Source organism: Prevotella sp. HJM029, assembly GCF_000599605.1.
GTDB lineage: Bacteria > Bacteroidota > Bacteroidia > Bacteroidales > Bacteroidaceae > Prevotella.
This window is the reverse complement of sequence record NZ_AZHT01000027.1, coordinates 57672-115342: the sequence shown is the minus strand read 5'-3', so window position 1 is coordinate 115342 and position 57671 is coordinate 57672. Positions and strand designations below refer to the sequence as shown.

Sequence of the window (57671 nt, the reverse complement as noted above, 5' to 3'; positions counted from 1 at the left end):
GATGGCGTGGTTTCTGCCGATGATAAGGGTACGGGTGCTGTTTCAAAGGGTAGCGGCGCCAAGGTTGATGGTTATCTCAACGTGAAAACTCATCAGATAAACTTCATCGTTAACTATAACATGATGAATGTGCGTTCAGAGTGTTTCCTGCAAACCATTGACAAAAATCGCATTAAAACCTACGAAAAGGACTTTAAGAAATATGAGGAAGACCTCAAGAAATATAAAGAAGAGCATGGATTGTAGCCCGCATAGCAAAGCCTTGTAACATTGAAATGCGGATTAAGTAAATGTTATCCGCATTTCTTTCCGCATAGAAGAAACGTAGATGAAAAGAAAAAAGCTATTCCTCACCTTGTTGTTCTGTTGGGGTTGCATGGCGTTATGGGCGCAACAGCAACTGAAATTCAAAGTTGAAGAGCAAGGAACGCAGCAACCTTTGGAAGGTATTTATATCTCTCTCACTCCAAATGGTAGCACAAAGGCGGCCTATACAGCCGTGACCGATGCTGCGGGCGAGGCTGTTTTCAATCTTGAAAAACAGGGCATTTACCACTATCAGATTATTGCTGTGGGCTATGTTACGGCTTCAGGTGAGGTGCAACTGCCTCAAAAAGAGACGGTAAAGATTACCTTACGCGAGGATGTGATGCATCTGAATGACGTGGTTGTGACGGGTTCACGCACCGAACGTCCTGTGAAACTCTCGCCCATCACGACACAAGTGTTAGGTGGAAAGGCTTTGGTTGATGCAGGATATAGCGACCTTCAACATGCGCTCCAGCAGGAAACACCCGGCATGAACATTCAAAAGGTGGGCTTTGGCAACGAGATTTCGATGCAAGGGTTGGATGCGCGGCATGTGCTTTTTCTGCAAGATGGCGAGCGAATGACAGGCGAAATGGCCGGCAACTTAGATTATGAGCGGTTTAATTTGCACGCTATCGACCGCATCGAGATTGTGAAAGGTGCCAGCAGCACGCTCTATGGCAGCCGAGCTTCGGGTGCAGTCATCAACCTCATCTCAAAGAAAGCGGCGAAACCTTTGGATATTCAGGCTGGCTTTCGCTGGGGACAGATGAACGAACGCAACTACAAACAGCCCTCAAAGCGCGACTTTCTTTATATGTTTGAGAAGAATAGCGACCGCCCCAACCTGCAAGCGTGGGTGTCGGCAGGCATGAAATATAAGGCGATTACCTCGCAAACCGATGTTTGGTATAGCTCGAGTGATGCGTTTTATCTTTACCAGGCCACGCACGATCAAAAGGTTTATACGAAAGAAGCCAATCCGTTTTTGCCGCATGATATTGTTCTCAACAGCGTCGTTGCACGGCCACCGATGGGCATTGAGGGCACCGAGCATGTGTCGTTGGCACAAAAATTCTACATCGACCCTGTGAAAAACCTCTCGATGCAGGTCTATGGCACACTGTTTTTTATGAATTCCTACGACCTCATTCAAGACCTTAATTTCACGCAGAGCCGTGATTTCATGACGGGCTTCAAAGCAAAGTATGATGTGAAGAATTGGTTCTCGGTGCAGTTGAGCTTGCATGGTGATTTCTATCAGCGATTTAAACGACACGAACGAATCGACGAACGCAAGGTGGTTTATAAGAGTCAGATTTTAGAACCGCGCCTCTCGCTGACGAGTAATTATTTCAATCATCACAGTTTCATCTTCGGAATAGAGCACACCAGCGACGATTTAACGAGTGACCGCTTTGTCAATCGCAAGATGACCACACGCGCGCTGCGCGAAACCGAATATTTCTTGCAGGATGAATGGACGCCCACAACGCATTGGATGTTATCCTTGGGGGTGCGCACTAACTTTTCAAAAGCTTTTGGTTTTATGTGGATGCCCAAGCTCGCAGCCAAGTACTCGCTGAACGAGCAATGGGCCTTTCGTGCCAATTATTCCATGGGCTATCGGGCACCGAGCATCAAAGAGCTGTTCTTTAACTGGGATCATCTCGGCATGTTTCAAATCCGTGGCAATGAAGAGTTGCGTCCCGAGAAAAACCATTATGTATCGGTGGGCACGGAATACAGCACCGATCGTTTCTTTATGAACGTGAATGCTTATGGCAATTTCTTTCGGAAAAAGATTGAAGGCGTGTGGCACATCTACGACATGCAGTATAACTTTGAATACACCAACCTTCGCAATCAACGCATGTTGGGCGTTGAAGCAATTCTCAAATGGCATTTCATCGATGGGTTTACACTCAACGGAACGTATAGCTATGTGAATGTAAGTAAGCAGCAAGGCATACAAGTTAACACCACATCGCCCCACGCTGCAACGGGAAGTTTGGACTATACGCTGAACCGAAAGAACTATCGTTTGAAGACCATTTTCAGTGCGTCGCTCATGGGGCAGAAGCAGTTTGACGTGCAAGATCGCGTTTGGGTGGACGAACACCACAAGAGTTACGATGCCTATTTTCGTTGCACCCTGCCCACTTATGTGCTGTGCAATTTGGCCCTGGTGCAGACCTTCTATAACAAAGTGAAGGTAACGCTCGGCGTGGATAACCTCTTTAACTATGTGCCTCACACGTTGGGTTCGGGCATTACGATGTTCAACGTGCCGGCAACATGTGGCGCAAGGGGCTATGTTCAAGTAGAGTTTTTGATGGATGAAATCGTGAAATCCCTAAAACATAAGCGATGAAAGCAATACAATGTTTATGGCTGAGCTGCGCGATGGTGTTGGCTTCGTGTGTGCATTATGATGCCGAACCTTTCAATGGAAAGACCCTTCCGCGCATCACGGGTTATTTAACGGGTGTGAGCAACGACTGGTTGTATATCAATTTGCGCACAGGCGAGGTGTTTAATCGCTATATGCCTGGCAGCGATATCAAGGAAGGTGAGCAACATCATCGTTTAGATTGGGATGTGGCTTTCTGTGGCTATCGGCTTCGAACCAACAGCGGTACGTCGGGCGAAGGGCAGGGGGGAGCAGCCGATTTGGGCTATGGCAACTACGATAAGTGGCAACATGTGGCGCAGTTGCCGGCCGGTTTGCAATGGACTGTCGACGACCATTCGGTGTCGATTACCTATTCGCGCAACGATTGGAACAAGTATCTCATCGCCCATCATCTTGACTTCAACGAAAATCCTTGGTTTGACCCCAACCACGGGCCAGCCACATTGAAGACCGATGCCAACCCCTTGTTGTCGCAAGCGCTCACCTTCTCGGGACCACCTCCCGTCTATGCGCCCTCGTTTCACACCTATGTTGTGCGCACGGCCGATGGACAGCATTATTTTAAACTGCAAATCATCAGCTGGTTTAAGGGCGATGTTGAGTTGGGAGACACGGGTGGACAAATCAGTTATTATTGTGATGAATTAAAATAGCAGCGTGCAAACGCTGTTCTAAAACCATTTGAATCATGAACAAAGAAAAAGAATCCTCCTCGCAATGGTATGTGAAACAAACCCTCGTGGCGTTTCTCTTGGTGCTTTTTGCCATGCCTTTAGGTCATGCCGCGATGATTTTAATGGAGAAATTGATGAGCGAAGGCAGCGTGCATGTGGCCGGCTTCTTGCTCGGATTGTTAGGCTTTGTGCTCGTTATCATCGGCGTGTTTGCTCGGGGTGACACGCGACAAACGCTGTGGGGCTTGTTTGGTGGTCTGCTGTTTTGGACCGGCTGGGTTGAGTTTCTCTTTATGTATTATGCGCGGCGCTACGGTGTTCAGCCCGAGATAGAGCATGGTGTGGTGGTGACAAAACCCGAATATCTCATCCTGCCCGCCACGTTTGGCATGTGGATGATGACGATGTTGATGTATGTTTTCAGCACGCGCAACGGCTGTTTGTTTATCACCTGGCTGCAAAAGGTGCTGTTCAGAGGACGCAGAAACCAAATCGTTGTGCGCCCGATGACGCGCCACACGTCCATCGTTACCTTTATGGAGGTCAACATGATGCTGTGGGCTTCCTATCTGCTGTTGATGTTCTGCTATGACAAAAACTTCTTAGGCGACCATCATCCCGTCACGTTCTTGGTGGGGTTGGGCTGTTTTGTGGGTTCTGTTTTCATGCTCAAACGTCAGTTACACCTTGCCGCTTGGGGTGCCAACATCCGCATGGCCATCGCCACAGTGATTGTGTTTTGGACGCCGGTAGAAATTCTTGGGCGCATCAATTTCTTCAAAGAATTTTGGGTGCAACCCGAGAAATTTGTGCTTCCCATGCTCATCATTCTGCTGGTTTTTATAACTTTGGGGCTCTATTTGTGGGTCACGAGCCGTTCTCGTCATTCCAATTGAGCTTGCAGACGGCAACAGCAGCCCCCACGCTAACGTTATCAACGCACACAAAATGAAAAAATCCACTTGGCGGAAGCATCACAAATGGTTGGGCTTGATTTGCGCCTTCTTCCTCATCATGTTTGCCTTGTCGGGCTTGGTGCTCAACCATCCCCGACTGTTTGCTTCGGTGAATGTGAGTCGAAGTTTACTTCACACTTCTTATCGCTATGCACAATGGAACCGCGGACTGCTAAAAGGCACGCTGAAATGGCGTGGAAAGGTGTTCATCTATGGCAACAACGGCATTTGGATGACCGACAGCACGGGCGCTGGCTTGAAAGATTTTAACCGCGGCTTGCCCACAGGGGCTGACTATCGGCAAATCAAACGCCTTTGTCTTACCCCGCAACAACAACTCTTTGCACTGGGACAATATGGGCTCTATCGGTTGCAGGACGATGGCATCTGGCACGAGGTGGCATTGCAAAACGATGGTAATGAGCGGCTGGTGGATATGAGTTTGCAAGGCGATAGCCTCGTGATTACCAGCCGATCGATGCTCTTCTGCGCCGCGCCTCCTTACAAGCAGTTCCGCACCATCACCTTGTTGCCGCCACAAGGTTATGATGGGCAGGTGTCATTGTTTCGTTTGGTGTGGCTGCTGCACAGCGGCGAACTTTTTGGGATGGTTGGCGTTTTGGTGGTTGATGCCATCGCCTTTGTGCTCATTTTCTTGTCGCTGACGGGCGTTGTCTATTTCTTTTTGCCGCGCATGCGTCGCAACAAGCATCCCAAAGTCATGCGCTGGCTGTTGCAATGGCACAATCATGTGGGCAGGCTCTCCATTGTCTGCACGCTGTTGTTGAGCTTCACGGGTTGGTTGTTGCGCCCACCCGCTTTGATAGCCATCGTCTCGTCGCGCGTGCATCCATTGCCTTTCTCGACCATGGACAGCGAAAATGCGTGGCACGACAAGCTGCGGTCGTTGCAATATGATGCTGCACAGGGCGATTGGTTGCTCTATTCGTCGGAAGGATTCTATGCTTTGAAGACCTTGAGGAGTACGCCGAAGCCCGAGCCAGTGCAACCTCCTGTGAGCGTGATGGGCATCAACGTTGAGGAGAAAGACGCGCAAGGCCGCTGGCTCATTGGCTCGTTTAGCGGCATGTATCGCTGGGATCGTGCGCAAGGCTATGCGACCGACTATTTTGATGGCGGCCCCATGCAGCCCGTTTCTGGTCCACCAATTGGGGCAAATGCCGTGGCGGGCTATTCGAACGACTTCAAAGTGGGCGCGCTTGTGGCCGATTATAACGTGGGAACCGACCGTCTGCCTATGCCGCAGTGGATGCAAACGTTGCCCATGTCGCTGCGCAATGTGGCGTTAGAAGTGCACACCGGCCGCATCTACACCTTCCTGTCGCTGCTCCAAGTGTTCTATGTTTTCCTCATCGGCCTAAGCGTGATGTGGTGTTTGTGGAGCGGGTGGAAGCTCCGCAAGCTGAGCAAGACGCCATCTTAATGCCCTCCGAGCAGGCATAACCTTATGCTTTCGTCAACCGAAATGGGGAAGCGCTGTCATAACCTTATGCTTTGCTCACCCGAAATAAGGAAGTGCTGTCATAACCTTATGCTTTGCTCACCCGAAATAAGGAAGTGCTGTCATAACCTTATGCTTTCGTCACCCGGAATAAGGAAGCGCTGTCATAACCTTATGCTTTTGTCAATCGGAACAGGGAAGTGCTGTCATAACCTTATGCTTTTGTCAATCGGAACAGGGAAGTGTTGTCATAACCTTATGCTTTCGTCAACCGGAACAGGGAAGCGCTGTCATAACCTTATGCTTTTGTCAACCGAAACAAGGAAGTGCTGTCATAACCTTATGCTCGGCGCAAGGCATAGCAGATGTTCTCATCTTGATTGCCTAATAGAACCAAACTAAAGGAAGTGGGGCAGTTAGGAATTGGTTTTTGTTTAAAAATTATAAAAGATAACAACAAACCCTTAACGGAGGGGTAATTTTTAAGCGTTAAAAATAAATCAATACCTTTGCAACTCATTTTAAGGTAAGATAGGTTTAGTGCGAAAGCATTTTTTGAATGGGCGAACATCGCATGTGGCCTATCATTTGGATAACAAATAAATAATGAGTGAAAGTTTTATGAATGATGCATTTAGTACGCCTTTACAGTGTGAGGGAATACAGGAAAATGAAATGAAGAAAAAGAAGTATGTTGCACCGATGTCGCTTATTGTTAGTATGCAGATGGAATATATTTTGGGTACGTCTGTGTCGCACAATGCTGCAGCCTCGCAAGAAGAGGACTGGAACGAGCAGGAGATAGATGGTGGTGAGATTGATTTATAAGCAGAAAGACATGAACAAAATTACACAAATCCTACAAGCTGTAGCCATGATGGCTGTGGTTGTGTTGGCTGGAGCATGTGCCAATCACGACGATGTAGACAATATTGAAGCACGCATAGAGAAGGGCATCACCATTCAAGAAGAAAACTTTGCTGCGAACAGAGAACTTACACGCGCCGCATTGCCTGCACCACAACAAATTGATTTGGGTGATGGTGTGATGGCCGAAGTGACGTTTGAGCGCAACAACGATGAGGCTAAGAAGGGTGGTACGCGTGCGGCCATGTCTAATGAGCATTACACCATCTATGCTTTTGATGGCAGTGGGCATTTAAAAGGTAAACTCGCTGGTGTGGTGAGTGGTGGCGGTTTTATTCGTGATGCCAGCACACAGGTGTTGGAGTTGGAATCAGGCACCTATACGTTTGTTTGTGTGAATGACGCCGTTACCTATCAGAATGGGAAGTTTGAAGTGACTAAGCTCACCGAAAATCCAATGATAGATAAGGTGACCAAAACACTAACGACGCCCCATCTTGAACTCTCGTTCGTGATGAAGCATCAGGCTGCTCGCATTAAAACGAAGATAACGTCCTACACCAACGAGGGAAAGAACATTAAAGCTTGCGTGAGTGCCACGGCTGTTCAACCCAAAACCAATTTCTATGATGTGGATGGTACTACGCTGCTTAGCACCGACAACGAGGCTATAGCCGCCAATAGTAATGCGTTAACTGTGGCCGAATCGCCCGTCACAGCTTCGTCTTATGTGCAAACCATTGTGCGCGAAAGTGGTTTCGAATATTTCTTACCGCAAACCAATGGTGCCCAACTGACCTTAGGCTTTGCAGCAGGTAGCAAGATTTATGGAAAGGACTTGTCGACTAAAACCATTAGCCTTGCAGGCTTGGGCATGCTCAACAAAAACGATTCCTACACGGTGAATCTGAAGCTTAAAACCTTCCCCTATTATCTTTATCAGGATGGAACTATCGGCGCTATTGGGGATAAAGGAACAAGAACGCCTATCGCACTTGTGATTTCAGAGAAAACACAAACAGAAAAAGGATTGGCTGTAGCGTTGAAAGATGCATTTAGCGAGACTGATGCTTATGATTTCTTTTACCATTACGGAGGTGAACTATGGTTAGATGCGGGTCCTAGTTTCCTGACAATGGATGGTTATGAATCGACGTGGACGACGAAGGATTATAAACCTGGTGCTACTCCTCATGGACCTGGTGATTATGACGATATTTTCAACCTACATAAAGCTCCAGCTGATTTAGACTTAGATTTAAATATAGTGTTGGGGTCAGGAGCTTCATTGGGTGCTTATGTATATGTTGGACATTATGAACCAGGTGTGGCCATTACAGGTAGTAATATTAGTAAATGGTTCATGCCCAGTTTAAGGGCATGGGTATTATTTGCGAAAACATTGGGTAAGGCAGATGTATCAACATTCCCGACTATTTACGAATATAGTAAGCGGCATGAAAAGAATTTTGATTTTGGCGTAGCAAATACTATGGTATCTCATCCAGAGAGTGATGACCCATATCAGATTGTTTGGGATAGTTCAAAGTTGGTAGAATATTTTACACAAGCAGGTGGTATATTTTATTTAAACGAATCATATGCATCGACGGGTACGGCTACTGATTCTGGAAATATAAGATATGGTATTTTTATGAATGCTTTAAGTAATTGCATGTATTTTTCTGCATCTAATATATATTTCCACCCAACCAAATTACGTTCCTTCGTCCATTTCTAAATCATTTTTATCATTCATTATCTTCAAGCGTTGCAAGATGCCGAGCATGGCACCTTGCAACGCTTTTTGTATTTTCATCATGCGAAGTTAGGGAATATCCTCCGCACGTATAGGGAAATGGTTGTAGGATTATTGTAGTGTGGTGTTTAATTTTGTGCGTGATGGTGTGCAAGAAGTATTTTTTTATTCACAAGAAAAATGGAGGAATAGACGATGAAGAAATGGATATTATTTTTGGTAATGAGTTTCGCTGCGACGTTTTCTGCTGCGGCTATGAGCTATGAACAAGTGCGTCAGCAAGCACTTTTCCTCACCGATAAGATGGCTTATGAACTGAATCTTACCGATGAACAGTATGAAGCTGCTTATGAAATAAACTTCGATTATTTGATGAATGTTCGCTATCGTGAAGATCTCTATGGACCTTATTGGACACAGCGCAATATGGATTTGAGTTATGTGCTGATGGACTGGCAGTATCGTAGCTACTGTGAAACGGAGTATTTTATGCGTCCCCTCTATTGGGATGCAGGCTATTGGTGCTTTAGAGTGTATGCACGCTATCCACGCCGTGACTATTATTATTTCGGTCGGCCAAGCTTTTATGATGTTTATAATGGCGGACACAGTTGGCGTTTGAATGGAGGTCGCAGTTGGTATAGTGGTCGTAGCTTTGGGCGATGTGAAAGACGTGGATATTATGGAATGCGTGATAGCTACAATCAAGGTCGTTATGGCAGGGGTGTTGATGAACAACAATATATGGATGGTGTTCCCAATTGGCGTACGTATGGTGGCGCGTTTAATCGTCGTCCCAGCAGCACACGGATGTTATCACCACGTGAAGGGCACCGTTTAGAGACGTATCGTGGAGGTACTTTCGGAACAAACTCTGGCTCTATTCCCATGAGGGGTGGCGTTTTTGGCTGGCGTCGTTAGTCCATTCCAACTGCGAAATGCAGATAATCTTTTAAAGCATCTGTCTTTTAACAAAATCTTTGTACCTTTGTGGGCGGCAGTTGTTGCTTGTAATGCGAGTGGCACTGGCCTTTTAACAATGCTGCATGCTTGTATCAGCACAAATAAAATATCCAACCCTTAACAAAAGTAGATGAAGACAGACCTTGAAATTGCGCGCGAATGTCGGTTGAAAGACATCAACGACATTGCGCAAGGCTGTGGTATTCCCACAGAGAAACTCGAGTATTATGGGCGCCACATCGCCAAAGTCCCCGCCGAGTTGATAGATGAAAACCGCGTGAAACAAAATCATTTGATTTTGGTGACGGCCATGAGTCCCACGAAAGCGGGCATAGGTAAAACCACGGTGAGCGTGGGATTGTCGATGGCTTTGAATCGTTTAGGGATGAAGTCAGCCTTGGCTTTGCGCGAACCTTCACTCGGACCATGCTTTGGAATGAAGGGCGGTGCCACGGGAGGCGGCTATGCACAGGTGGTACCCATGCACAAAATTAATTTGCATTTCACGGGCGATTTCCATGCTATTACCGTGGCGCACAACATGATTGCAGCGTTGTTGGACAATTATCTCTATCAGCACCACCGCGAGGGCTTTGCTTTGAAAGAGGTGGTGTGGCGGCGTGTGTTGGATGTAAACGATCGCAACCTGCGCAACATCATCACAGGTTTGGGTGGCAAGAGCAACGGACTGATGCGCGAAAGCGGCTTCGATATTACTCCTGCCAGCGAGCTGATGGCCATTCTTTGTCTGGCTACCGACATGAACGATTTGCAGCGTCGCATTGAAAACATCTTGTTAGGTGTAACTTTGGACGACAAACCCTTTTGCGTAAAAGATTTAGGTGTGGCGGGTGCCATCGCAGTATTGTTGCAAGATGCGCTGCAACCCAATTTGGTTCAGACGTTAGAAGGCACACCTGCCTTCATTCATGGTGGGCCTTTTGCCAACATTGCGCATGGCTGTAATAGTATTATGGCCACGAAATTGGCCATGACGTTTAGCGATTATGCTGTTACCGAGGCTGGTTTTGGTGCTGATTTGGGTGCCGAGAAGTTCTTGGATATTAAATGTCGCAAGGCGCATATCCATCCCCAACTCACCGTTTTGGTCGCCACCATTCGTGGATTGAAAGAGCATGGGGGTGGCACCATCGACACACCTACCAGCGAACAGTTGGCTTGTGTGGAGCGTGGGTTGGCTAATTTAGACCGTCATGTGAGCAATTTGCAGCGCATGGGGCAAACAGTTGTGGTGACACTCAATCGATTTGATAGCGACACCGCCGAAGAACTTGCGCTTGTAGCAGCGCATTGTGCTGCACAAAATATTGGCTTTTCTGTGAATGAAGCCTTTGCTCGCGGCGGTGAAGGCTGCGAGGATTTGGCGCGCTTGGCTGCCGAAACTATAGCCAAACATGCCTCTTCGGGAGTGAAATATGGTTACGATGAGGCTGACGATGTGCAAGAAAAAGTGTGCAAGATAGCCAAGATTGTCTATGGTGCCGATGGTGTTGTGTTCACAAAGCAGGCTTTAAACATGGCACATCAGATAAGACAATGGGGCTATGACCACTTTCCTGTGTGTGTGGCCAAGACGCAATATTCTTTCAGTGATGATGCCTCGAGGCGTGGAGTCCCGACTGATTTTGCCATTACCATTCAAGATTTCGTGATCAATGCGGGAGCCGAAATGATTGTAGCTATTGCAGGAAACATCATGCGTATGCCAGGATTGCCGCTTCATCCGCAAGCCGAAGCCATTCATTTTGAAGAGGGTGAGATTGTAGGTTTGTCCTAATGGGCAAGTGGCTTTTAGAGGATTGTAACATCATAAAACCACTTGTTTTGAATATTTTTCTTCAGAATACCTCAAGAGGAATCTCTTCTTGAGGTATTTTTGTTTGCTTATTCCAAGAACTTGCTTTTTTCATTGCAAGTATTCTTGGTTATATCTATAAGGCTCTAACCACGCGGATGCCTAATTGTGCACCGCGTTTTCGAAGGTAGTCGGCCAGTAGTTGCTTGTCCTCCACCACACGTTTTTGTAGTAAACTCGCGTTGAGTAGATGGAGGCCATCCTTGTGCCACACGGCAATGCCCACGTGAGAAATGTCTAATCCCGATTTATTGGTGACCAATGCCAGGATGTCACCATCGTGAATTGCTTCGCGGCAAGCGGGCGTATTGCTGATAATTTGCGTGGGAATGTAGCGTGGCGTGAGGGTGTTCACCTTTTGTTCGCGTTGAGCAATGGGGCTAATCCACTCGGGATGTTGCACGAGCATGGGGTATTTTTCGGCATGCGTGCTCATAAAATCTACTTTGATTTGCTGTTGAGCTGTAAAAGGGGGATTGGGTGTTTGCACCTCTTTTACGAGCCCAATGCGCTCATTGTCGGCAATCCATTCTGAGAAATAGTGCAGCCGATGCGTGTAGTGCACTTGATTGTCCTCATAACGAATCTTTTGTAAATAGTGACAAAAGTCTTCAAAACGTTCGTGCCCATGCTTGGCACAGAGTGCGAGTGCCAAAACATTTTCAACGTATGTGGTGCAATCTAATTGGCGCAAATTGATAACAAGGCGCTCGTTGGCGTGGATTTCCAATGTTTGTGCCACGTAGGGCAGACCTTTAAGTTGGCGTGCATAGAACAGCATGAAGTTGGTGTTAGCAGGTTGTTTGTGCCCCAACTTGAGCAGATGTACCACACGGAGGCTATCCGTTCGCGTGTAACTGATGGATTGTGCTTTAGCTGTTGAGCCCATTAGGCAGCACACAATGAAGAGTTTTAAAAATTTCATAAGCTTGAGGATTATAGTCGGATGATTTGCTTCACACCCTTAACAGTTTTGAGTTTCTTGATGAGCAGGTTGAGCTTGCTGTTGTCTTCGATAAACAGCACCACGTTGCCACTGAAGAGCCCATCGTGGGAATCGATGTTGATGGAGCGCATGGTGAGCTTGTCTTCCTTGGAAATGATGTTGGTGATGTTACTCACAATGCCGATATCATCGTGCCCAATGATGCGCAGGGTGATGGCATATTGGCTTGTTCCCTTGCCACTCCATTTGGCTTTCACCATGCGATAGCCGAAACGTTTGCGCAGTTCGGGCGCATTAGGGCAGGTGGTGCGATGGATAGTGATGCCGCCACTCACGGTAACGAAGCCAAAAACATCATCGCCATAGATGGGATGACAGCATTGTGCCAGCTTGTAATCGATGCCTTTGAGGTTTTTATCAATCACGAGCACGTCGCTGTTGTTTTGCAGTAACTGCTCGTTAGGGTTTTCATATTCAAAGTTTTCGGCACTCTCTGTGGGCTTAGTATTGCTCTCGCCATTGCGCAATTCAAGATACTTCTCAATCACAGTGTTGGCATCTAACCGCTCGTCAGCAATGTCTTTATAAAAATCGGAGGTTTCTTTGTAGCCCATTTTCTTGATAAGCTGTGACATAAGACTTTCTTCCACCTCGATTTTCTTGTTCTTAAAACGTCGCTCCAACAATTCTTTGGCGTAGAGACTATCTTTAGCTTGCGTTTCTTTCAATGCGAGACGAATTTTCGCTTTCGCCTTGCTTGTCTTCACAATGTTGAGCCAATCGCGCTTGGGGCATTGGTTGTTTTGGGTGAGTACCTCTACGGTGTCGCCCGAATGGAGCACTTCTCGGAAACTCACATTCTTGCCGTTGATGCGGCCTCCCACGCAACTGCTGCCCACATTGGAATGAATGTGATAGGCAAAGTCGAGCAGCGTGGCACCCTTTGGAAACTTCAGTAGGTCGCCTTTTGGTGTGAACACATAAACCTCATCTTCGTAAAGATCGAGCTTAAATTGGTCCATAAGTTGCAAATCGTCGTTGTTTTCTAACGCCGATCGGATGTTGGCCAACCATTCATCAACGCCGCCTTCGCTCTTCACACCCTTATAACGCCAATGTGCAGCCAAGCCATGTTCGGCAATTTCATCCATGCGTTCTGTGCGAATTTGCACTTCCACCCATTTGTTCTCTGGCCCCAAAACGGTGATGTGCAGGCTCTCATACCCATTACTTTTGGGCACACTGAGCCAGTCGCGCAACCGTTTTGGGTTAGGTTGATACATGTCGGTGATGATAGAATACACCTGCCAGCATTGCATTTTCTCTTTCTCCAACGGCGCATCTAAGATGATGCGGATGGCAAAAAGATCATAGATTCCTTCGAATTTGCAGTGCTGTTTTTTCATCTTTTGCCAAATGGAGTGAATGCTCTTGGTGCGCCCTTTCATGTGAAATGAGAGGCCTGCGGCTTTGAGTTTCGCTTCAATTGGGTCGATAAATCGTTTAATATAGGCATCTCTCGATGATTTTGTGGCATTCAGAGCATCTTTGATAGCATAGTAAGCATCATGCTCCAAATATTTTAGACTAAGGTCTTCAAGTTCGCTTTTCAGCTTGTATAATCCCAACTTATGGGCAAGTGGGGCATAGAGGTAGCTGGCTTCCTCGCTCACTTTCTGCTTGGCTTCCACAGCATCGGTGTCGCGAATTTGCCGCATGATATTTACGCGGTCGGCTATCATGATGAGGATGACACGCATATCTTCAGAAAACGAGATAAGCAGGTTTCTGAAGTTCTCGCTCTCGATGATGGGATTCTTTTTGTAGAGTTCGTGAATCTTTACCAAACCATGGATGATGTGCGCCACACCATTGCCATATTTTTGGCGAATATCCTCCAACGGCAGATGCCCATCGATAACCAAAGTAAAGAGGATAGTAGCCAGCACACCATCGCGCTTCAGCCCAATCTCATTGACAGCTATCTGTGCTGTGCGTAGCGATTGCAGTACAGGGTTAAGTCCAAACACATCGCGTTGGATTTGTCCATTAGCGATAGCTTGTGTTAATTGCTCCCGCAACAATTCCTCATCGTTGGCGTTAAGCGTCTCGCCAATAGCGTTTTTGAGTTGGCCGAGCAGCTGCTTGGTTTCTTCAATTTCTTCGAGTGTGAATTCAATCTTTTCTTTCTTCATTGATGTTCCTTCCGTAATAAATCGTTCACTGTTTTCACAGGATTAAAAGTTTCTAACGGCACTTCCACAAACATGGTGTTCCATTGGCTCATGGCACCATTCCAAAGGCCTGGCAATTCCAAGGCTTTTAATTCGCGTCCATCTTTGCTTTTGTGGCTAATGAAGCCTGTTTGTGGGTCGACATATTGTTGCAAATTAAAGGGGTGACCTTGGTAGTCGCGTAAAGCGCAAACCAAATCGACAGGATTGAAATGCGTGCCCTGCTGGAACATAGCCACTGCTTCGGGGTTGTTGTCGTCGATTTGCGTGCGTTCTAAGATTTGCAAGCTCACGCTTCCATCGGCGTTATAGCAAAGGAATGGGCCGCCACCGGGTTCACCAACATTTCTCACCATGCCACAAACGCGCATCGGGCGGTTGAGTTTCTCGTGCAGATAGTCTGCCAAAGCCTTGTCGTCTAAGTTGGCAACGCCCTCCTTTTGGCAACACAAAGTTTGTTCTACAAAGCGAAGCATTTCGAGCATTTTAGGACGTGTGGGTACGCCTTTGTCCAATTCCCGCAAATAGGCGAAGGCCTGTTGCTGCTGTGTCACCAAATAGCCAGCCAAAAGTTGTTTGTAGAGGGTGGTGGAGGCTTTCAACTTATCGGGTACCACATTGTCGATATTCTTAATAAACACGATGTCAGCTGCCAAGGCTTGCAGATTTTTGAGCAATGCACCATGCCCGCCAGGACGAAAGAGGAGCTTGCCATCGGCTGTTCGAAAGGGTGTGTTATCTAACTGCACTGCAAGTGTGTCGGTGGCCAAACTTTGTTCCGAAAAACTGATATCATAGTCCATATCTAATTGTTTGCTGAATTGCTGGGCTGCTTGTTCGGCCTCTTTTTGGAACAAATCGAGGTGTTGATGGCTCACCGTGAAATGTATTTTTGCACGTTTTCCGCAGGCGGCATATTGTGCCGCTTCAACCAAGTGTTCGGCCAATGGAGTGCGTGCTCCATCGGGGTAGCGATGAAACTGCAGCAAACCTTTTGGTAAAGTGCCATAGTTTAGTCCCTTATTCAGTAGCAAATTCTCAACAATTGCTTTGTGTTTTCCTGCCGCTATGAGTGCATCAATGTCTTGCCCTTCGTTTTTGATGCAGGCCGCATTGAGTGCATCGTAGAAAGCAAACTGCTTGATTTGCGCAAAGAATTGCTGTTCATCGCTTGTTTGTGGTTGCGCATAGGAGGCTGAAAGAAAGGCAAAAAGCATTTTAAACATGCGACTGGCTGCACCGCTGGCCGGCACAAATTTCACGATGTCGTGTTGGTCTGCGCAGTAGTCTTGCCATTTCGACAGATAGATTTCCATCGCCGCGCCATGCAGTTGCATAATCCCTTTGCCAATGGCCGCGGCAGCTTTGAGTTTTAAGAAAGGAAAACCCTGTTGGAAGTGGTGCAACTGCTCGTTAACTTGTGCCTCGTTCATACCCTGATGGGCTAATTGCTGTTGATCTTGTTCTGTAAATGCCATAGTTTCGTTTGCTTATATTTTAAAAGTAATGATAGGAAGTTTCTGTTGCTTTATTTTATTTTTACGCTGCTCTATTACTATTTTTAAGTAATCGGGCAGATTGATTTGTATGCAAATGTACGAAAAAAAACTGATGCTCGCTGGCCTTTAAGCTTAATTAATGTTGTGGCAAGCATCGGCTTTTGTTCATAGTGTTAGCGTCACAACATAATCGATATCGGTGGGTGTTTGGCCGAGATGCAGGGTGATTCCATCGCCTGTCGGTGTGAATTTCAAAGCTTTTCCAGTGGAAAATGCCATAGCCCGTTTCACTTTTCGCCCACCGAGCGGAATGAAAAGGCTTTTGTCTTGGCAATCGAGAATGTGGATAAAGAGTTGGTTGCCGCGCTGCGTGCTCACGCCCCAATCATGGGGTGCCACGAGTCCTCCGCGCGTGTTATAGATGGTTGTTCCATATTGTTTGAGCCATTCTCCGATGGCATGAAGGCGGTCGAGTGCCAAAGTGGGTAAGTCGCCATTGGGTTCAGGTCCGATGTTGAGCAACAGATTGGCATTTTTTCCGGCTGCACGTACCAGCATTTGGATAAGCTCTTTGGGCGTTTTATAATGGTTGTCGGTGATGGAATAGCCCCAATGGTCGTTGATGGTTTGGCACGATTCCAAGGGTAGTTGCCCAATGCTTTGCCCCGAAAGTCCCGCCTTATTTTCGCCCGGAAGGTCGCGCTCGAAAATCTGAATGTCCTCGCCTGCATAGGGTGTTTGATGGTGGTTGTTGCCGATGAGACATTGCGGTTGCAGCTGATGAATGAGTGCATATTGCTCGGGCAGTTGCCAATCAAAAGGTTTTGCGTCGCTATCGTGATCCCACCAGCCATCAAACCAGATGGCACCCACAGGCCCATAGTGCGTGAGCAGTTCGGTGAGCTGTGTGTTCATAAATTGATAATAGCTGGGCCAGTTGGCTTTTGTCTTGTCGCGTCCCGTGCCATTGCCCGTTCGGCCTTGCGGATAGTCCTCACGTCCCCAGTCTAAATGCGAATAATAAAGGTGAAGCTTCACGCCATATCGCGCACAGGCCTCGGCCAATTCTTTGATGATGTCGCGCTTGAACGGCGTTCCGTCCACACTGTTATAAGTGCTGGTGGCGGTTTTGAAGAGCGAAAATCCATCGTGATGGCGCGTGGTGATGGTGATATATTTTGCGCCACCGTCGCGGATAGCCTTCACCCATGCGTCGGCATTGAAGCGCGAGGGATAGAATGCCTGCGCCAACTTGGCATATTCCCGGCAGTCGATATCCTCATTGTGCATCACCCATTCGCCTCGGGCGAGCATGGAATAGAGCCCCCAGTGGAGGAAGATGCCAAACTTCTCGTCTTGAAATTGTTCGCGTGCTTTGCGATTTTCAACCGTGGGTTGATAGGATGTTTGTGCCCAACCTGTGTGGCTCAGCCATAGCAGGGTTAAAAGGAAAAATACTTTTTTCATTGCGTTATTGATTGGTTGTTATAGATAGATTGCAACGTTGCTTTGTTTAAATGTTGCCCTTCGATGGCGCAAGCCAATAGGGTGGTGCTTGAATTGCCGTGTGTAAAGGTAGTAAAAGTTGGGTAGGAAATCGCTCTTTGATCCCAATATTTTGTCTTGTGGGCTTAGTTTTGCCATTTGCATAGGCTATGCAAGCGTTGTTTTTCGTGTTTTGCCATTTGCATAAGCTATGCAAGCGTTGTTTTTCGTGTTTTGTCATTTGCATAAGCTATGCAAGCGTTGTTTTCCGTGTTTTGCCATTTGCATAGGCTATGCAAGTGTTGTTTTTCGTGTTTTTCCATTTGCATAGGCTATGCAAACGTTGTTTTTTGTGTTTTGCCATTTGCATAAGCTATGCAAACGTTATTTTTCGTGTTTTGTCATTTGCATAAGCTATGCAAACGTTGTTTTTTGTGTTTTGTTATTTGCATAAGCTATGCAAACGTTGTTTATCGGTGGAAGGGTTGGATAGCGCACTGCTGTTGGTATGTTTTACAGCAACTTTAGCCTTACAAGTTCGATTTTTGTGAGCGTGCTCTTTACAATTTTAAATTGGAAGTGCTCGATGGTAATTACCTCGTTAAGTTTTGGGAAACTTTGGTAGTGGTGCAGAATAAAGCCGCCGATGGTCTTATATTCCTCACTTTCGGGCAAATCAATTCCAAACATCTCATTGACTTTGTCAATCTCTAAGCGCGCCGATAGCAGGTATTCGCTATCGCCCACGGCCTTCGCAATATATTTGTTGCTGTCGTGTTCGTCTTCAATATCACCGAAAATCTCTTCCACAATGTCTTCCAAAGCCACGATACCGCTGGTGCCACCAAATTCGTCGACCACCACACCGAGGCTCTTTTTGCTTTGCAGAAAACGCTTCATGAGCTTTTGTGCCGTCATCGTTTCGGGCACGAAAGGCATGGTTCGGATGGATTGATGCCAGTCGTCTCCGGTGTTTTTAAACATTTCGGAGGAGTGCACATAGCCCTCGATGTGGTCTATATCTTCGCGGTAAACAATGATTTTGCTATTGCCGCTTTCCACAAATTTCTGCATTAGTTCGTCCTTAGGGCAGTTCATTTCTACGGCATTAATTTCGGTGCGAGGCACCATGCAGTCGCGCACTTTGGTTTCAGAAAACTCCAATGCGTTTTGAAAAATCTTCACCTCGTCTTCAATCTCTTCGCCTTCTTTGGCATTGTTGATGCTGGTGTTCACCAAATAGTCGAGGTCTACTTTGGAGAATTCTTCATCGCCCACTTCTTTCTCAATGTGGATTCCCACAATGCGGAGCAGCATTTTTGAAAGGAATGTGGCAATGCGGCTGATGGGCCACAGCACGATATAGAACAAAAAGGCTAACGGCGAGAACACAATCATGAGCCGATTGGGGTTGCGGCGGAAGAGCGTTTTGGGCAGAAATTCGCCCGTGAAGAGCATGATAATGGTTGAGATGATAGTGTCGGCTGGAACGGTGACGGTGGGGGAGGAGCCTTGAAAAATCGTGTTATCGAAGAAACGTGCGATGAGAATGCCATAGACAACGAGCACCGCATTGTTGCCCACCAACATGGTGCTCACAAAGTCGTTGCCTTGCCGATAGAAAAAGTTAACGAGGTGGTTGGCTAAACCATTCTTCTCTTTGTCCATCTCAAACAGCATGCGGTTGCTGGTGACAAAGGCCATTTCCATGCCCGAGAAGAATGCCGAAAGCACCATGGTAGCCACAATGCCAATGATTAATGAAATATCTACAGTGTCATTCATTTTTGTTATTCAATCTTAATGCATCAACGGAATGGAGGTATTGCGGCGTTGAGGTGTAGCCAAGGGATGCATGCTACGCATCATCGAGTCTTGCATTCGGCGCGCCGAATCGCTCACTATGGTGCCACTTTCATTGGGTGAACCATCTAAATCGCCGCGTATAAACGAGCCTTTCGTGTTGGATACATAATATTTTGTCATCTTTTCGTCGCTGCGGAAATAAGCTCCTTGCAGGGTGCGTTCTGGCGTAACCAAACGCGAAAAGACGTGTGAATAGAGTTCATGTCGGTTCTCGTCCCAAAACAATTGGTTGCTTGAAAAGTGCAAACCATCCTTCGTGAGAATGCGCACACGTGATCGAAGTTCCCACAATTTCAGTTGGTCATAATAGTAGGCCGTGTCGCATTGAATATAGGCTTGCACATGAAATTTCCCATCAAACTGTTGCAAGAAAATGCCTTTATTAAAAAGCCAGCGCGAAGGATTGAGGTTAGTGTTTACATCCCATTGCTCAGTTACGATGCGATATTTCGCTACACCCGAATCGGATATGAGTGTATTAACACCATAACTCACCATGACAGCTACCGAATCGCGTGCATGAATGGCTGGTGCTGTGTGTTCGTGCTGGTCTTCACAAGCCAGCAATAACATTGCCGTTAGCCATAGGATGCTAAAAATCTTGCTTTTCATTCGCCGAAATCGTTGCTGCAATATGGGGTCACAAAAGCGCTTATTTAAATTTCCATTTTGCGAACCACTGCTCGTTGAAAGTCAAACCCAACGTGAGACGGAAGGTGTTTTCTTTCAATAAGTCTGTTGCCTCACGACGAACCCACGATGCACTGATATTAAGTGCTGTACGATTTTCGATGGAATTGACAATTGGAATGCCTACTCCAGCACTCACACTATATTCTTTTGGACCATCCACCCCGTTCACCTTATAATAAGGAGTCACATAGGATGCTCCTAAACGATAGCGTAAACGGTCGGTGAAGCGGCGCCCATATTCGTTCTTACAAAACTCTCCGCCCAAAGTAAACTTGTGGCGATCTTGATAAACGTCGTTGCGCAACGTGTATTGTTGCACATGATTCACCACTTGATAGTCGGCATAACCCACCTTACTATACTGCATTAACGTGTAGTCGACACCTACACGCCATTTGTTGTGATGCTCGTACATCAATCCTACACCATAGGTGGTGGGTAGCTTAAATGCATCTTTAATAGTCAATGTTTCTGTGTTCGAAACACCTGTTTGCGCATTTCTTGAAACTACTTCGCAGGTGGCATCGGCCCCCAATTTATGGCTCAAACCATAGGTTACCCCCAAGGTTAGCGCATCCTTTTTCGAGAATTCAGCTGTATATTGTGCACCAAGATCCAATTTATAGTTATTGATGGTGGCAGCATAGTATTTCGATAGCGTGTTAATGGATGCATCACTATAGGAATTAACCACAGAACGAGTCATGTTTCCCCATAGGTATCCAATATTTGCACCAATCGAAAAGTTGCGCAGAGGCGACCACCCCCCACCCAAATACACAGCATGCAAGCCGCCACTACCTTCATAAGTGTCGGTGGCTGTTTGATGGATAGGCGATGTGATTGCATTTAAATTGCGTGTGTAGGCATAGTTATAGCCAATGGTTGTGAGGGGAACGACACCGAAACTCACCCCCGCATGTTTGGCTACACGAAAACCTGCTGTGGCATAGTCAAACACAGCATTCTTCGCATTGCGCGAAACGCCATTTGCTTTAAAATTGGTAAGTTGCCCTGAAAAGCCTACATCGAAAATAAACGACAGAGAGTCTAATGCAGCATAAGACGCGGGGTTACCCACATTCACTTGGTTGTGGGTGTGAAACCCCAATCCTAAACCATTCATACCACGATTAAAGCCTGTCCCTTCGTCTGCGATTAAGCCCATGCCATATTGGCTATAGGGAGAGTTTGTTCCGCTTTGTGCCCACAGCATTGATGCAGGTAAAGCTAAGAAAACCATACTGAGTATTTGTTTCTTCATTTTGAAAAGTAATTGCGTGCAAATTTATTAAAAAAAAGAGAAACACTTGTATCATAACTCAGAAATATAAGCTATTTTTGCATTGTGATACGGTTTCAAGAAACATTCAAAGCGAGTATATTGCTTTTTTTATTGTCTTTAACATCCCTCGTTAAAGCTGCAGAAACGCCAGATACAATCTATGGCGATTCGCTTCAAATCAGTTTGCTCACTTGTGGCCCAGGCAAGGAGGTTTATTCGCTCTATGGTCACACGGCCATTCGTTTTCATGATGTGCGCAATCAGCAAGACTTGGTCATCAATTATGGCATGTTTTCATTCGCACAAAAGAATTTTATTTTGCGTTTTATCTTCGGACTTACCGATTATGAAATGGGTATCGTCCCTTTTGATGCTTTTATGGAAGAGTATAAACGTGAGCATCGCTGGGTGATTGAGCAGGTGCTTAACCTCTCTTCTGCCGACAAACGTAGCATAGCTATGGCCATTGATGCCAACTATTTACCCGAGAACAGGGTGTATCGTTATAATTATTTCTATGATAATTGTACTACACGCGCACGTGACTTGTTAGCGAATAACATTCAAGGAACGGTCGTTTATAAAAGCACGCCCAACACACAAGCCACATTTCGTAGTGAAATCCATCAATGGAATCAGCTACAACCATGGGCAAGGTTTGGAAATGACTTGCTATTAGGCATTGGAGCCGATCAAAAGCTCACGCCCGAAGAGCAGCAATTTTTACCCGATTCGCTCAGAAAAGATTTCCAAACAGCCATCATCCGCTATCAAAATGGAAAGGAGCGTCCGTTGGTTGCTGCAACGCATCTTCTTTATAGTCCATGCGGGAAAACTGTTGATTTCTCATTGACAAGTTTTCTTTGTTCGCCATTTGCGCTCATCGCTTTGCTTTTTCTTATCACAATGAGTGCGTGGCTGTTGCGGAAACGTGTACCAAAATCTTATTTCCGGGTGGTGCAGGCTGTGCGTTTGCTGACGGGCTTGTGTGGTATTCTGCTCACAATGATGCTCTTTAGTCAGCATCCCACCGTGCGTCTCAATCTGCAAATCCTCTTTCTCAACCCGCTTAATCTGCTTTTCTTTGTCCCTAGATTGCGGCAAAGCAAGCGTTTTAACCAAGTGATGGCAGGATGTTATGCCTTGGCTTGTGTGGGCGCTCTTTTTCAAACTTATGCCGAGAACGTCGTCCTTGTGGCATTCATTTTGCTATTTATCCAAGTGACAACGATGAAAGAACGTAATCTTATTGCACGAACATAGCATGGCCAATAAATATATCGCCCTTCTCATTGCCGCATTAACGACGGCCGAAGTACAAGCTTCAACGCTTGTACCACGCTTAGTCGTGAATATTAATATTGATGAATGGCGCGGAGAGTATTTTGATTCTTTCCTTCCTTTATTTCAAGAAAACGGACTGAAAAAACTGTCTCGTGAAGGACATGTGTTCGATGTAGCATCGGCTCCTTTCGATTTTGTCAATGCGCCGGCTGCGATTACAACGATTGCTACAGGCACAACACCTTTCTATCACGGCATCATTGGTGCACAATGGCTCAATCGTTCCACCTTGCATCCCATGCGTTGCACGGAGGATAAGCGTTACACTTATGCACCTTCTAACGTGAAATGTTCAACCGTTGGCGACGAGTTGAAGATTGTCACCCATGGGAAAAGTATTGTTTATAGTCTTGCTGCTCATGTAGATTATGCCATTTTGTCAGCAGGACATGCAGCTAATAATGCTATTTGGTATGATAAGCGCTATAGAAGATGGAACACAACAACCTATTATGGTGCTTCACCTCAGTGGCTCAACACACCGCTTGCACCATCAGCAATCACCAATGTTGATATCGGAAACAAGGCCATCGACATTGTCAACCAAGAGCAAATGGGTAAGGACAATATTCCCGATATGCTCACTATCACACTCTCTGCAGCGTTAGATGATAACGAATCGTTGCGGCAACAAGACCAGGCCGAACAGCTGATTTATCAGCAAATCGACCAAACTATTGCGAAGCTTGTTACAAGTATTGAACAGTCGGTGGGGAAGGAACATGTGCTTTTTGTCGTCACCGGCACCGGAACGAGCGACGAAAGCGAAAACGATTACAGTCTTTATCGTGTGCCTACGGGCAATTTCTATATCAATCGTACGGCCAAACTGCTCAATGTTTATCTGAGTGCACTCTATGGACAGGGCACTTATGTTGATGCAACCTGGGGCAATCAGATTTATTTAGACCGCAAAACCATGGAGCAAAAGCATCTTCGTTTGCAGGATGTGTTGGTGCAGAGCCAAAATCTTTTGTTTCAAACTGCAGGCGTGAGTGATGTCTATACGTGTGAACAATTGTTTGCAAACAATGCCGCTGTCTCTCGTGTGCGTAATGCTTTCCATCCCAATCTCAGTGGCGATTTGGTGATAAAGGTTGCACCGGGATGGAAAATGACCAATGAAGACTCTCAAGAAAGCTATACGAGTCGTGTGGCTGTAGCCCATTTTCCTATTATTTTCTATGGAAATGGTGTAGCACCCAAGCACGATTTCACTCCCATAACCACCGATTATATTGCACCAACGCTCTGTAAGAGCATCCGCATTAGGGCGCCTAATGCTTGCGCTGTAAGTCCGCTTTTCTGATCCAAAACAAGTTCTGCAATGCTCTGATTTCCAGTTGTGTGAGCAAAGGGTATGATTAAAATAAAAGAGGTTAGAAAAGGGGTGCGTTGTACAGTGTTGCATTTTGTGTCATCATTCCATAGAGATTGGTTGCAAAAATAGCCCACTTTGTGTCATGATTTAATAGGTATTAATCCCCTCATTTATTGACATTGACAACGCAACATCGCAGGATAAGTCCGTCATGCACATGAAGTTTCAATCAAATTGCATGAAGGTTTCAATTAAAAGTGTTACTTTTGCACCACTATTCAATAAAAAATAACAACATAAGATAAAATGAATTTCAATAAAATTCTTAAGTCGCTTTTTGGAGATAAGTCCACACGCGACATGAAACTGATACAACCCCTCGTAGAAGAGGTGAAAAAAGTGTATCCCGAGATACAGCAGTTGAGCAACGATGCGTTGCGTGCAAAAACCAAAGAGCTGCAACAATATGTTCGGAAGGCTGCCGAAGAGCAAAATAAACAGATTGAAGCACTCAAAGAAGAGGTGGAGAAGACACCTATCGACCAGCGTGAAGAAATCTTTAATCACATCGATAAGTTAGAGAAAGAGGTGCTCGACCGTTATGAAGTAGCACTCAATGAGGTGATGCCAACCGCATTCAGCATCATCAAGGATACGGCCCGTCGCTTTGCTGAGAATGATGAAGTGGTGGTTGAGGCAACCGATTTCGACCGTGAGTTGGCTGCCAATCCCGCCAACGATTTTATTACGATTGATGGCGACAAGGCCATTTACCACAATGAATGGACAGCCGGTGGCAACAAAATCAAGTGGAACATGGTGCACTATGATGTGCAACTGTTTGGCGGTATTGCACTCCACCAGGGAAAAATCGCCGAGATGGCCACGGGTGAAGGTAAGACTTTGGTGGCAACGCTGCCGGTATTCCTCAACGCTTTAACCGGAAACGGTGTGCATATGGTCACGGTTAACGACTATTTGGCTAAGCGTGACTCGGAGTGGATGGGACCTCTTTATATGTTTAATGGGCTTTCTGTAGATTGTATCGATAAGCATCAGCCCAACTCTGAAGCGCGAAGAAAAGCCTATCGTGCCGATATTACTTTCGGAACAAACAATGAGTTTGGCTTCGATTACTTGCGCGATAATATGGCTTTAAACCCAGCCGACTTGGTACAACGCAAGCATAACTATGCTATTGTCGACGAGGTTGACTCGGTGTTGATTGACGATGCCCGCACACCTTTAATTATATCTGGACCTATTCCAAAAGGTGATGACCAGATGTTTGAAGAGTATCAGCCCTTAGTTGAGAAACTCTATGAGGTGCAACGTAAACAGGCTACGGAACTTTTGGCTGAAGCAAAGCAAAAGATTACTGAGGGACAAAGTAAGAATGATAAGAAGATTCTGGATGAAGGTTTCTTGGCTTTGTATCGCTCTTATAAAGCTCTACCGAAGAATAAACCGCTCATCAAGTATCTTTCTGAAGATGGAATCAAGGCAGGAATGTTGGCTACAGAGGAGGCTTATATGGCTAACAATAACAGAGAAATGCCGAAAGCCATTGCACCCTTGTATTTTGTTGTTGATGAGAAGCTCAATAGTGCCGACTTAACCGATAAGGGAGCAGCCTGGTTAGCAGGTCAAACCGGGCAGGAAGATCTTTTTGTGTTGCCCGACATCACAACCGAACTCTCGGAGTTGGAGCAGCAAAAAAATCTCTCAGAAGAGGAAAAATTAAATAAAAAAGACCAACTCATGGCACACTATGGTGTGCAGAGTGAGCGTGTACATACGTTGCAACAATTGCTCAAAGCCTACACCATGTTCAATAAAGATGATGAATATGTGGTGATGGATGGTGAGGTAAAGATTGTCGATGAGCAAACAGGTCGTATCATGGAAGGCCGTCGTTGGAGCGATGGATTGCACCAAGCTATCGAAGCAAAAGAGCATGTTAAGGTGGAAGCAGCTACACAAACCTTCGCAACCATCACACTTCAGAACTACTTCCGCATGTATCATAAACTGTCAGGTATGACAGGTACAGCAAGTACTGAGGCTGGAGAGTTTTGGGATATCTATAAGTTAGATGTCGTAGAAATACCAACCAATCGCCCCATTGCACGCCATGACTTAGACGATCGCGTTTATAAAACGGCACGAGAAAAGTATGCTGCTGTCATCGACGAGATAGAAACGATGCGCAATGCAGGACGTCCTGTGCTTGTAGGTACGACATCTGTGGAGATTAGTGAGCTGCTGAGCAAGATGTTAAAGATGCGTAGAATTCCGCATAATGTGCTTAATGCAAAGCAACACCAGCACGAAGCCCACATCGTTGCCGAAGCTGGTAAGTCGGAAAATGGTTTGGGTGCTGTGACGATTGCTACCAATATGGCTGGTCGTGGTACCGATATTAAGCTTACTGATGAAGTGAAAGCGGCCGGAGGTTTGGCTATTATTGGTACCGAACGCCATGAAAGTCGCCGTGTAGACCGTCAGCTTCGTGGGCGTGCAGGTCGTCAAGGTGACCCAGGATCATCTGTATTCTATGTCTCACTTGAAGACAAACTTATGCGTCTTTTCGCCTCTGAACGCATAGCAAAGATTATGGATCGCTTAGGCTTCGAGGATGGAGAACGTATCGAAAGCCCCATGATTTCGCGCAGTATTGAGCGTGCACAGAAGAAAGTTGAGGAGAACAACTTCGGTATTCGTAAGCACTTGCTCGAATATGACGACGTTATGAACAAGCAACGTACGGTGATTTATGAGAAACGTCGTCACGCTTTGATGGGCGAACGCATTGGTATGGACATCACAAATGTGATTTGGGATCGTGTGTTTAACATCATTGATAAGAACGATTACCAAGGTGCTAAGGAAGACTTCCTCAAGGTATTAGCCATGGAATTGCCCTGTACGCAGGATGAATTCGAGAATGGTAATCACGAAGAGATTAAAGAACGTGCATTTGAAGCGGCTATGGATTCGTTCAAACGCCACACTGATCGTATTCAAAGTGATGCCTATCCAGTCATTAAACGTGTACAAGAAGAGCAGGGAGCAATGTATGAACGCATCCTTGTTCCTATCACCGATGGGAAGGGAATCTATCAGATTCCAGCCAATTTGCAAGAGGCTTACAACACGGAAGCTGCCAGTGTGGTAAAGGAATTTGAAAAGACAGTCATGCTTCGCATCATTGATGAAAGTTGGAAAGAGAACCTTCGTCAGCTCGATGAATTGCGTCATAGTGTGCAAAATGCATCTTATGAGCAGAAGGACCCGCTGCTTATCTTCAAATTGGAGAGCGTAAAGCTGTGGGATAATATGATTGATGAGATGTATAGTCGCATGGCCAGCGTGCTTATGCGCTGTCAAATTCCTGTTGTTCAGGAGGTACAAGAGGCCGCACCCGAGCAACATGCACAGCGTTATCAAGAGCAAAAGGTTGATCTTGACGACGAACGCGATCGCCAATTGCAGCGGCAAGCCATGCAACATGATACACGTGAAGGAGCGGAACAGGTAAATCATACGCCTTATGTAGCTGAGCATACTCCACGTCCCAATGACCCTTGTCCTTGTGGAAGTGGTAAGAAGTTCAAGAATTGTCATGGACGGAACCTGTAATTTCCATTTAAAGTAGATTTAGTCTCGTGCTCATCGTCTCCATTGGGTGGACGATGAGCACCTTTTTCATGTGTGTTTGTTAGCTTATCTCCTTGCTATTCTTATACATTAAGTTATGTTTAAAATGGGTATTTCTGTAAGATTTTGCAACTTCTCTATGGTTTATGGATAGCAAAACCACACTAAAAAATCGGAAATTTATTTGGTTGTTCTTTAAAAAAAATATACCTTTGCACACGCAATTCGCAACATGCCAGCCCCATGTATTTGTAAATGCACCCTTAGCTCAGTTGGTAGAGCAACTGACTCTTAATCAGTGGGTCTAGGGTTCGAATCCCTAAGGGTGTACAAATAGAGGTGGTTTTTGCAGCATTTGCATGCACCCTTAGCTCAGTTGGTAGAGCAACTGACTCTTAATCAGTGGGTCTAGGGTTCGAATCCCTAAGGGTGTACTTCTCAATTCATAGAAAGTGCTTTTGCCATATTGTGGTGAAAGCACTTTTTTTAATACTATAATATGCAAGAAGAGGAACAAAATTTCAGTAGAGAGTCATCGCCTTTGGTTGTAGATATTGCTGTGGTTGGTGCAGGGGCTGCAGGCTTCTTTGCTGCCATCACGGCGAAACAAATGCAGCCACAAGCACGTGTTTGCTTGTTTGAGCGTGGCAATCATCCACTAAAAAAGGTTGGATTGACGGGCGGTGGGCGCTGTAATCTCACGAATAGTTTTGCTGCAGTGACCAATTTAAAACAGGTTTATCCGCGAGGGCATCAGTTGTTGAAACGTCTTTTTAAAAGTTTTAACCATGAAGATGCGATGGCCTGGTTTCAAAAAGCAGGTGTACCTTTAGTCACTCAGGCCGATCATTGTGTGTTTCCACAATCTCAAGATGCGCAAACCATTGTGAGAGCGCTCATGAAAGAAGCTGAGCGTGTGGGCGTGGAACTGTATTGTCGGCATACGTTTACAGGACTTTCTCCTATGGATGGTGGCCATTTGTTGCTTGCTTTTCGTGATGCAAAGTCTGTTATTTGTCGACAAGCCATCATCACAGTGGGAGGTTCTCCTACGCAGAAGGGGTTAGAACCCTTTCTCAAAATACAGCATCAGATAGAAGAACCAGTGCCTTCGCTCTTTACGTTCGCCCTAAATGAGCCTGCACTCACGCAGTTGATGGGTGCTGTAATCCCTCATGTGCGCTTGGCTATTCCTGCAACAAAGCTGTGTAGTGTAGGCATTTTGCTCGTCACCCACTGGGGTGTGAGCGGCCCTGCTACACTGAAATTGTCATCCTATGCGGCGCGTTTTCTGCACGAACGCCATTACCATTGCCCGATTTCCATCAATTGGACAGGCGAAACCAATCAGCAAAAGGTGGCTGAAGATTTGCTCTATCAGCAACATCTGCATCCACAAAAACAGATGAGTACTACCAAAGTTTTTGAGCTCCCCACGCGGGTGTGGCACTATTTGTTGCAGCGTTCCACCCTCAATCCTGACACACGATGGTGTGATTTGAGTAAAAAAGCACTACGTAAGCTCGTTGAGGTACTCACGAATGATGGTTATCTTGTGGCGGGGAAAGGAGCTTTTAAGGAAGAGTTCGTTACTTGCGGCGGTGTGAGTTTGCAGAGTATTCATGTGAATACCTTGGAGAGTAAGGTTATTCCAGGCCTTTATTTTGCAGGTGAGATATTAGATGTTGATGGTATTACGGGTGGATTTAACCTGCAAGCCGCATGGACTACTGGTTATGTGGCAGGAAAAAGTGTCGCGAATGCTTTTAGTCGAGAGTGAGAATGGTAATACATTGTAGAACAAATGGTTAGGAGCGTGAAAGAAAAAACTATCACTTGGCGAGTTAAAGTAGTGCAGATGAGGTGGAAAAATGCGCTATATTGCCAAATAAAGTGCACTATATTATAATGTGTAATCGCTGCGAATGGTGATGAAGAAAGAAAAAAACATTTTTTTTTGCTATTCCAGTGGTTTACATTATCTTTGCAATTCAAACAAAAAGCAACAAAATGAATCTTAAAATCAGACTTTCTGTGATGAATTTCTTAGAGTTCGCCGTGTGGGGAGCTTATCTCACTTGCATGGGAATTTATTTAGGAAATATTGGTATGGGAGCGCATATTGGGACGTTCTTTGCCATGCAAGGCATCGTATCTATCTTTATGCCGGCGATCATGGGCATTGTTGCCGACCGCTGGATACCTGCACAACGCCTTTTGGGCTATTGTCATTTGGTGGCCGGATTATTGATGTTTGCCACAGCATGGTATGGCCATCAAGCGGGCGGTGCCGTGCAGTTTGCTCCTTTGTTCACGCTCTATTCGCTCAGTGTTGCTTTCTATATGCCTACGTTAGCTTTGAGCAATTCAACAGCTTATTCGGCATTAATTCAAGCAGGGCAAGATACTGTGAAGGATTTTCCTGCTATTCGTGTGTTTGGAACCATCGGGTTTATTTGCACGATGTGGTTTGTAGACATCATGGGTTATAAAAGCAATGAGTTACAATTTGTAGTGAGTGGTGTGCTTAGTATAGTGCTTTTTCTCTATACGTTCACATTGCCCAATTGTCCTGTCAAGCCTACAACGACGCATACCAACTTTGTAGAAGCATTTGGATTAAGGGCTTTCACCTTGTTTAGACAAAAGAAGATGGCTATCTTTTTCATCTTTTCAATGTTGTTGGGTGTGAGTCTTCAAATCACCAATAGTTTTGCAACGCCATTCATTGAGAGTTTTAAAAGCATACCGGAATATGCCAATACCTTTGGTGTGAAATATCCCGTTATCTTGTATTCGATTTCACAAATCAGCGAAACGTTGTGCATTTTGATGATTCCTTTCTTTATGAAACGTTATGGCATCAAGAATGTAATGCTCATCGCCATGTTTGCTTGGGTGTTGCGTTTCGGTCTCTTAGGCGTTGGAAATCCTGGTAATGGGGTATGGTTGTTTGTTGCTTCGATGATTATTTACGGGGTGGCATTCGACTTTTTCAATATCTCGGGTTCCTTGTTTGTCGATAAATCCACCGACCCAGGGCTACGTTCCAGTGCGCAAGGGTTGTTTATGTTGATGACCAATGGTATTGGTGCTACGGTGGGTTCGTTTGCGGCTCAGGCTGTAGTCAATGCACATACCGAGGGGAATGTGACCGAATGGTCGTCGTGCTGGTATATTTTTGCCAGTTATGCGTTGTTGGTAGGCATTAGCTTTGCACTGATGTTCCAGCCTACAAATCAAGCAAAAGCTTCATGAATCGAGTTAAGTTGCGTTTCCATGCAATTTCACAAATCGTTGGTTCGATTGGTGTTGGGATTATCGTCTTGACAGATGAGACGAAAGAACGTCAGATTTCTGTTGTCTGTGATGCCGAGATGACTGATGCGTTGTGCAAGCGTTTGCAGACGAGAGATGGTGAAGATGTGCATCTTGCAGGAGCCTTGAGTAGTTTTTTTAAGCAGAATGAAACGCAGGTAGAAGTGTTCATCTATGGTATTCAAGATGGGCAATATTGTGCGATGTTGCTGGATGCAGATTCATTGGTATCGGTAAAACTCAAAGTTTGTGATGCTATTCTTTTTGCGTTGTCGGGTCATTGGCCAATTTATATTGATGAGCAGCTCATGCGAACACAATCGGCTTCTTTTGATTCGAAACAGGAAGATCGTGTGGCTATGCCTCTCAATGTGCTCAATAAGGATATGTTGAAGGAGGCTTTGGCGCGGAGTATAGCTCAGGAGGATTATAAGATGGCTGAATATTTGAATGCAGAATTGAAGCGGAGGGAAGAAAAATCATGAAGGAAGCAAGATTTTTTTATGCACCCAATGCCGAGGATAACGACCGCTTACCGCCCGAAGAAGCCGCACATGCCTTGCGCGTTTTGCGTTTGAAGGCTGGTGATGAAATATTTTTAATGGATGGGAAGGGGCGTTTCTTCCGAGCAGAGGTGACGCTCACCTCGCGGCAAGATTGCTGCTATCGCATCACAGAAGAATTGCCACAACAAAAGACTTGGAATGGAAATATTCATTTGGCTATTGCGCCAACCAAGCATATCGACCGCATAGAATGGATGGTAGAAAAAGCTACTGAGATAGGTTTCGACGAGTTAACCTTTCTGCAAACGGCTTTTACGGAGCGGAAGAATATTCGTGTTGACCGTATAGAAAAGATTGTGGTTGCTGCCGCAAAACAAAGTAGGAAAGCGTGGTTACCCGTCGTGAATGAATGCATGAGCATGGCAGAATTTTTAAATGCGTCACATCGTGGCATGAAGTTTATTGCCCATTGCTACGATGATTTTGAGAAAGTTGATTTGATGACAGCGCTGCAACGAGATAGCAATGTGAACGAAGCTGTGGTTTTAGTGGGGCCTGAGGGTGATTTTTCGCATGAGGAGGTAGCGCAAGCATTGACGAAAGGTTTTCTGAGTGTGTCGTTGGGCAATAGTCGGTTGCGCACAGAGACCGCAGGACTCATGGCCGTAACGATGGCACAATTAACATATAGACGATGAAAAAGATTGGCATAGCACTTTGTTTTTGCTGTGTGATGGCGCTGTTTGCCGCCTGCACAGACAATAGTTATTTAAACGCAGTACCGCGTGAAAGCACGGCATTGTTGTCCATTGACCCTGTGAAGATGAGTGGCTTGAATCATGTTTCTGTGCTTAGGACGCTGTTGCAGGCCACTAACATCAGTAAGAGTGGCATTGATGTGAGCCATAAGATTATGCTTTTTGAGGCACCTGATGGCAATTTGGGTGTTTGCGCAAAGGTGCAAGATGAGGATGAATTGACACAGACTTTTGCGCAGTTGGCCACAAAGAATGTTTGTCCAGCACCCATCAAACGGCGGGGCTTTCATTTCACGGTGTTGAAAGATGCGTGGGTTGTTGGGTGGAACAATACTGCGATGTTGGTGATGGGACCTGTAACTGTTGAGGCGCAAAGCAGTCTGCAACAGCAAATCGCACAATATCTGAAGCAAGACGAAGCGGCAGGGATTACCCAAAGCAGACTGTATGAAAAATTGGATTCGCTTGAGGGTTCGATGACTTTAGTTGCACAAGCCACGGCCTTGCCCCAACAGTTTTTGGCACCACTCACCTTGGGTATGCCCAAAAAAGCTGATGGAAGCGAAGTGATTATTGCTGCAGAGATGGAGAAGGAACAGCAGGTGATGCACATCAAAGGCAGAGTGTTCTCTTTGAATGCCACGGTCAACCAGTCGTTGAAGCAGGCTTATCAGTTGTACCGACCCATTACAGACCGCTATCTTTCGGCGACGCCTCGTGATGCCATGTTGAGCATGTTCTTGAACGTAGATGGGCAAAAGTTCCTGCCAGTGATGCAGAACAATGCAGGTTTCCAAGCCTTGTTGACGGGCATTAACACGGCCATTGACATGGATAATATCCTGCGGAGTGTGGATGGAGATTTGGCTTTGGTCACACCTTATTATGACGAGCACCGGCTATCGATGCGGATGATGGCGCAATTGAAGCATAAGAATTGGGTGAAAGATGTAGACTATTGGAAAAAAAGTTGCCCTGCTGGTGGACGAATTGTGGATTGGAAACCTAATGCATGGTATTATGCGAGTAAGGAAACCACATTTTATTTTGGGGTGACGCCCCAACTACAATTCTTTAGTGGCAGCACAGCCGAGGAAGCTTCACAAGCGTTTGCGCCAGCTAAGCAGCAACTATCGGCAACCGAAAAGAATTTGATTAAAGGACAGAAATTAGCGTTGGTCATCAATATGAATGCATTGCAGGGTGGAAAAACGGGTGCTGTGACGGCCATGCTCCAACCTATTTTTGGTGACGTTCACACGCTGATTTACACATTGAAATAATGAACATTGACAGGATAACATTTCAATCGGTGGTTCCACAGGTATTTGAAAGCCAAAAGGAAGCACTGCATTCTGAGGTTTGGAATCGCGGACTTACCTTTGAAAAGGGTAAGCTCTATCTGATAGAGGCTGCATCGGGGCGCGGAAAAAGCACCTTTTGCAGCTATGTTTTGGGCTATCGGCACGATTATAGTGGGCAAGTTTTGTTTAACGATGTGCCGACTTCCACGTTTAAAGTGCGCGACTGGGTGGAGGCACGTCGCCTGCATATCAGTCATCTTTTTCAGGAGTTGCGCCTTTTTCCGGAGCTCACGGCATTCGAAAACATCGTGATAAAAAACAAGCTCACGAATTTTAAATCGCAAGAGCAGATAGCGATGTGGTTTGAACAGTTGGGTATAGCCGACAAAATGCACGAGCGAATAGGGCGCATGTCGTTTGGACAACAGCAACGTGTAGCACTCATTCGTGCACTTGTGCAACCCTTCGACTTCCTGCTTGTAGACGAGCCTATCAGCCATCTTGACGACAAAAATGCCGCAGTGATGGCCGAAATGATGATGAAAGAAGCGCGCGAACAGGGCGCAGGCGTATTGGTAACGAGTATAGGTAAGCACATGGATTTGCCATACGAAAGGGTAGTGAAGCTATGAATTTGGTTTGGAAATTATTGCGTCAGCACCTCAGCATTCCGCAGATGGCGGGCTTTTTCTTTGCCAATCTCTTTGGCATGATCATCGTTTTGCTGAGTGTTCAGTTCTATCAAGATGTGATTCCGGTGTTCACAGCCGAGGATAGTTTCATGCGAAGCGACTTCTTGATTGTGAATAAAAAGATAGGAACGGCCAGCACGATCAGTGGCAGTTCAAACACTTTTAATCAGACCGAAGTAGACGATTTGGCGCAACAGCCCTTCGTTTCGCGTATGGGTAAGTTCACGAATGCCAATTACAAAGCCGACGTGAGCATGCGTGTGAATGGGGTGTCGGTACTCAATAATGGCGAGATTAGCTTCGAAAGCATTCCCGATTCGTTCGTCGATACGCCGTTGCGCAATTGGAATTATCAGCCGGGTGAGAAGACGATTCCCATTATTCTGCCGCGCATTTATCTCACGATGTATAATTTTGGTTTTGCGCAGACCCACGCTTTGCCGAAGCTTAGCGATGGATTGGTGGGCATGATTGATTTCCATATCTTTGTGCATGGGCAGCACCAGGAGGCACAGTTCAAGGGGAAAGTGATTGGTTTTTCCAATCGTTTGAGCTCGATTTTAGTACCACAGGCTTTCATGGATTGGAGCAATGACACCTTTGCACCCGGCGAAACGCATGCACCCACGCGTTTAATTGTGCAGGTGAACAACCCCAGTGACCCACAATTCACAAAATATTTGGACCAGAAGGGCTATGAGATAGAAAACGACAAACTCAATACCGAGAAGACAACCTATTTTCTACGGTTGTTGGTTACGATGGTTGTTGGCGTAGGGTTGGTGATTTCGGCCTTGAGTTTCTATATTTTGATGCTCAGCATCTATCTGTTGGTTCAAAAGAATACGCACAAATTAGAAAACCTATTGCTCATTGGTTATCGACCCGCGCAAGTAGCTTTGCCTTATCAAATGCTGACCATAGGGCTAAACTTGCTGATTTATGGGTTGGCGCTCCTCGCCATCTTCTTTGCCCGAAGCTATTATATGGATTTGATAGAAACACTCTTCCCCAACATCGAAGATGGTAATATGCTCCCCGCCATCGCTATCGGAGCCTTGCTCTTTGTGTTGGTGAGTCTGAGCAATTATGCGATTATCGCGCGAAAAATAGTGCATATTTGGAAGCGAAAGGATGCATAATGCTGGGTAAAGTGGATGGTATTTCATAGAGAAAGGCTACACAATTAGCAATGCCACATGGAGTAGCGAAACGACGACAGGTATTGAAACCTATGATCTTCATAAAGACGCAAGGCGTGTACATGTCGTGTTAGTACATGTTGCTGAACATATTGTGATAACGCCAGGCATGCTACGCTGGATATTCATCGAAAATAGGCAAAGTCATACTCCTGTTTATATTACAGCCGGGACATACGAAACGGCTGCTTTATATGACGAGATTGTAAAGACTAATCCGCAACTTAAGAAGGTGGCTACGGGACTTTACCAGTTGGTTTTTGATGAGCGCTGACAGTAGGAGAGAAAGTCATATTCCCATTCATCAACTGTTCCGAATGCTTACGCTTCAGCGATGTGCAATAATGTTATAGTCGCAAACAAGGCTTCGACGATGCACTGCAAGCGATGTATAGTCGCAAAAGAGGCTTCGACGATGCACTGCAAGCGATGTATAGTCGCAAAAGAGGCTTCGACGATGCACTGCAAGCGTGTATAGTCGAAAACAAGGCTTCGACGATGCACTGCAAGCGATGTATAGTCGCAAAAGAGGCTTCGACGATGCAATGCAAGCGATGTATAGTCGAAAACAAGGCTTCGACGATGCACTGCAAGCGATGTATAGTCGCAAACAAGGTTTCGACGGCGATATAGATTCTAATTGGGTGGCAAGCCAAGCAGGGTTACTTTCTTCTGCCGAAGTTGAAGCCCACATAGACATTGACATTGCCGAAGATGTTGTTGGTAGAGAACGTTTTTTCGTGGTAGTTATAGGCGTGGAAGATAGCACTTGCACCAGTATACCAACGCGAAGTGTTGTAGACAAGTCCCATGCGAGCGATGCCATCGATGGTGAATTTGTTGAAATTAAAATCGTCGAAAGTGGAAACTTTTGTTTTTGCTGTCTCACTAATTGTATGCAAGTAGGCGAGTGAAGCGGACAGCGACACGTTTAAAAGAAAGTTTTTCGCAAAAACCCAATTGTAGGCATAGCCTCCCGAGACAGAGAAGTTATCATATTTCACATGCGTTTTTGACCAGCCTGTTGAGTCGCTTCCCAAAACCTCTTTAAGCACGGTTCTCCCCATTTGTTGTGCAATGATGTTTTGCAATACGACCCAATCCATGTCGAGTTTTTGATGCATATAGCCAATGCCTAAGATGGGAGAACCCACGCTTCTCAGTTGTCGGGTGCTTTGGCTGTAGGCTGCAGGATAGGAGAAGCGTTTGTGGTTGGTGATATAATAGAGGTTGAAACCACGAATGTTGGCTTCGAGTCCGTTGTAGTTTAATCCACGCAAGGGTGCGAAGTCAATATTGGAGGCTGTGGTTGCTGTGAAGCGTTGTATGTGATAGTCGTCACCCGTTGTGCGATAGAAAAGGTCGATGCCCAACTGGTTACTATATAAACTTAGATCGAATTCTTTGCGTTTGTTGCCGCCTTTGAGATGGGTGACGTCGATGGTGTAGCCGAGGAAAATCCATCGCCAGCCAAAATAAGGTCCTACACGCCAGCCCATGCGTGGAGAGAGTTGTAGTGTTTGGTGTCGACGATTGGAAATGCGATACATCTCATAGGTGTTGGTATTTTGGAGCATAGCGGCATAGTTATAGCGTTGAGGTTCGATATATGCCGTGTCAATTTGTGAGAAGCGTTTCACAACCGTGTAGAGTTTGTTCCACAAGTTTTGATGCGTAGCAAGCGAGTCTCCTGCCCAACTCTCGATAGAAAGCAGTAGTAGAACGAGGGAAAAGAGGACCTTGCGTAGATTCATTATAACTTTCCTAAGATGCGATCCATTACCCAATTCACAGGAGTAGCACTCACCGACGTGCAAGTGCAAACACCAAAGCCCTGCAAATCGTGAATGACGGCTTTGATAATGGGTAGTTGCACGAACGAAGGATTGGGCACTTCAATTTCCGTGGCGCCCTCGCTTGTGATGAGCTTGATGGGGTCGTAGTTATAGACCGAGAACGACAATGAGCCTTTGTCGCCAATGATTTCAATGCAATCTTCTTTGGCACTCTGATGGCCGACGAAACACCAGGAGGCACTTCCGGGCAATCCATTCTCAAACAAGAAGCAAGCACTGATGGTGTCTTCGGCTTGATAGAGGTGTGCACGATTGGCGCAATAGCCGTGGGCACGTGTGATGACGCCAAAGAGGTGTTGCAGAATGTCTAATTGATGGGGAGCCAAATCATAGAAATAACCGCCGCCGGCGATGTCGGGTTGCAAGCGCCATGGCAACTGTTTAGCGCACGATGCATCTAAATCGCGTGGCGGAACAGAGAAGCGAATTTGCACGTTGATGACTTCGCCAATGAGCTGTTGTGAAAGAATGTCTTTCACCTTTTGGAAATAAGGCAGATAGCGCCGGTAATAAGCCACGAAACATGGTACGCCTGTTTGCTCGCTGATGCGGTTGATGCGGGCACAATCTTCATAGCTTGCCGCTAATGGTTTCTCCACATAAACCGGTTTTCCTGCCTTCATAGCCATGATGGCAAAAGTGGCGTGGCTCGAGGGTGGTGTGGCAATGTAGATAGCATTGACTTCGGGATCGTCGATGAGTTCTTGCGCATCGGTATACCATTTCTTGATGTGATGTCGTTCAGCGTAGGAACGTACCTTCTCTTCGCTGCGACTCATCACAGCTTCCACATGCGAACCTTCAACCTCGTTGAAAGCCGGTCCCGATTTTTTCTCGGTCACTTCGCCGCAACCTATGAATCCCCAACTAATTAGTTTCATACGGATATATGCCAAATTTGGAATGCAAAGATAATATTTTTGTTGTATCTTTGCAAACAAAAATAAATTCGAGCATGGAGATAAAGAAGTCGGCATTTGTAGTCTCTGCCCCAACAGTGAGCAAATGTCCTAACGATGACAAGATAGAGTATGCCTTCATTGGGCGTTCAAATGTGGGGAAATCAAGCCTCATCAATATGCTCTGCAACCATAAGGGACTGGCCAAGACGTCGGCCACGCCGGGGAAAACCCTTTTGATTAATCATTTTATCATCAACGACGAATGGTATTTGGTGGATTTGCCGGGCTATGGATATGCCAAGCGTTCGAAAACGGTGCAGCAGAAGTTGGAGCAAATGATTTCGGGCTACATTTTGCAACGCAAACAATTAGTGAATGTTTTTGTGTTGATTGACGTGCGCCACGACCCTCAGAAAATCGACCGTGAATTTATCGATTGGTTGGGTGAGAGCGGTGTGCCTTTTGCCATCATCTTCACCAAAGCCGACAAATTGGGGCCGGGGAAGGCCAAAATGAATGCCCAGCAGTGGATGAACACATTGAAGGATCGATGGGAAACGCTGCCACCTTATTTTATCACCTCGTCGGAGAAGAAACTTGGGCGCGACGAAGTGCTCGACTATATCGACACCATTAACCACACACTCTGATGGCACAAATTCCTTATTTAGACGTGCAAAATCTGTCGAAGCGTTTTGGTGCGCAGGTTTTGTTTGAAAACATCTCGTTCTCTATTGCTGAGGGACAGTGTGTGGGGCTCATTGCACAGAATGGCACCGGAAAATCAACTTTGCTCGCCATGCTCATCGGACACGAAGGTAAGGATGGTGGCGAAATCGTTTATCGCAATGGTTTGCGCGTGGGTTTTTTAGAGCAGTCGCCCCAATTCGAGCCTACCGAGAGTGTGTTGGATGCTTGTTTCAACCACGAAGGCAATCCCGACAAGATTTTGAAAGCCAAACAGGTGTTGACACAATTGCACATCACCAATCTGCAACAGCCTATGGGCGAGCTTAGCGGTGGGCAGCAAAAGCGTGTGGCTTTGGCTAATGTGCTCATCACCGAGCCCGATTTAATCATCCTCGACGAGCCTACCAACCATCTTGATCTTGACATGATTGAGTGGTTGGAAGGCTATTTAAACCGCGGCAACAAAACGCTGTTGATGGTGACCCACGATCGGTTTTTCTTGGATCGTGTGTGCAACATCATCCTCGAGCTCGACAATCATACACTCTACACCTATCGTGGCAATTATGCTTACTATTTGGAGAAGCGGCAGGCGCGCATCGACAATGCGCGTGCCGAGTTGGCGCGTGCCAACAATCTTTATCGCAAAGAATTAGAATGGATGCGCCGCATGCCACAAGCACGTGGACACAAGGCGCGCTATCGCGAAGAGGCCTTCTATGATTTAGAGGCTAAGGCCAAGCAGCGCATTGAGGAACGGCAGTTGCGACTCAAGGCCAGCAACGTTTACATTGGTTCGAAAATTTTTGAATGCCAATATGTCAGCAAGGCTTTCGCGCCCGATAAAATCATTCTCAAAGATTTCTATTACAACTTTGCGCGTTTCGAGAAAATGGGCATTGTGGGCAACAATGGCACCGGCAAATCAACATTCATCAAGATGTTGCTGGGACTTGTGCCGCCCGATAGCGGTCGTTTCGACATTGGCGAAACGGTGAGGTTTGGCTATTTCTCGCAAGACGGATTGCAATTTGATGTGCAGCAAAAGGTGATTGATGTCATCACCGACATCGCCGAAGAGATTGACTTGGGTGGTGGGCGGCGGATGACAGCCAGCCAGTTTTTGCAATATTTTCTCTTCACCCCCGAGCAACAGCACAATTTTGTTTATAAGCTCAGCGGCGGCGAGCGGCGCAAACTCTATCTTTGCACTATTCTGATGCGCAATCCCAACTTCTTGGTGTTGGACGAGCCTACCAACGACCTCGATATTCAGACGCTGCAGGTGTTGGAAGAATATTTGCAAGATTTTCCGGGTTGTGTCATCATCGTGAGCCACGATCGCTATTTCATGAATAAGGTGGTCGACCATTTGTTGGTGTTCAAAGGGCAGGGCGAGGTGCAAGATTTTCCGGGCAACTATGAGCAGTATCATGAGTGGTTGGCGCTGCAAAGCAAGACCGATGCGCCTGCTGCGGAGGCCAACAAAGGCGCAAAACCCAAAAACGATTATCATAACGACACGCGCAAACGGCTCTCGTTTAATGAAAAACGGGAGTTTGAGCAGTTGGAGAAAGAGATTGAAGCGCTCGAAACCGAGCAGAAACAGCTTGAGGAAGCGCTTTGCTCGGGGCAGCTCAGCGTGGACGAGCTGACGGAGAAGAGCAAGCGTTTGCCTGTCATTAAGGAGTTACTCGATGAGAAAGGCATGCGCTGGTTGGAGCTTGCCGAGCGTGCCTGATGTTTTTTTTAGTGTTTGCTCATGTTGAGCAAGCTTCAAAAAGTTTCATTTGCCATCTGCTCAGTTGTTAGCAAGCCTCAAAAAATTATTTTGGCGTTTGCTCAGTTGTTAGCAAGCCTCAAAAAAATATTTTGGCGTTTGCTAAGTTGTTAGCAAGTCTCAAAAAATTATTTTGGCGTTTGCTAAGTTGTTAGCAAGTCTCAAAAAATTATTTTGGCGTTTGCTCAATCGTTAGCAAGTCTCAAAAAAATATTTTGGCGTTTGCTAAGTTGTTAGCAAGGCGTTTTTATTTTCTTTAGCCCATGGTGTTGCTGCTGAGCACAGGGAAGGGGGCGGAGTCTGCCGTCAATTTCTTTGATGCAGCACAAGAAAAAGCGAGGCAGGCACAGCCGGTTGGCATATTTTTGCTAACTTTGCGGCTAAAGATTTTAAGCATATGAAGTTTTTACGCAATTTTATTTTCCGCGCCAGTTGTGCCATAGCCATTGGCGTGTTGCTCATTGAATATCGCGAAGAGATTGTGCGCTGGATTGTCATCACCATCGGCGTGTTGTTTTTTCTTGCCGGCATCATTGCCTTGGTGGGCTATTATACCGCCTCGGCAGCTACACAACAAGTTTCCGACGAGGTAGAAACGTCGGCGCGCGACACTTCGAACACGCTTCAGCTCACCCCTTTCGTAGCCGTGGGTAGCATCATTTTGGGAGCTGTGTTGGCTTTGCTGCCCGACACATTCATCACAACCTTGGTATTTATTTTGGCTGCATTGCTCATCATTGGCTCCATCAATCAGTATGCCAACCTCGCTGCCATCGCCAAGGTGGTCAAGGTGGGACTGTTTTATTGGCTCATGCCATCCATTCTTCTCATCATTGGTGTGGTGGCCATCGCCTATCCGTCGGCCGTGGCTTCGTCGCCCTTTTTCATCGTGGGATGGTGTTTGTTGCTCCATGGGGTGATTGAATTGATTGATGGATTGAAGATTTATCGTTGTCGCAAGGCCATAGCTGCTCGTCAAACCGATGGAGCTACAGCTCCCGAACAGACTTTGCTCGAGGAGAAGCACGAGGACGACGAAGCATAACACCGCAGCGCATAGAGAACAATGGTTGATTTTTCACATTTCAATGCTACGGGCGAAGCGCGCCGCGAGGAACTGATTCGCAGCATTGAGCACGCTGTTGAGCAGTTGTCGCAAGGCGAATTAGAGGCGCTCTATTATGACATGCTCACCAAAGGTTTAATCGAAAATTAGAATGAAACACGAGAATAAACACGTCATGCACGAGCTCAAAGACTATCTCTCCATAGCCTTAGCCATGGTCATCGGCAGTTTGGGATGGGTGGTGTTTCTCTTGCCCAACCACATCACCATCGGCGGTTTGCCAGGTATCTCGTCGGTAGTTTATTGGGGCTTTAACATTCCCGTGCAATACACCTACGTGGCCATCAATATTTTATTGCTGGCTGCATCGTTGAAGACGCTGGGGTTTAAATTCTGTTTGAAAACCATTTATGGCGTGGGTTGCCTGACACTTTTCACCACATTTTGGCAGGCGTTGATTGGTGAGAAGATATTTTTTCAAAACGATCCGTTCTTGGCTTGCGTCGTGGGTGGTTTGCTCATGGGCATTGGCTCGGCTCTGAGTTTGTTGCACAACGGCAGCACGGGCGGCAGCGATGTCATTGCGGCCATGATCAACAAATATCGCGACATCTCTTTAGGCCACATCATTCTGGCTTGCGACTTGTGCGTCATCACGTCGAGCTATTTCGTCACCCATAGCTGGGAGAAAGTCATCTATGGCTACATCGTGCTCGTGGTGCTGTCCTACACGGTCGACAAGGTGGTGAATGGTTTGCGCCGGTCGGTGCAGTTTTTTGTTATTTCCGACAAGTATGAAGAGATTGGACGCTTGGTGAACAACGAGGCCGATCGTGGTTGCACCATCATCGATGCGCGAGGTTTTTATTCGGGCAAGCGTGTGGGCATGCTCTTCATCATAGCCAAACAGAACGAAAGCCACAACATTTTTAGCATCATCGAACATGTTGATCCGCAAGCATTCGTCAGCCAGAGTGCCGTTTCGGGCGTTTATGGTTTAGGTTTCGACCGCATGAAAGTGGGGCGGAAACGCATCAGCAAACAAGCAGGAAACAATGACGCATACATCGAAAATCGATTATAACGCACTCGCTGCGCAGCCCGTTGCACTGCTCCTCTCGGGCGGTGTCGACAGCAGTGTGGTGCTCCACGAGTTGGTGAGCCATGGCGTGAAGCCCGATTGCTTCTACATCAAGATTGGTCCTGAGGAACAAAGCGAATGGAATTGCAACAGCGAAGAGGATGTGGAGATGGCGACAGCCGTGGCTCAACGCTATGGCTGCAAGCTCGAAATCGTAGATTGTCACCGCGAATATTGGAACCAAGTGACGCGCTACACCATGGAAAAGGTGCGCGCCGGCTACACGCCCAATCCTGACGTGATGTGCAATAGGCTCATCAAATTTGGCGCTTTCGACGAGAAAATGGGCCACGATTATGCCTTCATCGCCACCGGACATTATGCGCAAACCGAATGGATTGACGGCTGCAAATGGCTCACAACAAGCCCAGATCCTGTGAAAGATCAAACCGATTTCCTCGCGCAAATTTATAGTTGGCAACTGCAAAAAGCCATCTTTCCCATCGGGCATTTCGTGAAAGACGAAGTGCGCGAAGTGGCCGAACGCGAACATCTCATCAACGCACGCCGCAAGGATAGCCAAGGCATCTGCTTCCTCGGCAACATCAATTACAACGAATACATCGAGCGCTATCTTGGCGAAGCGCCTGGCGACATTGTGGAGTGGGAGACCCACCAGCGAATTGGGCGGCATCGTGGGTTGTGGTTTCACACCATTGGTCAGCGCAAAGGCTTGGGCTTGGGCGGCGGACCATGGTTTGTGGTGAAGAAAGATGTGGCGCAAAACATCCTCTACGTCAGCCACGGCTACGACCCCGAAACGGCCTATCAGCAGCAGTTCAAGGTGCACGATTTCCATGCCACTACCTATTGTCCCGAAGGCACAGCGCAGCCCACATTGCCCGCTCGCATACGTTTCAAAATACGCCACACGCCCGACTATCTGCCGGCGCGGTTAGAACCCACGGGCGAAGGCTCCTTCATCCTCCATGCCGATGCAAAGATTCACGGCGTAGCCCCCGGCCAATTCTGCGTCATCTACGACGAGCACCACCACCGCTGTTTCGGCTCGGGCGAGATTACATTATAGTCTCGGTGATGAAAAAAAATGGGGCGAAAAGGTTATTGTTTTTCAAAAAGTAAGTAACTTTGCAGCCGTTAAGATGCAAGTTTTGAATATGACAAAGCAACAATTCCAGGTAGCAATTCCGGCACAAAAGAATTTCACTTTTGCCCCATTTTTTATGCCTATTGATTTGGTCAATTCAAATAATTGTGTAAACACACACACACACACACAGGGCGAGACCAATATAAAGGTACACGCAACGCGCGCGTAATATACAACAGAAACACTGATAACCAAAGGGTGTGCATGAAGTTTTTTCAGAGCTTCGTGCACACCTTTTTCGTGTGGATAAATGAACTCTTTAAAACAACAACATACAAGGATTAATAAAATAATAAGATGATGGAAAAAAGGAAACGGCTATACATAGCCCCGAAGATTATCGTCTATGCGCTGCCCCAAGAGTCTTTATTGGCAGCGGTAAGTGTTACACCCGATGCAAGCAACTCTACCAACGAACATTGGCGGCAGGATGAAAACATTGGCTCAACCGTTGTCGTGGGCGAGCAAGGTTTCGACAGTGAAAACTTTGCTCCAGCGAAGAAGCAGCAAGATATGTGGGACGATGAAGATTGAACGAGTCTTAAACTGGAAAAAAACAAAGGTAGAAAGGAAAAACAAACGATGAAAAAATATATTCAATATGCTTTGGTGAGCATGCTCAGTGTGTTGATGTGGGCATGCAGCAGCGACGAGACCGGCGATGGTGTGCAGACCCGAGATGGGAAAGTGGCGCTGGCCAAGGCCGTGACATTTCATGTGAATTTTGCAGGCTACAATGCCACGCAGGAAGTGGGAACGCGTGCAACAGCGGCCAACAATATGGTGACACAAAAGGCTACCGTGCTCGACAATGGCATTGTGGCTGTGGCAACGATGCAACGCGACACCACGCAGCAGGCACCAGCAGCCAAAACGCGCGCTTTAGACAACGGCACCTACACCATGCTGGCCTATCAGGGCGGCGTGTTTAAAGGCGAAGTGAAAGGCCACATCTCGGGTGGCACCTTTGCCTATGCCGACAACAACGCCATGGAATTGCAGCCCGGCACCTACGACTTTGTGCTCATCAACGACAAAGTGACGCGCGCGGGCGACAAAATCACGGTGAAGAAGGACGATATGGAGCAAGGGCTCATCGCACGCACCACCTACACCGTGACAGCCACACCCCAGCACCAGCAAGTGACGTTTGAAATGCACCCCACGGCGGTGCGCCTCAAAGTGCGCCTCTTAGGCTACATGAATTTCACCCTCAGCGGCAGCGATGTGGGAAAACTTTCTGTTGATGCACCAGGACAAGCACCCACAAAGGTTGAATATGACATGGCCAACAACACCTGGGCTACGGTGGCCACGTCGACAGATGGCTATCCGAAGACGCTCACTTTCCCCACAGCAACACAAGATGGGGTTACCTATAGCTCTACCTGCACCGACTATGTTTATTATTTGCCGGGCGCACAGGTGAACCAACACTTGCAAGTGGGCAACTTGAGCATTTACGACCGCGCCACCACCTATTCTTATTGGGACATCAAGCAAAAGATGGCAGCCTCGGTGGAGCCTGGCACATCCTATCTGCTCACCATCAAATTCATGATGCCCGCCTACTATCTCATGAGCGACGGCACCGTGGGCAAAACCAGTGAGACCACGGCGGCCGGCGGCACCAAAACGCCTATCGGCGTGGTGCTCAGCCGCAGCAAACACCTCGCCATCGCCTTGGAAGATGCCGGCAAAGGCGCAAAGTTTAAATGGTATAAGGAAGCAACTGTGCAAGTTATGGCGAATAGTGCTATTAATCTCGGAATGCAGCCGAGCGACTATGTTTTAATGAGTTCAGACTATGATGGCTACCATTACACTTGGGAGGATTGTGGATTTGGTTTTGACGTGCCTACGCGCAAAGGTGATAACAAGACCGATTTCCCCGCCTTCTATGCCGCTGGGCATTATGGCGATGAATTGGCTGCCAAAGTGACGTTGACGAACGGCATGGAAAACAAAAAATGGTATCTCCCTGCTGTGGGAGAATTGTGCTATGTGTATAGTGTCTTGGGAAAAGGTAATGTAAATCATTTGATATTTCCTGGTCAAGGCTATGCATATAATGATAAATTAATAACATCCGTTTTCACACAAGTAGGTGGGGGAACCATGGTAGAAGCACCTAGCCTTACTGCAGGTTATTGGGGAAGTTCAGAATGTAGTGCTCCTTATCTTAGTACTTCTAATTATCCATATGGCGGATATGTACAGTTTTTAGGTGAGTTAAATTATGGCTATATGGAGAAGGAAAAAGATTATAAAGTCCGCGCCTGCGTTAAATATTAACCGCGGTTTGCCTCTCGCATCATAGATGGTATGCGGATGGGCGGCGCGCTGTTGCTTCTTTGCGAGAAAGCTTCTTGGGGAGAAAGCACAGCGCGCCGCTTTCGTTGTGCTTTTTTGAAAACCATCCCAACTACACCCTGTATTTGGGCGTCTTTTTTGAAAACCACCCCAACTACACCCTGTATCTGGGCGTCTTTTTTGAAAACCACCCCAACTACACCCTGTATCTGGGTGTCTTTTTTGAAAACCACCCCAACTACACCCTGTATTTGGGCGTCTTTTTTGAAAACCACCCCAACTACACCCTGTATCTGGGCGTCTTTTTTGAAAACCACCCCAACTACACCCTGTATCTGGGCGTCTTTTTTGAAAACCACCTCAACTACACCCTGTATCTGGGCGTCTTTTTTGAAAACCACCCCAACTACATCCTGTATATAGGCGTTTTTTTTGAAAAATCCCCCAACTACATCCTGTACTGACATAATTTTTTCGGCGTTAAGTTTGTTTTATTTACAGATAATGTGTATTTTCGTAAGCGATAAATCTGAGGGCGGAAAACACTTTCCAACTGAAGAAATCTAATAATTAAAAGGTAAAAGTTATGGTAATTAAGCAATTTGGAAAACGGTACCTCCAAAACATGGAGCACCTTGAGTTTACAAACCACGTGTTGAACATGGCAAAGACGGCCAATTTGGAAAAAATGAATCCGCTCATTGCGCCGTTGGAGGCGGCTTACAAGGCCGAGAATGAGGCGCTCAATCAGCCGCGGGCGTTGGACGGAACGGCGGATTTGGTGGAGCTCGACGAGGAGCGCGATCGGGCGTTTCGCATGTTCCAAACCATGTTGGATGCGCGGAAGTATGAAAAAAGCAAGGATTTGGTGAAGACGGCGCGCGCGGTGCAGAGCATTGTTGACCGCTATCCCAACTTGGCCGAGGCCAATTATGACAAGGAGTCGGCCATGATCGACAATCTCATCGACGATTTAAACGGAGCCGAGGCCAAGGCGTGGGTGACGACGCTGGGGCTGACCGAGGCCATCAAGCGGTTGGACGAGGGCAACAAGGCGTTTCGCGCTCGCACGCAACAGCGGCTGGCTAAGGGCGAGGCTTCGGGCTCGGTGGATGTGAAGCAGCTGCGCCAGATTACAGATGCGGCGCTCAATGCGGTGCTGCGGCGCATGGATTCGTTAGACGACCTCTTCCCATCGGCCGAGGTGACGGCGCTCATCAAAGCCTACAACGCGCTTGTCGACGGCAAACAGTTCTTGCTGGCCAAGCGCAAGGCGACGAATGAGGCAGCCACCGTGCGCAAAAAGGGCGACTGGGGCAAGATGCTTGCCGAGCACTATGCGCTGTTTGAGGTGGAACACAAGTTGTCGCAGGGCAGTCTGTCGTTTACGGGCAACACCGTGGGCTCGAAGGAACAGCGGCTCTATGAACTGGCGGTTGCTGATAGCGAGAAAACAATTTGGGTGCGTCTGAAACGTAAAAAATTGGTCGAGGCTACGGCCGACGAGGTGGCGAAGGCCAAGCAGGTGCAGAACAGCAAGCACAAGAGTAAGCACAAGAGCGGCGGTGCGCAGGCTGGTGCCGGCGGCGAGCATTCGGGCGGCACGCAAGGGTCGGCCACGGTGACGCCAAAGAAATAGCTTGCTTTAAAACAGATGGGCATCATCTCGATGCCAGTTTGCATACACAACTTGTTTTAAAGAATGGGGGCGGGAGTGCGCGATGCATTTTCGCCCCCGATGTGTGTGGGGGGTAGAAGCTGTGTTTTCATCGGGCTTTACGTCAGCTTTTGTGGGCGAAAAACAAGGTTTTGTTTGGCCGAATAACCATTTTTTGCTAATTTTGTGGCTATCGCAAAAATAGCATTCCAAAAAATCATTTCCACATGGACGACGAGATAAAAGACAAGGACCTCAACCTCGAGGACGAAACACTCACCCCCGACACCCATTCTGACTATACGCCAGCCGACAAGTTTGATGCTTCGGCCGTGCACCATTTGAGTGGTATGTATAAGAACTGGTTCTTAGACTATGCCAGCTATGTGATTTTGGAGCGTGCCGTTCCGCACATTGAGGATGGATTGAAGCCTGTGCAGCGCCGCATTTTGCACTCGATGAAGCGCATGGATGATGGCCGATATAATAAGGTGGCCAACATTGTGGGGCACACAATGCAGTTCCATCCTCACGGCGATGCGTCGATAGGCGATGCGCTGGTGCAGATGGGACAGAAGGATTTGCTCATCGATTGTCAAGGCAACTGGGGCAATATCTTGACGGGCGATCGTGCTGCGGCGCCGCGTTATATTGAGGCGCGGTTGTCGAAATTCGCGTTAGACGTGGTGTTTAATGCCAAAACCACCGATTGGCAACTGAGCTATGATGGGCGCAATAAGGAGCCTATCACGCTGCCTGTGAAGTTTCCTTTGCTGTTGGCACAGGGCGCAGAAGGCATTGCTGTGGGCTTGAGCAGCAAGCTGCTGCCCCACAATCTGACGGAGATTTGCGAGGCCGCCATTCACTATCTGCGTGGCGAGACGTTTGCACTCTATCCCGATTTCCCCACAGGAGGTGCCATCGACGTGAGCAAATATAACGATGGGCAGCGCGGCGGTGTGCTGAAGGTGAGGGCAAAGATTGAGAAGTTGGACAGCAAGACGCTCGTCATTCGCGAAATTCCGTTCAGCAAAACCACCACGACGCTTATCGATAGCATTCTGAAAGCCGTTGACAAGGGGAAGATTAAGGCCAAACGTGTGGACGACAACACGGCGGCTGAGGTGGAAATTCAGGTGCATTTGGCACCGGGCGTTTCACCCGACAAGACCATTGATGCGCTCTATGCTTTCAGCGATTGCGAGATTAATATTTCGCCCAACTGCTGTGTGATTGAAGACAACAAACCTTGTTTCCTCACGGTGAGCGATGTGTTGCGCCACAGTGTGGACAGCACCATGGGCCTGTTGCGCAAGGAGCTGCAAATTCGGCGTGGCGAACTGCTCGAGCAACTCTTTTTCGCCAGCTTGGAACGCATCTTTATTGAGCAGCGCATCTATAAAGAAAAGAAATTCGAAACGGCCGACACGATGGATGAGGCCATTGCTTTTGTCGACGAAAAACTCACGCCGTTTAAGCCCGAATTCATTCGCGACGTGACGCGCGATGATATTCTGCGGCTCATGGAAATCAAAATGCAACGCATCTTGAAGTTCAACAAGGACAAGGCCGACGAGCTCATTGCGCGCATCAAAGCTGAGGTGGCCGAGATTGAAAACGACCTCAACCACATGACCGACGTCACCATTAAATGGTTTAACTTCATCTTAGAGAAATACGGCAAAGCGCATCCGCGTCGTACCGAAATCCGGAGTTTCGACACCATCGACAGTGCCAAAGTGGTGGAGGCCAATCAAAAACTCTACATCAATCGTCAGGAAGGTTTCATCGGAACGGGGTTGAAGAAGGACGAGTTTGTGTGCAACTGTTCGGATATTGACGATGTGATTATCTTCTATCGCGATGGAAAATATAAGGTGTTGAAGGTGGCCGACAAGATTTTTGTGGGCAAAGGCATCATTTGGTTGCAGGTGTTCAAGAAAAACGACAAACGCACCATCTACAATGTGGTTTATCGCGATGGCAAACAAGGCTTTTACTATATGAAGCGTTTCAACGTGACGGCTATGACGCGTGACCGCGAATACGACTTGACGCTGGGTACTCCCGGTTCGAAGGTAGTTTATTTCACGGCTAATCCCAATGGCGAAGCCGAGCGCATTAAGATTACGTTGGATGTCGATCCCAAGAAAAAGCGGCAGAACATTTTCTTGGAACGCGACTTTAAAGATATCCTCATCAAGGGGCGTGCGGCCAAAGGTAATCTGCTCACCAAGCAGAGCATTCACCGCATCGGCCTGAAGAGTCACGGCCATTCAACGTTGGGCGGGCGCAAGGTGTGGTATGATGCCGATGTGAAACGCATCAACTACGAAGAGCATGGACGTTTCTTGGGTGAGTTCTATGATGACGATCGCATCTTGGTGATTTTAGACAATGCCGATTTCTATCTCACGACATTCGATGCCAACAACCACTATCCCGACAACATCATGCGTTTGGAGAAATGGGATAGCGAGAAGGTGTGGACGGCAGTGTTGCGCGATGCCGATAATCAAGGCTACACCTATGTGAAACGCTTCACGATGGATGCCACGAAAAAGGAACAGAATTTTGTGGGCGAAAATGCCGAAAGTCAGCTACTATTACTCACTGACACAGTTTATCCGCGCTTGGAAGTGACCTATGGTGGAGCCGATGCTGTGCGCCCGAAGGAAGAGATTGATGCCGAAAGTTTCATCGGACAGAAGAGTTTTAAAGCCAAAGGTAAGCGTCTTTCAACATGGGAAGTGGCTAACGTGCAAGAGTTGGAGCCGCTTCGTTTCCCAGAAAAGCCAACAGATGATGAAACTGATGACGAAGAAATAGAATCTGATGAAAATTTAGATCCCGATGCTGGTAAAAGCCAACAGCAGGTGATGGATGAGATGACAGGACAGCTAAACCTTTTCCCCGATGAAACAAACGATAAAACCTAAGTGCCTCAAAGTATTTGCTGTTTGTGGTATTTTGAGCGTCAATAGCATTGCGTTGCATGCCCAAACTGATGGCCAGTCCATTCCGCAACGCATCACAACCAATAGTCGTATGGTGGGAGTTGGTACCACCAATATCTTAGACACTTATTTGAGTCCTGAGGAATATCACGGGACAGACATTCGCTATATCAGTCACACGTTGCGCCAACGCGAGGGTAAGCGCATGTCGCAGGAGATTGTCCATCAAGGCAATATTGCCTATGTCGACACGCGTTCGAGTAGCGGAAAAGAGTTGACGGGGAACTATCGCTTTCAATATGGTTGGCATTATGCTTGCCAGTCGTGGCAATGGGGACAGCAAGAATTGCGCTTAGAAGCGGGTGTCAATATGGAGTTGGCTTTGGGCTTTCTCTACAATACTCGTAATAGCAACAATCCTGCACAAGCCTATTCTTCATTGAGTGTGCTCCCTATGGCTGCAGCTGAATATCTCTTCCCTAATCCATTTCATAAAAATAGTCAGCAAAGGTGTTGTCTTCGTTATGCTTTGGCAGTGCCTATTGCAGGTGTAATGTTCTCGCCAAACTATGGACAAGCCTATTATGAAATCTTCTCGAAAGGGAACTACGACCACAACATCGTGCCTACTTATCCTGGCAATGCACCTTCTTTGACGCATCGGCTGACCCTTGATTTTCCACTGCTCCACACTACTTGCTGCATAGGCTATCAAGGGGAATATTTGCAATCACATGTCAATGAGCTGAAGCGGCATAGTTACACGCATACACTTTTGGTGGGCATTGTAAAAACATTCAAGCTAACTAAAGTCAACCGATGAACGCAAAACATTTTTTCTCTTTAGGTTTGCTCGCATTACTATGTGCCGTATTGCTGGATAGTTGCGTGAAGGAAGATACGTATGCCGATAATCCACAAGGCAATTTCGAAGCCCTATGGCATATCATTGACGAGCACTATTGCTTTTTAACTATCAAGCAACAAGAATATGGATTGGATTGGAACGAAGTGCATGCGCGCTACCAACGACAGATCAATGCACAAATGACTGAAGCGCAGCTTTTTGAAGTATTGGGCAATATGCTTGCTGAGTTGCGTGACGGACATGTTAATTTGTATTCGAGTTTTGATGTTGCACGCAATTGGTCGTGGCATGAAAACTATCCAGTCAATATGTATGATACGCTTATAACACGATATTTAGGTCGTAATTTCCGCATAGCCAGTGGCCTGCGTTATTGTCTGTTAGACGATAATGTGGGCTATCTTCGCTGTGCAACATTCAATCAAGCGTTGGGCGAAGGCAACTTAGATCAGATTTTTTCCTATTTTCTCCCTGCACGCGGATTGATTATTGACGTGCGGAGTAATCCAGGTGGGCTCATCTCAAGTGCAGAGCAGTTGGCAGCACGTTTCACCAATGAGCCGCTGCTTGTGGGCTATATGCAGCATAAAACGGGCCGCCGACATGATGACTTTTCTGCACTCCAGGAACAATGGTTAAAGCCCAGTCGGGGCATACGTTGGCAAAAGCCGGTCGTTATTCTTACCAATCGTGGCGTGTATAGTGCCGCAAATGAGTTCGTAAAATGTATGAAATGCTGTCCTAAAGTGCATGTAATTGGTGACAAAACTGGTGGTGGTTCTGGACTCCCTTTCAGCAGTGAGCTTCCGAATGGTTGGAGTATTCGCTTTTCGGCTTGTCCTGTGTTTGATAAAGATAAACGAACAACCGAGTTTGGGATTATGCCCGATACACAAATAGGCTTGCAATTAAGTGATTTTTTGAGTGGAAGAGACACACTTATAGAATACGCAAGAACTCTTTTTGAATAAAAAAAGGAGAAATTCAAAAATCATTACAGGTAGTGAAAATACTTTTTGTAACTTTGCGATATACATTAATTCGCCTTTCAAAAAGGTTATAAGTTTTTTCACTATGAGTAATCACACAGTTGTCGCTGATTCTAATTTTAGTAGGATCGGGAATGATGAGTTGAAAGACTATGCTGTCTATGCATTGTGTAAAGCGGGGTGTTGTACATTTATTTACAACACAGTGCCGTTTGAAATTAAAGCAAATGACCTCTTAGTCATTCGAGAACAACAACTCATGCAGCATATAAAAGCTGATGCAGCATTTGAGGTATTGGTGCTTTATATTCATTTCCCATTTGTAGAAAAGTCTACGCCCGATGTTAATTTCGATGTCCGAAGTGAGCTCTTGCTTACAGCCAATCCAGCATTACAGCTCAATCCCAAGGAGTTTGAGCGTGTAACGGACGATATCCATGTAATTATAGAGCGGGGGAATGACCATGAACACCATTTCCAAAAGGATGTGCTTAGTGCTTGTTGTCTTCTTTTTCTCTTGGATATTTTCGATGTCCAAAATCGCATTTATGGCTCATCTCATGTATCAGTGCGCTCATCTCATCTCGTAACAGCATTTATGGAAATGTTGAAAAGTGGTGAATATAAGCAGCATCGTGAAGTGTCTTATTATGCCGATAAATTGTTTGTTACAAGCAAACATCTGTCAGCCGTTTGCCGAATGGTGACTGGGAGGACGGCCAATTACTGGATAAATCATTTTGTAAAATTGGCTATCCATCAACAGCTTCGTAGTGAACGATTGTCCGTGGTTGAAGTTAGTGAAATGTTTAACTTCTCATCTCCTGCCCATTTTAGCCGATATGTGCAGGCTCAATTGGGAGAACCACCAACTGCAATCCGAGAAAAATAAAAGAAGAAAGTATATTTTTCAATTTAGCCATTCAAGATAAAGGTGTAAAATCTTAATAGTTGATAATAAGAAATTGCACATCTATCTTGAATTGTATATATGGCGAACACAGATTCTTTCTGATTTTTCATTGTATAGAGCAAGAAAAATAGGAACAAGATATTTTGTTTGGTTAAAAATTAAATTGTACCTTTGCAATCCATAAAGGCGCTTGTGGCGAAATTGGTAGACGCGCTAGACTTAGGATCTAGTGGTTATGCCGTGTAGGTTCGAGTCCTATCAGGCGCACATTTTAAAATGCTAAATAGTTCATGGATGGCTATTTAGCATTCTTTTATTTATTAAAACTACTTCTATTTTTGCCAAGAAGGAGGGGAATGATGGGGGTGGAATTTTATGCGAGGGTGTTTATCTTACGGTGAGGTGAAAGCACCCTTGATGTACTTCGTATTTTATGTGACAACGATTTTGTTGTCGTAAGTCATTGAGAACTTCACTGAGAACCCATTTTAAGGTGTCATTACGTACTTTTCGACGTGTTGTTTTTGCTGTTTCTACTGTTTTGTAGCGATTATAACACACATCAATGGTTGTGCCATAGAGGTGACAACTATTTTGTGTTGCGTTGCGATTGTGATTGCGTAGCTTTTGAACATCCTCTTTTGAGCGCATCACACTCGTAACAATAATTTTGTGCAATGGGATTCCTTTTATTTGTAATGAATCGAAAAAATTACGCCCAATGTCTTGTAGTAAGATGGCTGCACGTGGTACTAAATAGGGAATACTTGATTTCAAATTGTCGACATAGTAATAAGGATTACTCCCAATATAGGTGAGTTCACCTTTGCGATGTTCTGCTTCTTTACGGTTTTGTACAGGACTGACACCATATTTCTTTGCAGAAATGAGTTGTACATCATTCTGGTCAGGGAACGCCTTTCCAAAATTGGGTACACTATAAATGCGATTCTTTACTAAGCTGCCATCTGCACGAAAGAAGTTAGAATAGGCTAATTGGTTTTGAGTATTTTGGGCGTCAGTGCATTGTTTATCGGGAGATTGCTGATTAGAACCATCTTCTATCTCAATAGTTTTTGCATGCGTCGGTTCTGTATTTTGTTGTTTAACAACATGTGGAGAAACGCAACGTATAACTCCCAATGATATAATGACAAATCCTGCTCCCAACAGAAATTTGTTTTTTGAAATCTTCATGCCTAAAAAGGTTCTTTTTTCAGTAGACAAAGGTAGATTAAATATTTGGTACTCTCAAAAAAATAACATAAATTTGCAGCTAAATTTTAGTAGCAACACTTTGATCGAGAAGCATATTATTTTAGAGGATATTGACCCTGTTATTTTCTATGGCGTTAATAATAGTCATCTGCAAATGATGAAGTCGTTGTTCCCCAAACTGCGTATTGTTGCACGCGATAATGTTATCCGTGTCTTGGGGGACGAGGATGAGATGGCTAAATTTGAAGAGTGTGTGGAAAGTATGCAACGTCATGTACTCAAATATAATGCGCTTACCGATGAAGATATCTTGGATATTGTTAAGGGACGCAAAACAAAAAATGACGCCGTGAAGGGCGTTTTGGTTTATAGTATCTCTGGGCGTCCTATTAAGAGCAAGTCAGAAAATCAACAGAAATTGGTTGAGGCTTATGAGCATTGTGATATGGTGTTTGCTGTAGGTCCTGCTGGAACGGGAAAGACTTATCTGAGTATAGCTTTGGCTGTGCGTGCACTTAAAGATAAGGTCGTAAAGCGTATTATCTTAAGTCGTCCTGCTGTAGAAGCGGGAGAGAAGTTGGGCTTTTTACCAGGCGATATGAAAGATAAGATAGACCCCTATCTACAACCTCTCTACGATGCGTTGGAAGATATGATACCTGCTGTGAAATTGCAAGATATGATGGAGAAGCATATCATTCAAATTGCGCCATTAGCTTTTATGAGAGGGCGTACTTTGAGTGATGCTGTGGTAATTTTAGATGAAGCACAGAATACTACTCCACAACAAATTCGGATGTTTCTTACACGTATGGGATGGAACACGAAGATGATTATTACAGGAGATATGACACAAATTGATTTGCCACGTGAACAGCGAAGTGGTCTGAGAGAAGCTCTCCATATCTTGCATGATATAGAGGGAATAGGGGTGGTGAATTTAGATAAAAAGGATATTGTACGTCATAAGCTTGTTACACGCATCGTTGATGCTTATGCAGCATTCGATAAACAACATAATGCAACAGGGAGAGGCGACGCTAATAATAAGCAGAAGGAAAATTCTGACAGTGATGACGAACATTATACAACGTTCATAGAGCATTTAGACAACGATATAAATTGATCATCAAGATGAGAGCATTAACAACAACAGATTTCCATTTCAATGGACAAAAGAGTGTGTATCATGGGAAAGTGCGTGATGTCTACAACATTAACGACGATCTTATAGTGATGGTGGCAACCGACAGAATATCAGCATTCGATGTTGTGTTACCCAAAGGTATTCCTTTTAAAGGACAAGTGCTTAATCAAATTGCAGCGAAGTTCTTGGATGCTACAGCTGACATTTGCCCTAATTGGAAGCTTGCTACGCCTGACCCTATGGTCACAGTGGGCTTAAAGTGCGAGGGCTTCCGTGTGGAGATGATAATCCGTTCTATCCTAACAGGTAGTGCTTGGCGTGCCTACCAAGAAGGATGTCGTGAATTGTGTGGTGTAAAATTGCCCGATGGAATGCGCGAAAATGAGCGTTTCCCAGAGCCTATCGTAACACCAACGACTAAGGCTGATGAGGGGCATGATCTCAATATTTCGAAAGAAGAGATTATTCGTCAGGGACTTGTAAGCAAGGAAGATTACGAAGTGATAGAAGATTATACCCGACGTCTATTCAAACGCGGGCAAGAGATTGCAGCTAAGCAGGGATTGATTTTGGTTGATACAAAATATGAGTTTGGTAAACGTGATGGGAAAATCTATCTTATTGACGAGATTCATACACCCGACTCCAGTCGCTATTTCTATGCAGAAGGTTATGAAGAAAAGTTTAAAGCGGGGCAGCCACAACGGCAACTTTCAAAAGAGTTTGTGCGTCAGTGGCTCATAGAGCATAACTTTATGAATGAGCCTGGACAAAAGATGCCCGAGATTACCGATGAATATGCTAATAGTGTGAGTGAACGTTATATAGAGCTTTACGAACATATCACGGGTGAAAAATTTGATAAGACGGCAGAAGAAGGCGATATTGCTGCGCGCATAGAACAGCATGTGACCGCTTATTTGCAGTCACGTTGATTTCGCTCATATGAGAAATATCCCGCGAATGTATAAGCAAGAAGAAATAAAACCCTACGGGAAGGATACAGAAAAAGGAAAGTTGGTGGAAGAGATGTTTGATAACATCGCTCCCACCTACGACACCCTAAATCATCGTTTGTCATGGGATATAGACCGAGGCTGGCGGAAAAAGGCTATTCAAGAGCTCCAACCTTTCGCCCCTAAATGTATGTTAGACATTGCGACGGGTACGGGTGATTTTGCTATTTTGTCCGTAAAGATGCTTCATCCGCAACAGTTATGGGCTGTAGATATCAGCGAGGGGATGATGAAAATAGGGGCACAGAAAGTGGCAAACGAAGGGCTTGAAAGTATCATCCAGTTTAAAAAGGAGGATTGTACAAGGCTTACTTTCCCCGATAATCATTTCGATGCTGTTACTGCTGCATTCGGTATTCGCAACTTTCAGGACTTAGATAAAGGATTGAGCGAGATGTGTCGTGTGCTTAAAGTAGGAGGGCATTTATGTATTATAGAATTGACACAACCCATATCCTTTCCTATGAAGCAGCTTTTTACGATTTATTCGCATACCTTTTTGCCGCTTTATGGCAAACTGATTTCGAAGGATTCCAGTGCATATAGCTATCTCACACGCACCATAGAGGCTTTCCCACAGGCAGAAAAAATGGTTGAGATTCTTAAAAATGCAGGTTTCCAATCTGCATCTTTCAAGCGCTTAACAGCTGGC

General features: G+C 46.2%; 47 protein-coding genes, 3 tRNA genes and 1 pseudogene (2 of these 51 cut by a window edge). 40 read left to right on the top strand and 11 right to left on the bottom strand.

Translation table 11 applies throughout. From position 1 onward, the window contains the following. The 9 genes and pseudogenes from X919_RS0103460 to X919_RS0103415 all read left to right on the top strand — a co-directional run. Positions 1 to 246, top strand: partial view of a DUF4903 family protein gene (locus X919_RS0103460; protein WP_028899035.1) — the 3' end only. 390 nt of this gene lie to the left of the window's left edge; the window shows 246 of its 636 coding nt (coding positions 391-636); its start codon lies off the left edge, out of view; its stop codon occupies positions 244 to 246. Between the two features lie 82 nt (positions 247 to 328). Beyond that, entirely contained in the window at positions 329 to 2683 is a 2355-nt protein-coding gene (locus X919_RS0103455; RefSeq protein WP_028899034.1) for a TonB-dependent receptor, read from the top strand. Then, complete coding sequence (locus X919_RS0103450; protein ID WP_028899033.1) at positions 2680 to 3378, top strand: HmuY family protein; 699 nt, start codon at positions 2680 to 2682, stop codon at positions 3376 to 3378. Before X919_RS0103455 ends, X919_RS0103450 begins: the two co-directional genes overlap by 4 nt. A 35-nt stretch (positions 3379 to 3413) precedes the next feature. After that, positions 3414 to 4295 (top strand): hypothetical protein, encoded by an 882-nt coding sequence (locus tag X919_RS0103445; RefSeq protein WP_028899032.1) that lies wholly within the window; start codon positions 3414 to 3416, stop codon positions 4293 to 4295. A gap of 52 nt (positions 4296 to 4347) precedes the next feature. Then, entirely contained in the window at positions 4348 to 5799 is a 1452-nt protein-coding gene (locus X919_RS0103440) for a PepSY-associated TM helix domain-containing protein (RefSeq protein WP_028899031.1), read from the top strand. A 624-nt stretch (positions 5800 to 6423) separates the two neighbouring features. Next, positions 6424 to 6645, top strand: a complete 222-nt coding sequence (locus X919_RS0103435; RefSeq protein WP_028899030.1) for a hypothetical protein — start codon at positions 6424 to 6426, stop codon at positions 6643 to 6645. Positions 6646 to 6655: 10 nt separating this feature from the next. Next, positions 6656 to 8425 carry a hypothetical protein gene (locus tag X919_RS15635; RefSeq protein WP_155949646.1) on the top strand — a complete coding sequence of 590 codons (1770 nt, stop codon included), beginning with the start codon at positions 6656 to 6658 and terminating at the stop codon, positions 8423 to 8425. A 213-nt stretch (positions 8426 to 8638) separates the two neighbouring features. After that, positions 8639 to 9238, top strand: a pseudogene (locus tag X919_RS14675) (hypothetical protein); the annotation flags it as partial. A gap of 298 nt (positions 9239 to 9536) precedes the next feature. Further along, positions 9537 to 11204: a formate--tetrahydrofolate ligase gene (locus tag X919_RS0103415; RefSeq protein WP_028899029.1), complete on the top strand. Its 1668-nt coding sequence runs from the start codon at positions 9537 to 9539 to the stop codon at positions 11202 to 11204. 154 nt (positions 11205 to 11358) lie between these two features. Here the strand turns inward: X919_RS0103415 and X919_RS0103410 are convergent, their stop codons facing one another. The 7 genes from X919_RS0103410 to X919_RS0103370 form a co-directional block, all read right to left on the bottom strand. Further along, complete coding sequence (locus X919_RS0103410) at positions 11359 to 12207, bottom strand: N-acetylmuramoyl-L-alanine amidase-like domain-containing protein (RefSeq protein ID WP_028899028.1); 849 nt, start codon at positions 12205 to 12207, stop codon at positions 11359 to 11361. An 11-nt stretch (positions 12208 to 12218) separates the two neighbouring features. Then, positions 12219 to 14423 carry a RelA/SpoT family protein gene (locus tag X919_RS0103405; RefSeq protein WP_028899027.1) on the bottom strand — a complete coding sequence of 735 codons (2205 nt, stop codon included), beginning with the start codon at positions 14421 to 14423 and terminating at the stop codon, positions 12219 to 12221. After that, positions 14420 to 15940 carry a DUF4301 family protein gene (locus tag X919_RS0103400; RefSeq protein WP_028899026.1) on the bottom strand — a complete coding sequence of 507 codons (1521 nt, stop codon included), beginning with the start codon at positions 15938 to 15940 and terminating at the stop codon, positions 14420 to 14422. The genes X919_RS0103405 and X919_RS0103400 overlap by 4 nt, the downstream gene beginning before the upstream one ends. A gap of 186 nt (positions 15941 to 16126) precedes the next feature. Continuing rightward, complete coding sequence (locus X919_RS0103395) at positions 16127 to 17428, bottom strand: alpha-L-fucosidase (protein WP_028899025.1); 1302 nt, start codon at positions 17426 to 17428, stop codon at positions 16127 to 16129. 531 nt (positions 17429 to 17959) lie between these two features. Then, positions 17960 to 19231, bottom strand: coding sequence for a hemolysin family protein (locus X919_RS0103380; RefSeq protein WP_028899023.1), 1272 nt, complete (start codon positions 19229 to 19231; stop codon positions 17960 to 17962). A 15-nt stretch (positions 19232 to 19246) separates the two neighbouring features. Continuing rightward, positions 19247 to 19885, bottom strand: coding sequence for an LptA/OstA family protein (locus tag X919_RS0103375; protein ID WP_028899022.1), 639 nt, complete (start codon positions 19883 to 19885; stop codon positions 19247 to 19249). 79 nt (positions 19886 to 19964) lie between these two features. Beyond that, on the bottom strand, positions 19965 to 21269 hold the full coding sequence (locus X919_RS0103370) for a hypothetical protein (RefSeq protein WP_028899021.1): 1305 nt from the start codon (positions 21267 to 21269) through the stop codon (positions 19965 to 19967). Positions 21270 to 21401: 132 nt separating this feature from the next. Between X919_RS0103370 and X919_RS0103365 the strand changes: the two genes are divergently transcribed. The 14 genes from X919_RS0103365 (at position 21402) to X919_RS16425 (ending at position 36028) form a co-directional block, all read left to right on the top strand. Continuing rightward, positions 21402 to 22553 carry an Lnb N-terminal periplasmic domain-containing protein gene (locus X919_RS0103365; protein WP_371212584.1) on the top strand — a complete coding sequence of 384 codons (1152 nt, stop codon included), beginning with the start codon at positions 21402 to 21404 and terminating at the stop codon, positions 22551 to 22553. A 1-nt stretch (position 22554) separates the two neighbouring features. Continuing rightward, on the top strand, positions 22555 to 23943 hold the full coding sequence (locus X919_RS0103360) for an alkaline phosphatase family protein (protein WP_036916823.1): 1389 nt from the start codon (positions 22555 to 22557) through the stop codon (positions 23941 to 23943). Positions 23944 to 24261: 318 nt separating this feature from the next. Continuing rightward, positions 24262 to 27597: a preprotein translocase subunit SecA gene (gene secA / locus X919_RS0103355; protein WP_028899018.1), complete on the top strand. Its 3336-nt coding sequence runs from the start codon at positions 24262 to 24264 to the stop codon at positions 27595 to 27597. 275 nt (positions 27598 to 27872) lie between these two features. Continuing rightward, positions 27873 to 27945: transfer RNA gene (locus X919_RS0103350), tRNA-Lys, on the top strand. Positions 27946 to 27976: 31 nt separating this feature from the next. After that, positions 27977 to 28049: transfer RNA gene (locus X919_RS0103345), tRNA-Lys, on the top strand. A 65-nt stretch (positions 28050 to 28114) separates the two neighbouring features. After that, positions 28115 to 29395, top strand: coding sequence for a BaiN/RdsA family NAD(P)/FAD-dependent oxidoreductase (locus X919_RS0103340; RefSeq protein ID WP_051502389.1), 1281 nt, complete (start codon positions 28115 to 28117; stop codon positions 29393 to 29395). A 230-nt stretch (positions 29396 to 29625) separates the two neighbouring features. Beyond that, positions 29626 to 30873: an MFS transporter gene (locus X919_RS0103335; protein WP_028899016.1), complete on the top strand. Its 1248-nt coding sequence runs from the start codon at positions 29626 to 29628 to the stop codon at positions 30871 to 30873. Beyond that, the gene (locus X919_RS0103330) at positions 30870 to 31418 is read left to right on the top strand and encodes a bifunctional nuclease domain-containing protein (protein WP_028899015.1); all 549 of its coding nucleotides are present in this window, start codon (positions 30870 to 30872) and stop codon (positions 31416 to 31418) included. Before X919_RS0103335 ends, X919_RS0103330 begins: the two co-directional genes overlap by 4 nt. Further along, the gene (locus X919_RS0103325) at positions 31415 to 32137 is read left to right on the top strand and encodes a 16S rRNA (uracil(1498)-N(3))-methyltransferase (protein ID WP_028899014.1); all 723 of its coding nucleotides are present in this window, start codon (positions 31415 to 31417) and stop codon (positions 32135 to 32137) included. Before X919_RS0103330 ends, X919_RS0103325 begins: the two co-directional genes overlap by 4 nt. After that, a complete protein-coding gene (locus X919_RS0103320; protein ID WP_028899013.1) occupies positions 32134 to 33480 on the top strand; it encodes a DUF4836 family protein in 1347 nt (448 codons plus the stop codon). Before X919_RS0103325 ends, X919_RS0103320 begins: the two co-directional genes overlap by 4 nt. Before the next feature lie 5 nt (positions 33481 to 33485). Next, positions 33486 to 34133, top strand: coding sequence for an ATP-binding cassette domain-containing protein (locus tag X919_RS0103315; protein WP_028899012.1), 648 nt, complete (start codon positions 33486 to 33488; stop codon positions 34131 to 34133). Then, positions 34130 to 35335, top strand: coding sequence for a hypothetical protein (locus X919_RS0103310; RefSeq protein ID WP_028899011.1), 1206 nt, complete (start codon positions 34130 to 34132; stop codon positions 35333 to 35335). The genes X919_RS0103315 and X919_RS0103310 overlap by 4 nt, the downstream gene beginning before the upstream one ends. Positions 35336 to 35462: 127 nt before the next feature. After that, positions 35463 to 35669, top strand: a complete 207-nt coding sequence (locus X919_RS16430; protein WP_155949645.1) for a hypothetical protein — start codon at positions 35463 to 35465, stop codon at positions 35667 to 35669. A gap of 113 nt (positions 35670 to 35782) precedes the next feature. Continuing rightward, a complete protein-coding gene (locus tag X919_RS16425; protein ID WP_155949644.1) occupies positions 35783 to 36028 on the top strand; it encodes a hypothetical protein in 246 nt (81 codons plus the stop codon). Between the two features lie 29 nt (positions 36029 to 36057). On the opposite strand, the gene X919_RS0103295 is transcribed toward X919_RS16425, so the two are convergent. Together X919_RS0103295 and X919_RS0103290 are read right to left on the bottom strand one after the other, a co-directional pair. Beyond that, a complete protein-coding gene (locus X919_RS0103295; protein WP_028899009.1) occupies positions 36058 to 37149 on the bottom strand; it encodes a DUF4421 domain-containing protein in 1092 nt (363 codons plus the stop codon). Next, on the bottom strand, positions 37149 to 38132 hold the full coding sequence (locus tag X919_RS0103290) for a Gfo/Idh/MocA family protein (RefSeq protein WP_028899008.1): 984 nt from the start codon (positions 38130 to 38132) through the stop codon (positions 37149 to 37151). The genes X919_RS0103295 and X919_RS0103290 overlap by 1 nt, the downstream gene beginning before the upstream one ends. Positions 38133 to 38206: 74 nt before the next feature. On the opposite strand from X919_RS0103290, the gene yihA reads away from it, so the two are divergent. The 8 genes from yihA (at position 38207) to X919_RS0103240 (ending at position 46236) form a co-directional block, all read left to right on the top strand. After that, a complete protein-coding gene (gene yihA / locus X919_RS0103285) occupies positions 38207 to 38803 on the top strand; it encodes a ribosome biogenesis GTP-binding protein YihA/YsxC (RefSeq protein ID WP_028899007.1) in 597 nt (198 codons plus the stop codon). Next, positions 38803 to 40584, top strand: a complete 1782-nt coding sequence (locus tag X919_RS0103280; protein WP_028899006.1) for an ABC-F family ATP-binding cassette domain-containing protein — start codon at positions 38803 to 38805, stop codon at positions 40582 to 40584. Before yihA ends, X919_RS0103280 begins: the two co-directional genes overlap by 1 nt. A gap of 436 nt (positions 40585 to 41020) precedes the next feature. Next, a complete protein-coding gene (locus tag X919_RS0103270; protein WP_028899005.1) occupies positions 41021 to 41668 on the top strand; it encodes a DUF308 domain-containing protein in 648 nt (215 codons plus the stop codon). A 21-nt stretch (positions 41669 to 41689) separates the two neighbouring features. After that, complete coding sequence (locus tag X919_RS16805; protein WP_004379024.1) at positions 41690 to 41839, top strand: hypothetical protein; 150 nt, start codon at positions 41690 to 41692, stop codon at positions 41837 to 41839. Position 41840: 1 nt separating this feature from the next. Then, positions 41841 to 42773 carry a YitT family protein gene (locus X919_RS0103260; RefSeq protein ID WP_028899004.1) on the top strand — a complete coding sequence of 311 codons (933 nt, stop codon included), beginning with the start codon at positions 41841 to 41843 and terminating at the stop codon, positions 42771 to 42773. Continuing rightward, positions 42745 to 43860, top strand: coding sequence for a tRNA 2-thiouridine(34) synthase MnmA (gene mnmA, locus X919_RS0103255; protein ID WP_036916820.1), 1116 nt, complete (start codon positions 42745 to 42747; stop codon positions 43858 to 43860). Before X919_RS0103260 ends, mnmA begins: the two co-directional genes overlap by 29 nt. Before the next feature lie 378 nt (positions 43861 to 44238). Continuing rightward, positions 44239 to 44475, top strand: a complete 237-nt coding sequence (locus tag X919_RS0103245; RefSeq protein ID WP_028899002.1) for a hypothetical protein — start codon at positions 44239 to 44241, stop codon at positions 44473 to 44475. Positions 44476 to 44523: 48 nt separating this feature from the next. Continuing rightward, a complete protein-coding gene (locus X919_RS0103240; protein WP_028899001.1) occupies positions 44524 to 46236 on the top strand; it encodes a hypothetical protein in 1713 nt (570 codons plus the stop codon). Here X919_RS0103240 and X919_RS0103235 read toward each other — a convergent pair. Further along, the gene (locus X919_RS0103235) at positions 46233 to 46721 is read right to left on the bottom strand and encodes a hypothetical protein (protein WP_028899000.1); all 489 of its coding nucleotides are present in this window, start codon (positions 46719 to 46721) and stop codon (positions 46233 to 46235) included. The genes X919_RS0103240 and X919_RS0103235 overlap by 4 nt on opposite strands. A 119-nt stretch (positions 46722 to 46840) precedes the next feature. Between X919_RS0103235 and X919_RS14670 the strand changes: the two genes are divergently transcribed. From X919_RS14670 to X919_RS0103200, 6 genes are all read left to right on the top strand, one after another. Continuing rightward, complete coding sequence (locus X919_RS14670) at positions 46841 to 47893, top strand: DUF6261 family protein (protein ID WP_155949643.1); 1053 nt, start codon at positions 46841 to 46843, stop codon at positions 47891 to 47893. 245 nt (positions 47894 to 48138) lie between these two features. After that, positions 48139 to 50850 (top strand): DNA gyrase/topoisomerase IV subunit A, encoded by a 2712-nt coding sequence (locus tag X919_RS0103220; protein WP_028898999.1) that lies wholly within the window; start codon positions 48139 to 48141, stop codon positions 50848 to 50850. After that, entirely contained in the window at positions 50828 to 51691 is an 864-nt protein-coding gene (locus tag X919_RS0103215) for a DUF3316 domain-containing protein (RefSeq protein WP_028898998.1), read from the top strand. The genes X919_RS0103220 and X919_RS0103215 overlap by 23 nt, the downstream gene beginning before the upstream one ends. Further along, the gene (locus X919_RS0103210; RefSeq protein WP_028898997.1) at positions 51688 to 52707 is read left to right on the top strand and encodes a S41 family peptidase; all 1020 of its coding nucleotides are present in this window, start codon (positions 51688 to 51690) and stop codon (positions 52705 to 52707) included. The genes X919_RS0103215 and X919_RS0103210 overlap by 4 nt, the downstream gene beginning before the upstream one ends. Positions 52708 to 52810: 103 nt before the next feature. After that, positions 52811 to 53617: an AraC family transcriptional regulator gene (locus tag X919_RS0103205; protein ID WP_028898996.1), complete on the top strand. Its 807-nt coding sequence runs from the start codon at positions 52811 to 52813 to the stop codon at positions 53615 to 53617. 207 nt (positions 53618 to 53824) lie between these two features. Further along, positions 53825 to 53905 (top strand) — tRNA-Leu (locus tag X919_RS0103200). A gap of 120 nt (positions 53906 to 54025) precedes the next feature. On the opposite strand, the gene X919_RS0103195 is transcribed toward X919_RS0103200, so the two are convergent. Then, positions 54026 to 54835, bottom strand: coding sequence for a DUF5715 family protein (locus tag X919_RS0103195; RefSeq protein ID WP_028898995.1), 810 nt, complete (start codon positions 54833 to 54835; stop codon positions 54026 to 54028). Between the two features lie 100 nt (positions 54836 to 54935). On the opposite strand from X919_RS0103195, the gene X919_RS0103190 reads away from it, so the two are divergent. The 3 genes in view from X919_RS0103190 to ubiE are tightly spaced (at most 28 nt apart) and all read left to right on the top strand, a layout consistent with a single transcriptional unit that may run on beyond the window. Continuing rightward, positions 54936 to 55982 (top strand): PhoH family protein, encoded by a 1047-nt coding sequence (locus tag X919_RS0103190; RefSeq protein WP_028898994.1) that lies wholly within the window; start codon positions 54936 to 54938, stop codon positions 55980 to 55982. 8 nt (positions 55983 to 55990) lie between these two features. After that, positions 55991 to 56938 carry a phosphoribosylaminoimidazolesuccinocarboxamide synthase gene (locus X919_RS0103185; RefSeq protein ID WP_028898993.1) on the top strand — a complete coding sequence of 316 codons (948 nt, stop codon included), beginning with the start codon at positions 55991 to 55993 and terminating at the stop codon, positions 56936 to 56938. A gap of 28 nt (positions 56939 to 56966) precedes the next feature. After that, positions 56967 to 57671 carry the 5' portion of a bifunctional demethylmenaquinone methyltransferase/2-methoxy-6-polyprenyl-1,4-benzoquinol methylase UbiE gene (gene ubiE, locus X919_RS0103180; RefSeq protein ID WP_028898992.1) on the top strand. 30 nt of this gene lie beyond the right edge of the window, so 705 of the gene's 735 nt are visible here — the first part of the coding sequence; it begins with the start codon at positions 56967 to 56969; its stop codon lies off the right edge, out of view.

What these genes read in the sequence shown, in the direction of transcription:
- X919_RS0103330 (WP_028899015.1), top strand. Translation starts at nt 30,870, where the DNA reads ATGAATCGAGTTAAGTTGCGTTTCCATGCAATTTCACAAATCGTTGGT.
- X919_RS0103270 (WP_028899005.1), top strand. Translation starts at nt 41,021, where the DNA reads ATGAAGTTTTTACGCAATTTTATTTTCCGCGCCAGTTGTGCCATAGCC.
- X919_RS0103370 (WP_028899021.1), bottom strand. Translation starts at nt 21,269, where the DNA reads ATGAAGAAACAAATACTCAGTATGGTTTTCTTAGCTTTACCTGCATCA.
- X919_RS15635 (WP_155949646.1), top strand. Translation starts at nt 6,656, where the DNA reads ATGAACAAAATTACACAAATCCTACAAGCTGTAGCCATGATGGCTGTG.
- X919_RS0103445 (WP_028899032.1), top strand. Translation starts at nt 3,414, where the DNA reads ATGAACAAAGAAAAAGAATCCTCCTCGCAATGGTATGTGAAACAAACC.
- X919_RS14670 (WP_155949643.1), top strand. Translation starts at nt 46,841, where the DNA reads ATGGTAATTAAGCAATTTGGAAAACGGTACCTCCAAAACATGGAGCAC.
- X919_RS0103245 (WP_028899002.1), top strand. Translation starts at nt 44,239, where the DNA reads ATGATGGAAAAAAGGAAACGGCTATACATAGCCCCGAAGATTATCGTC.
- X919_RS0103380 (WP_028899023.1), bottom strand. Translation starts at nt 19,231, where the DNA reads ATGAATGACACTGTAGATATTTCATTAATCATTGGCATTGTGGCTACC.
- X919_RS0103295 (WP_028899009.1), bottom strand. Translation starts at nt 37,149, where the DNA reads ATGAATCTACGCAAGGTCCTCTTTTCCCTCGTTCTACTACTGCTTTCT.
- X919_RS0103185 (WP_028898993.1), top strand. Translation starts at nt 55,991, where the DNA reads ATGAGAGCATTAACAACAACAGATTTCCATTTCAATGGACAAAAGAGT.
- mnmA (WP_036916820.1), top strand. Translation starts at nt 42,745, where the DNA reads ATGACGCATACATCGAAAATCGATTATAACGCACTCGCTGCGCAGCCC.
- X919_RS0103325 (WP_028899014.1), top strand. Translation starts at nt 31,415, where the DNA reads ATGAAGGAAGCAAGATTTTTTTATGCACCCAATGCCGAGGATAACGAC.
- X919_RS0103360 (WP_036916823.1), top strand. Translation starts at nt 22,555, where the DNA reads ATGGCCAATAAATATATCGCCCTTCTCATTGCCGCATTAACGACGGCC.
- X919_RS0103235 (WP_028899000.1), bottom strand. Translation starts at nt 46,721, where the DNA reads ATGTCAGTACAGGATGTAGTTGGGGGATTTTTCAAAAAAAACGCCTAT.
- X919_RS16805 (WP_004379024.1), top strand. Translation starts at nt 41,690, where the DNA reads ATGGTTGATTTTTCACATTTCAATGCTACGGGCGAAGCGCGCCGCGAG.
- X919_RS0103415 (WP_028899029.1), top strand. Translation starts at nt 9,537, where the DNA reads ATGAAGACAGACCTTGAAATTGCGCGCGAATGTCGGTTGAAAGACATC.
- X919_RS0103400 (WP_028899026.1), bottom strand. Translation starts at nt 15,940, where the DNA reads ATGGCATTTACAGAACAAGATCAACAGCAATTAGCCCATCAGGGTATG.
- X919_RS0103280 (WP_028899006.1), top strand. Translation starts at nt 38,803, where the DNA reads ATGGCACAAATTCCTTATTTAGACGTGCAAAATCTGTCGAAGCGTTTT.
- X919_RS0103205 (WP_028898996.1), top strand. Translation starts at nt 52,811, where the DNA reads ATGAGTAATCACACAGTTGTCGCTGATTCTAATTTTAGTAGGATCGGG.
- X919_RS0103455 (WP_028899034.1), top strand. Translation starts at nt 329, where the DNA reads ATGAAAAGAAAAAAGCTATTCCTCACCTTGTTGTTCTGTTGGGGTTGC.
- X919_RS0103215 (WP_028898998.1), top strand. Translation starts at nt 50,828, where the DNA reads ATGAAACAAACGATAAAACCTAAGTGCCTCAAAGTATTTGCTGTTTGT.
- X919_RS0103335 (WP_028899016.1), top strand. Translation starts at nt 29,626, where the DNA reads ATGAATCTTAAAATCAGACTTTCTGTGATGAATTTCTTAGAGTTCGCC.
- X919_RS0103395 (WP_028899025.1), bottom strand. Translation starts at nt 17,428, where the DNA reads ATGAAAAAAGTATTTTTCCTTTTAACCCTGCTATGGCTGAGCCACACA.
- X919_RS0103340 (WP_051502389.1), top strand. Translation starts at nt 28,115, where the DNA reads ATGCAAGAAGAGGAACAAAATTTCAGTAGAGAGTCATCGCCTTTGGTT.
- X919_RS0103435 (WP_028899030.1), top strand. Translation starts at nt 6,424, where the DNA reads ATGAGTGAAAGTTTTATGAATGATGCATTTAGTACGCCTTTACAGTGT.
- X919_RS0103440 (WP_028899031.1), top strand. Translation starts at nt 4,348, where the DNA reads ATGAAAAAATCCACTTGGCGGAAGCATCACAAATGGTTGGGCTTGATT.
- X919_RS0103240 (WP_028899001.1), top strand. Translation starts at nt 44,524, where the DNA reads ATGAAAAAATATATTCAATATGCTTTGGTGAGCATGCTCAGTGTGTTG.
- X919_RS0103195 (WP_028898995.1), bottom strand. Translation starts at nt 54,835, where the DNA reads ATGAAGATTTCAAAAAACAAATTTCTGTTGGGAGCAGGATTTGTCATT.
- X919_RS0103290 (WP_028899008.1), bottom strand. Translation starts at nt 38,132, where the DNA reads ATGAAACTAATTAGTTGGGGATTCATAGGTTGCGGCGAAGTGACCGAG.
- X919_RS16425 (WP_155949644.1), top strand. Translation starts at nt 35,783, where the DNA reads ATGTATAGTCGCAAAAGAGGCTTCGACGATGCACTGCAAGCGATGTAT.
- X919_RS0103260 (WP_028899004.1), top strand. Translation starts at nt 41,841, where the DNA reads ATGAAACACGAGAATAAACACGTCATGCACGAGCTCAAAGACTATCTC.
- X919_RS0103410 (WP_028899028.1), bottom strand. Translation starts at nt 12,207, where the DNA reads ATGAAATTTTTAAAACTCTTCATTGTGTGCTGCCTAATGGGCTCAACA.
- X919_RS0103450 (WP_028899033.1), top strand. Translation starts at nt 2,680, where the DNA reads ATGAAAGCAATACAATGTTTATGGCTGAGCTGCGCGATGGTGTTGGCT.
- X919_RS0103310 (WP_028899011.1), top strand. Translation starts at nt 34,130, where the DNA reads ATGAATTTGGTTTGGAAATTATTGCGTCAGCACCTCAGCATTCCGCAG.
- X919_RS0103375 (WP_028899022.1), bottom strand. Translation starts at nt 19,885, where the DNA reads ATGTTATTGCTGGCTTGTGAAGACCAGCACGAACACACAGCACCAGCC.
- X919_RS0103210 (WP_028898997.1), top strand. Translation starts at nt 51,688, where the DNA reads ATGAACGCAAAACATTTTTTCTCTTTAGGTTTGCTCGCATTACTATGT.
- X919_RS0103220 (WP_028898999.1), top strand. Translation starts at nt 48,139, where the DNA reads ATGGACGACGAGATAAAAGACAAGGACCTCAACCTCGAGGACGAAACA.
- yihA (WP_028899007.1), top strand. Translation starts at nt 38,207, where the DNA reads ATGGAGATAAAGAAGTCGGCATTTGTAGTCTCTGCCCCAACAGTGAGC.
- X919_RS0103320 (WP_028899013.1), top strand. Translation starts at nt 32,134, where the DNA reads ATGAAAAAGATTGGCATAGCACTTTGTTTTTGCTGTGTGATGGCGCTG.
- secA (WP_028899018.1), top strand. Translation starts at nt 24,262, where the DNA reads ATGAATTTCAATAAAATTCTTAAGTCGCTTTTTGGAGATAAGTCCACA.
- X919_RS0103405 (WP_028899027.1), bottom strand. Translation starts at nt 14,423, where the DNA reads ATGAAGAAAGAAAAGATTGAATTCACACTCGAAGAAATTGAAGAAACC.